The organism is Alteromonas sp. ABH4_454 (assembly GCF_056311775.1).
In genome coordinates, this window is sequence record NZ_CM149972.1 from 1,845,485 (window position 1) to 1,903,155 (window position 57,671).

At 46.4% G+C, this 57,671-nt stretch carries 39 protein-coding genes and 1 tRNA gene (2 of these 40 running past the window's edge); 27 read left to right on the top strand and 13 right to left on the bottom strand.

Features of this window, described 5'->3' with window-relative positions:
• Positions 1-81, top strand: the 3' portion of a protein-coding gene (locus ACYX4W_RS08070; protein ID WP_476075222.1) for a hypothetical protein. The gene continues 60 nt to the left of window position 1, outside the view; the window shows 81 of its 141 coding nt (coding positions 61-141); its start codon lies beyond the left edge, outside the window; its stop codon occupies positions 79-81.
• A gap of 170 nt (positions 82-251) precedes the next feature.
• On the opposite strand, the gene smrA is transcribed toward ACYX4W_RS08070, so the two are convergent.
• From smrA to ACYX4W_RS08100, 6 genes are all read right to left on the bottom strand, one after another.
• Positions 252-839 (bottom strand): DNA endonuclease SmrA, encoded by a 588-nt coding sequence (gene smrA / locus ACYX4W_RS08075; protein WP_476075223.1) that lies wholly within the window; start codon positions 837-839, stop codon positions 252-254.
• Between the two features lie 159 nt (positions 840-998).
• A complete protein-coding gene (locus ACYX4W_RS08080; RefSeq protein ID WP_474853974.1) occupies positions 999-1,124 on the bottom strand; it encodes a hypothetical protein in 126 nt (41 codons plus the stop codon).
• Positions 1,125-1,256: 132 nt separating this feature from the next.
• Positions 1,257-1,331: transfer RNA gene (locus ACYX4W_RS08085), tRNA-Arg, on the bottom strand.
• Between the two features lie 238 nt (positions 1,332-1,569).
• Complete coding sequence (locus tag ACYX4W_RS08090) at positions 1,570-13,254, bottom strand: BapA/Bap/LapF family large adhesin (protein WP_476075224.1); 11,685 nt, start codon at positions 13,252-13,254, stop codon at positions 1,570-1,572.
• Positions 13,241-15,160: a beta strand repeat-containing protein gene (locus ACYX4W_RS08095; protein WP_476075225.1), complete on the bottom strand. Its 1,920-nt coding sequence runs from the start codon at positions 15,158-15,160 to the stop codon at positions 13,241-13,243. Before ACYX4W_RS08095 ends, ACYX4W_RS08090 begins: the two co-directional genes overlap by 14 nt.
• A 94-nt stretch (positions 15,161-15,254) precedes the next feature.
• Positions 15,255-23,561, bottom strand: coding sequence for an Ig-like domain-containing protein (locus ACYX4W_RS08100; RefSeq protein WP_476075226.1), 8,307 nt, complete (start codon positions 23,559-23,561; stop codon positions 15,255-15,257).
• Positions 23,562-23,808: 247 nt separating this feature from the next.
• Here ACYX4W_RS08100 and ACYX4W_RS08105 point away from each other — a divergent pair, with 247 nt between their 5' ends.
• The 4 genes from ACYX4W_RS08105 to ACYX4W_RS08120 all read left to right on the top strand — a co-directional run bounded on the left by ACYX4W_RS08105 (position 23,809) and on the right by ACYX4W_RS08120 (position 29,892).
• Positions 23,809-25,755: a TolC family outer membrane protein gene (locus ACYX4W_RS08105; protein ID WP_476075227.1), complete on the top strand. Its 1,947-nt coding sequence runs from the start codon at positions 23,809-23,811 to the stop codon at positions 25,753-25,755.
• A gap of 77 nt (positions 25,756-25,832) precedes the next feature.
• Entirely contained in the window at positions 25,833-27,932 is a 2,100-nt protein-coding gene (locus tag ACYX4W_RS08110; RefSeq protein ID WP_476075453.1) for a type I secretion system permease/ATPase, read from the top strand.
• Positions 27,929-29,296: an HlyD family type I secretion periplasmic adaptor subunit gene (locus ACYX4W_RS08115; protein ID WP_476075228.1), complete on the top strand. Its 1,368-nt coding sequence runs from the start codon at positions 27,929-27,931 to the stop codon at positions 29,294-29,296. The genes ACYX4W_RS08110 and ACYX4W_RS08115 overlap by 4 nt, the downstream gene beginning before the upstream one ends.
• The gene (locus ACYX4W_RS08120; RefSeq protein ID WP_476075229.1) at positions 29,296-29,892 is read left to right on the top strand and encodes a helix-turn-helix transcriptional regulator; all 597 of its coding nucleotides are present in this window, start codon (positions 29,296-29,298) and stop codon (positions 29,890-29,892) included. Before ACYX4W_RS08115 ends, ACYX4W_RS08120 begins: the two co-directional genes overlap by 1 nt.
• On the opposite strand, the gene ACYX4W_RS08125 is transcribed toward ACYX4W_RS08120, so the two are convergent.
• From ACYX4W_RS08125 to ACYX4W_RS08135, 3 genes are all read right to left on the bottom strand, one after another.
• Positions 29,867-31,801: a bifunctional diguanylate cyclase/phosphodiesterase gene (locus tag ACYX4W_RS08125; RefSeq protein ID WP_476075230.1), complete on the bottom strand. Its 1,935-nt coding sequence runs from the start codon at positions 31,799-31,801 to the stop codon at positions 29,867-29,869. The two genes, ACYX4W_RS08120 and ACYX4W_RS08125, sit on opposite strands and share 26 nt — an antisense overlap.
• 6 nt (positions 31,802-31,807) lie before the next feature.
• On the bottom strand, positions 31,808-32,488 hold the full coding sequence (locus tag ACYX4W_RS08130) for a transglutaminase-like cysteine peptidase (RefSeq protein ID WP_476075231.1): 681 nt from the start codon (positions 32,486-32,488) through the stop codon (positions 31,808-31,810).
• Between the two features lie 166 nt (positions 32,489-32,654).
• Positions 32,655-33,836: a flagellar assembly protein T N-terminal domain-containing protein gene (locus tag ACYX4W_RS08135; RefSeq protein WP_476075232.1), complete on the bottom strand. Its 1,182-nt coding sequence runs from the start codon at positions 33,834-33,836 to the stop codon at positions 32,655-32,657.
• A 344-nt stretch (positions 33,837-34,180) separates the two neighbouring features.
• Between ACYX4W_RS08135 and ACYX4W_RS08140 the strand changes: the two genes are divergently transcribed.
• Positions 34,181-34,618 carry an LPP20 family lipoprotein gene (locus ACYX4W_RS08140; RefSeq protein ID WP_476054777.1) on the top strand — a complete coding sequence of 146 codons (438 nt, stop codon included), beginning with the start codon at positions 34,181-34,183 and terminating at the stop codon, positions 34,616-34,618.
• Positions 34,619-34,760: 142 nt separating this feature from the next.
• Here ACYX4W_RS08140 and flgN read toward each other — a convergent pair whose 3' ends face one another.
• The 3 genes from flgN to flgA form a co-directional block, all read right to left on the bottom strand.
• Entirely contained in the window at positions 34,761-35,192 is a 432-nt protein-coding gene (flgN, locus tag ACYX4W_RS08145; RefSeq protein ID WP_474808288.1) for a flagellar export chaperone FlgN, read from the bottom strand.
• A 56-nt stretch (positions 35,193-35,248) separates the two neighbouring features.
• On the bottom strand, positions 35,249-35,578 hold the full coding sequence (flgM, locus tag ACYX4W_RS08150) for a flagellar biosynthesis anti-sigma factor FlgM (RefSeq protein ID WP_474808286.1): 330 nt from the start codon (positions 35,576-35,578) through the stop codon (positions 35,249-35,251).
• Between the two features lie 103 nt (positions 35,579-35,681).
• Positions 35,682-36,413 carry a flagellar basal body P-ring formation chaperone FlgA gene (flgA, locus tag ACYX4W_RS08155; protein WP_476075233.1) on the bottom strand — a complete coding sequence of 244 codons (732 nt, stop codon included), beginning with the start codon at positions 36,411-36,413 and terminating at the stop codon, positions 35,682-35,684.
• Between the two features lie 269 nt (positions 36,414-36,682).
• On the opposite strand from flgA, the gene ACYX4W_RS08160 reads away from it, so the two are divergent.
• From ACYX4W_RS08160 to flgL, 13 genes are all read left to right on the top strand, one after another.
• Entirely contained in the window at positions 36,683-37,612 is a 930-nt protein-coding gene (locus ACYX4W_RS08160) for a chemotaxis protein CheV (RefSeq protein ID WP_179982624.1), read from the top strand.
• Positions 37,613-37,627: 15 nt separating this feature from the next.
• On the top strand, positions 37,628-38,458 hold the full coding sequence (locus ACYX4W_RS08165; RefSeq protein WP_179982625.1) for a CheR family methyltransferase: 831 nt from the start codon (positions 37,628-37,630) through the stop codon (positions 38,456-38,458).
• Between the two features lie 203 nt (positions 38,459-38,661).
• Positions 38,662-39,096, top strand: coding sequence for a flagellar basal body rod protein FlgB (gene flgB / locus ACYX4W_RS08170; protein WP_476075234.1), 435 nt, complete (start codon positions 38,662-38,664; stop codon positions 39,094-39,096).
• Positions 39,097-39,098: 2 nt separating this feature from the next.
• Positions 39,099-39,521, top strand: coding sequence for a flagellar basal body rod protein FlgC (flgC, locus tag ACYX4W_RS08175; RefSeq protein WP_118490030.1), 423 nt, complete (start codon positions 39,099-39,101; stop codon positions 39,519-39,521).
• 31 nt (positions 39,522-39,552) lie between these two features.
• Complete coding sequence (gene flgD, locus ACYX4W_RS08180) at positions 39,553-40,239, top strand: flagellar hook assembly protein FlgD (RefSeq protein WP_474808278.1); 687 nt, start codon at positions 39,553-39,555, stop codon at positions 40,237-40,239.
• Positions 40,240-40,253: 14 nt separating this feature from the next.
• A complete protein-coding gene (gene flgE / locus ACYX4W_RS08185; RefSeq protein ID WP_476054772.1) occupies positions 40,254-41,639 on the top strand; it encodes a flagellar hook protein FlgE in 1,386 nt (461 codons plus the stop codon).
• A 225-nt stretch (positions 41,640-41,864) separates the two neighbouring features.
• The gene (locus ACYX4W_RS08190) at positions 41,865-42,608 is read left to right on the top strand and encodes a flagellar basal body rod protein FlgF (RefSeq protein WP_476075235.1); all 744 of its coding nucleotides are present in this window, start codon (positions 41,865-41,867) and stop codon (positions 42,606-42,608) included.
• Between the two features lie 46 nt (positions 42,609-42,654).
• Positions 42,655-43,443, top strand: coding sequence for a flagellar basal-body rod protein FlgG (flgG, locus tag ACYX4W_RS08195; RefSeq protein WP_039223165.1), 789 nt, complete (start codon positions 42,655-42,657; stop codon positions 43,441-43,443).
• A gap of 11 nt (positions 43,444-43,454) precedes the next feature.
• On the top strand, positions 43,455-44,135 hold the full coding sequence (flgH, locus tag ACYX4W_RS08200; RefSeq protein ID WP_474808273.1) for a flagellar basal body L-ring protein FlgH: 681 nt from the start codon (positions 43,455-43,457) through the stop codon (positions 44,133-44,135).
• A gap of 20 nt (positions 44,136-44,155) precedes the next feature.
• Positions 44,156-45,268 carry a flagellar basal body P-ring protein FlgI gene (locus ACYX4W_RS08205; protein ID WP_476075236.1) on the top strand — a complete coding sequence of 371 codons (1,113 nt, stop codon included), beginning with the start codon at positions 44,156-44,158 and terminating at the stop codon, positions 45,266-45,268.
• A 60-nt stretch (positions 45,269-45,328) separates the two neighbouring features.
• On the top strand, positions 45,329-46,279 hold the full coding sequence (flgJ, locus tag ACYX4W_RS08210; RefSeq protein WP_476075237.1) for a flagellar assembly peptidoglycan hydrolase FlgJ: 951 nt from the start codon (positions 45,329-45,331) through the stop codon (positions 46,277-46,279).
• A 40-nt stretch (positions 46,280-46,319) separates the two neighbouring features.
• Positions 46,320-48,362 (top strand): flagellar hook-associated protein FlgK, encoded by a 2,043-nt coding sequence (gene flgK / locus ACYX4W_RS08215; protein ID WP_476075238.1) that lies wholly within the window; start codon positions 46,320-46,322, stop codon positions 48,360-48,362.
• Between the two features lie 7 nt (positions 48,363-48,369).
• Positions 48,370-49,593: a flagellar hook-associated protein FlgL gene (gene flgL, locus ACYX4W_RS08220; RefSeq protein ID WP_476075239.1), complete on the top strand. Its 1,224-nt coding sequence runs from the start codon at positions 48,370-48,372 to the stop codon at positions 49,591-49,593.
• Between the two features lie 6 nt (positions 49,594-49,599).
• Here flgL and ACYX4W_RS08225 read toward each other — a convergent pair whose 3' ends face one another.
• The gene (locus ACYX4W_RS08225; RefSeq protein WP_476075240.1) at positions 49,600-50,574 is read right to left on the bottom strand and encodes a hypothetical protein; all 975 of its coding nucleotides are present in this window, start codon (positions 50,572-50,574) and stop codon (positions 49,600-49,602) included.
• 239 nt (positions 50,575-50,813) lie between these two features.
• Between ACYX4W_RS08225 and ACYX4W_RS08230 the strand changes: the two genes are divergently transcribed.
• The 8 genes from ACYX4W_RS08230 to ACYX4W_RS08265 all read left to right on the top strand — a co-directional run.
• Positions 50,814-51,656, top strand: coding sequence for a flagellin N-terminal helical domain-containing protein (locus ACYX4W_RS08230; protein WP_476075241.1), 843 nt, complete (start codon positions 50,814-50,816; stop codon positions 51,654-51,656).
• A gap of 705 nt (positions 51,657-52,361) precedes the next feature.
• Positions 52,362-53,210, top strand: coding sequence for a flagellin N-terminal helical domain-containing protein (locus tag ACYX4W_RS08235; RefSeq protein WP_136780731.1), 849 nt, complete (start codon positions 52,362-52,364; stop codon positions 53,208-53,210).
• A 762-nt stretch (positions 53,211-53,972) separates the two neighbouring features.
• Positions 53,973-54,812 (top strand): flagellin N-terminal helical domain-containing protein, encoded by an 840-nt coding sequence (locus tag ACYX4W_RS08240; protein WP_179982638.1) that lies wholly within the window; start codon positions 53,973-53,975, stop codon positions 54,810-54,812.
• 88 nt (positions 54,813-54,900) lie between these two features.
• Positions 54,901-55,401 carry a flagellar protein FlaG gene (locus ACYX4W_RS08245; protein WP_476075242.1) on the top strand — a complete coding sequence of 167 codons (501 nt, stop codon included), beginning with the start codon at positions 54,901-54,903 and terminating at the stop codon, positions 55,399-55,401.
• An 11-nt stretch (positions 55,402-55,412) separates the two neighbouring features.
• Positions 55,413-56,843 carry a flagellar filament capping protein FliD gene (gene fliD, locus ACYX4W_RS08250; RefSeq protein WP_476075243.1) on the top strand — a complete coding sequence of 477 codons (1,431 nt, stop codon included), beginning with the start codon at positions 55,413-55,415 and terminating at the stop codon, positions 56,841-56,843.
• A 21-nt stretch (positions 56,844-56,864) separates the two neighbouring features.
• Positions 56,865-57,293 (top strand): flagellar export chaperone FliS, encoded by a 429-nt coding sequence (gene fliS / locus ACYX4W_RS08255; RefSeq protein WP_269915949.1) that lies wholly within the window; start codon positions 56,865-56,867, stop codon positions 57,291-57,293.
• On the top strand, positions 57,290-57,607 hold the full coding sequence (locus tag ACYX4W_RS08260) for a hypothetical protein (RefSeq protein WP_269915950.1): 318 nt from the start codon (positions 57,290-57,292) through the stop codon (positions 57,605-57,607). Before fliS ends, ACYX4W_RS08260 begins: the two co-directional genes overlap by 4 nt.
• On the top strand, positions 57,607-57,671 hold the start of the coding sequence (locus tag ACYX4W_RS08265) for a motility associated factor glycosyltransferase family protein (RefSeq protein WP_476075244.1). 3,298 nt of this gene lie beyond the right edge of the window; 65 of the gene's 3,363 nt are visible here — the first part of the coding sequence; the start codon lies at positions 57,607-57,609; the stop codon falls past the right edge of the window. Before ACYX4W_RS08260 ends, ACYX4W_RS08265 begins: the two co-directional genes overlap by 1 nt.

Genomic DNA, 57,671 nt, shown 5'->3' on the forward strand with positions numbered 1-57,671 from the left:
TTCGTAACTGCTGTTTTTAGCACATCTGCGAAATCTGCCGAAGCTCCAACAACGCTAAGTGTGCAGTCTTCAGTTAAGTAGTCTGAAAGAAAAATTCTAACGCCCGTATCAAGTTACTTGATACGGGCGTTAATCATTGGAGGACAATAAAAACGTCCAGCATATAGCGCTTCATGAGAAAAGCCTAAAAGCTATACCTAAAGACAAGCCCAAAAAAGCAAAGCTGACTCAACGAGTTCTTGCCTCCCATTTTATCCTTTCTTATTTTTTTCTCTGTTTATTAGTTTTTGCTGAGGGTGCTTTTTCAACAACACATAGGTAGCACCAAAGCCGCCGTGCATCGGTTGAGCCGTATGATAGGCAATCACCTCATCAAGTTCACGTAGCCAATGGTTGACATAGCTTTTCTTTAACGCAGGAAATGGCTTACTATGTTCACCCGTTCCATGTTTAATGAGCAGGGCACGAACCCCACGTTCGTGACTTGATTTAATGGTGCTATAAATTAGGTCGCGGCTTTGTTCTAGGGTTTTTCCTGATAATGTGACATTGGTTTCCAACGGATATTTGCCAAGACGCAGTTTTTTAAACACGCCGTCTTGTATGCCTGGCTGCTGGAAATGTATAAAATCATCAGGCGGTACCGGCTTCACACCTTCCATGCTTAACGGGTTAGCAAGCTTGTCGCGAACACTTACCTTCAAGGCTGCTCGTTTTTGCTTTTCGGCGAGCGCCTTTTCAGGATCGTGTAATAAAGCCTTATCATCTGAAGCAATGGGTTTTACATCTTGCATTTCAGCAAAAAACGAATCGATATCGTCGTTTTCAAATTGGCTCATACTATTCCCCGTATTAACTACTACATCATTATTTATACGTTATTTTTTGCCTGATGGTCTATGCGAAGTGTACTTATTGGAAAGCTAAATGCGCAGAAAGACGACGCTTAAAATAGGCAACGGCTATAAAAGTGGGGATTAATTTTGAAATTTCATCGGTTAGAAGATGGCACCGGGCTCAGATAGTGCCTCTATGGCAAACCATTCCTCTTCGGTAAATGTTGAATCGATAGGTGTTTCAACATCATCGCCAGTTTCTTCTTCGGGGGACGAATCGAAAGTCATTGTGCTCTCCTGTTTAGAAGAGTATTGCTTAATACGATTAAATTACAACCAAAGTAGAAGAAATAAACATGATGATAGGGGAGTGAAATGTATAGGAAGGTTTACTTTATTTTGGGTTTAAGCCAGCTAAAATGGCGTCCCCAGCTGGAATCGAACCAACATCTAAGCCTTAGGAGGGCCTTGTTTTATCCATTAAACTATGGGGACCTAATGCGTAGGAACCTTTATTATACGTAGTTCCAGAAAATACGAAACCCTTTGATTAATCAACAAGGTGTAGAGGTTTATCACGCTGCGCTTATGCAGCTAAGATGTCTTGTTAAATATCTTGAGATACTAGGCACATAATAAAAAAGCCCCCGTTAAAGACGAGGGCCTAAGGCTGACTTCATGAGTTAACTAGATATCCGTTGGTGGAAGTTTATCTATTGCTGTCTTCAGCACTTCAGACTCTGTCGGAGAAGCTTGTTGTCACATCAGTGCTACCTTCTTTAGACATATCGCCCACTAAGTCACTACCAGTATCAGACAACGTATTTTCGTTGCCCGAATCAGTGGATGTAGGCTCAGTTGAAGGTAGAATTAAATCTTCTGGTGGAAGATCTATATCTACAACATCAACTGTTACCTCTGTCACTGGGCCAGCGGTTACAATATCGCCTTCTTCTGGAAGGGTAATTGTGTCTTCTGGTAATGTTCCAGAGGTGATAGGTTGTGGCGCTGCGCTTTCAGGCGTTGAAGCTTCAGGCGAAAGCGGGCTTGTACCCTCGTCCGGCGCGGTGGGGATAGGACCACCAATATCAACCGTATCAAGCTTGGTACCAGACAGGTCGATAGTGTCGCCACCGCCAAAACCATCGCCCACATTATTACCAAGCGTGCTCACTTCCTCTTCAGGTAGCGTAATAATTTCAGGCGTGCTCTCTACGGGTTCGGTTATCGCTGAAGGCTCTGTGCTCAATAGGGGCGCAGTAGCCTCGTTTTCTGGCGTTACCAATCGAGTTTCAGCATTCAGATCGACTGTTTGAAGCGTTTGCCCTGTTAGGTCAATCACGTCAGGTGCTGTAGGCTCGTCAGTAACAACGGTGCCGCTGCTATCTGATGCACTTACAGATTCAGATGAAGTGGTTGTTACTACTTCAGGTACACCTTCACCCGATGCCGTCACAAACACATTAAACTCTGCCTGCTCGACAGTACCGTCTGGATATTCGATACGGTAAGTAAAGGTATCCGTTAAGGTACCACCAAATACGGCTAGCGTGTTGTCCGGGGTATAAGTGTACGCGCCCGTTTGGTCAATTTGCAGCGTACCGTAATCACCAACTAACGTAATGCCGCCAGTGGCATCTTGGAAGTTTGTTCCATCTGTCGAGATGTACACTTTATCTACGCTATCTTGGAAGACGTCATTCTCGAACAAATTGCCTGTAGCGGTTTGCGCGCTGCTAAATTCAAACTGGTCAAGGTAATTGATGGTCGAGGATAGGTCTACACTAATGCTGCCAGCTACGCCAAGGCCAGTCGTACCGTTCATCGACAAACGGTACAAACCTTCAGTTAATCCGTCGACAGTGAGGACGGTATCGCCATCAATGCCTAATAAGCTAATTAGCTCGCCGTTAGGGAAAACCCTGTACGCTTCCCATGCTCCGTTTTCAAACTTTTCTACGGTAACAGTAAGGCTTGAAACCAGTGACAGTAGACTGCCATTGTCAACGTTTAACGTTATATCTTGAGTTGTATTTGACGCTACGGCAAATGTATTGCTGGTATCGTTAAAGCTGCCACCTAGCCCCAATAAATATCCATGAGAAAGCGCATCAGTTTCGTTAAGGCCTGCATCAGTAGCAAAATCATAAGTCAATTCAGCACGGGCCGAGTCTGCCGATACACCTTGCCCAGATAGATTGAAATTTAAGTTCGCGGTAGAGGTATTCCTGCCATCTGAAATGGTGTAGCTGAAGCTATCTGTATTGCCTAAGCCGTTGCGCACGCCGTTGGCTACATAGGTGTAGCTACCGTCTTCAAAGATGGTGAGGTCGCCATAGTCACCTTCAATAGTAATGCCCGATAGCCCAGTGCCCAATACAGTCACCGACTCACCATTGGTATGGGTAACTTGCGTCACTACGCCGCCCTCAGCAATGCTGTCCGCTACGTCGCCAGTATTAGCGGCATCGATAACATTCCCCGATGTTGTCGTGCTACCTTCAAACTGATACTCCGTTAGTGTTGAAGTTATATCGGTAGACTGAAGCAAGGTAAGTGTATTGCTTAGCAGTGCCGCTGCAACAGCATCTAATACGGTATCTACCAGTGCACCTAACCCTAATAGATTAAGTCCCGTGGTAATGGTACTCACTAAATCGCCGGCGCCAATAGCATCTGCGGTGCTTAAGGCTGGCTCAAGCACAAGGTTTCGCACAACCGTACCCAAACCAAGTCCATTTAATATACTGGCTTCAGTGCCGTTTAGTGCGTCCTCAACAGCAGTTAGCACCACCTCTTGGTTTTCTTCGCCAAGCACTACGCCGCCATCACCTAATTCTGTTAGCGTAATCGAGCCGTCGCTATTTTGATCGAATAGTGTCTCAAGGGCACTTTCATCATTGCGCACGACCACGGTGTAATCACCCGCAGGTAGCCCAGAGAATTTCGCAACCAGTGTATCGTCACCAGTTACTCCGATTAGGTTTACGCCAGCTACATCACCTATTAACGGATTGTCCGGCGTCATAGCTGAGGCGACCACGTTGCCATCGGCATCTATAATATCAATACGATACGAATCAGCGACGGCGACTAAGGCGGTTTGGCTAACTTCTACAACCACTTCGCCAAAGAAACCAGCATCAACGGTAAGCGTTGTGCTAGCCTCTGGCGAGCCCGCTGCTGGCGAGCCTTCGGTTAAGCCAAGCACTTGGAAGTCACTGTCGCTAACTGGTGCATTTACAATGGCCGTTTGTGCGCCCAACTCCATGTCATTGTTATCGGTTTGAGCTACTACTGGCGGGAAGTCGCTGCCAGATATGGTTATGGTAAGCGCCGCAATATCAGAAGTTTCACCATCTGATAGGGTGTAGTTAAACACTTCGTCCTGGCCAATTGCACTACGATCGCCGTCGGCGGTATAGGTGTATGTGCCGTCTGCGGCAATTTCCAGTACGCCATAGTTACCTTGAATAGTAACGGTGCCGGAAGCAGGTACAGCCACACTATCACCAGAGGCGTTGCTAACCAGTGTTACTTGGGCACCGTCTAAGATAGTGTCGGCACCTACGCCGCTAATATCACCGTCGATTAGGTTGCCTTGGGCCACCAAATCACCCGTATAGGTGTATTCGGTTAATGTGGTGGTGATATCAGTGTCTTGCAATAGGGTTAATGTATTGCTGAGCAATGCATCGGCAATGACACTTAGAATGTCATCAAGGAAGCCAGTTAAACCAATTGCATCAAGAGGCGCGGTAAGTAAATTAACAAGCTGTCCTGCGCCAATTACTGTGGTTGTATCTAGAAGTACTTCTAATACGCCCCTTACTTGCGTGCCAACCGTACCAATTGGAATACCTAAAACCCCGGTATTTAACGTTGTTTCAATAGTATCAAGGACGACAGCTTGATTGTCTGGCCCAAGTACAACGCCAGCTGAACCAAGTTCTTGAAGGTTAACATCGTTACTATTGTCGTTGTCTAGCAAGTCTTCTAGTAAGTTCTCATCATTGCGGACCACCACACTGTAGTTGCCAGCATCAAGGCCTGCCAACGTGAACGAAATGGTCTCGTCGCCGGTAACATCAAAAATGTCTAGGCCACCGACATCGGCAAGTTGTGAGTTTGCACTTACTCCTTTGTAAACAAGTTGACCACTCTCGTCATACACCTCAACAATGTAGGCATCGGCAACAGCAACCAGTGCTATTTGGTCAACTTCTACTAGCACTTCACCTACATGGTTAGGAGAAACGGTAAAGGATGCACTCGCATCAACACCGCCCGTAGCCTCGGCTAAGCCGATAACATCTACGTTGCTCGTAGTTTCCGGTGGGTTGACCGTGACCACAGGTTCGCCCATATCAACGGTGTTACCGTCGTTTATAGCATCAAGAGCCTGTACAACAACATTTTGACTTGCTGTGCTTGCTAAGTTACCTGCTTCGTCGGTGACTGTTGCCACCACCGCGTAGGTACCTGCTGGTAGCGTTGTGCCTGTTAAATCAAGGCTCCAGTTGCCGCTGCCATCAATGGTAAGTTCAGGATCGGTGCCAAAAGTATAGGACGTACCGTCAACGGTAACGGTTAGGGTAGTATTATCACCAAGGTCAACCGTACCATTAAAGATAAGTGTGCTATCGCTAGTAATAAAGTCGCCAGCTACGCCAGAGTCGTTTGAGATACTGTCGAACGTTACTGTTTGACCATTATTGTTTTCATCAATAGTGGTATCGATAACGACTGTACCAGTGTCAGTTGCAACATTGCCTACAGCATCTGTGGCGGTAACCACAGCCGTGTAATTGCCTTCAGCAAGCAGGGCGACGATATTATCAGCCAACGTCCACGTGCCATTACCATTGTTGGTAGCGGTGTAATCATTACCGTCAATGGTCACCACCACAACCGCATTCGGGTCGTTCACCGTACCGGTAAGCTCAGGCGTGGTGTCGTTGGAGGTCAGATCGTTTATTGCAACCGTAGGTGCGGTGGTATCAATTACCACTGTTCCTGTATTGGTGACAGTATTACCCGCGGCGTCTGTTGCGCTTACCGACGTGGGGTAGCTTCCTTCTGCTAGCGTGGCAACTATGTCATCGGCTAGTGTCCAGGTACCGTCACCATTGTTGGTAGCGGTGTAATCGTTGCCGTCAATGGTCACCACCACAACCGCATTCGGGTCGTTCACCGTACCGGTAAGCTCTGGCGTGGTGTCGTTGGTAGTAAGATCGTTTATTGCAACCGTAGGCGCGGTAGTATCAATTACCACTGTACCTGTATTGGTTACCGTGTTGCCAGCAGCGTCTGTCGCGCTTACCGATGTAAGGTAGCTGCCTTCTGCAAGCGTTGCGACTACGTTGTCAGCCAGTGTCCATGTACCGTCACCGTTATTGGTAGCTGTATAGTCGTTGCCGTCAATCGTTACCACCACAACTGCATTCGGATCGTTCACCGTACCGGTAAGCTCTGGCGTGGTGTCGTTAGTAGTAAGATCGTTTATTGCAACCGTAGGCGCGGTGGTATCAATTATTACAGTACCAGTGTCGGTACCGGTATTACCCGCGGCGTCTGTCGCGCTTACCGAAGTCGGGTAGCTGCCTTCTGCAAGCGTAGCAACTGCGTTGTCAGCCAACGTCCACGTGCCATCACCATTGTTGGTAGCGGTATAGTCAACGCCGTCAATGGTGACCACTACAGTAGCCGTTGGGTCATCAACCGTACCCGTTAGCGCAGGCGTAGTGTCGTTGGTCGTTACATCATTGATGGTTACGACAGGTGCCACTGCGTCTACCGTGTCAGATGCAGGCCCACTGGTGTTACCCGCTTCATCGGTAGCCGTTGCCGTTACTACAACACCATCTGCCAATGGTGTATCTGGCGTTACGCTCCAATTGCCGTCGCCATCTGCTGTGATGGTGAAATCAGGCGTGCCGTCGCCATCAATATCAACATTAACCACGCTGCCTGCTTCGGCGGTACCGGTAATTTCTGTGCCGTTGCCTGCATTCACGGTAGGCGCTGCTGGCGCAGTGGTGTCAATCACCACAGTACCAGAGTTAGTTCCGGTGTTACCATCGGGGTCAGTAGCAGTAACCGTTGCGGTATAGCTACCTTCAGCCAGCGCGGCAACGATATCGTCAGCCAGTGTCCAGCTGCCATCACCATTGTTTGTAGCGGTATAGTCTGTACCGTTAATGGTAACGACCACAACTGCATTCGGGTCGTTCACCGTACCAGTAAGTTCTGGCGTGGTGTCATTGGTGTTGAGATCGTCAATACCTACCGTAGGTACAGTGGTATCAATTACCACTGTTCCCGTATTGGTGACAGTATTACCCGCGGCGTCTGTTGCGCTTACCGACGTGGGGTAGCTGCCTTCTGCAAGCGTAGCAACTGCGTTATCAGCTAACGTCCAGGTACCGTCACCATTGTTGGTAGCGGTGTAATCATTGCCGTCAATCGTTACCACCACAACCGCATTGGGGTCGTTTACCGTACCGGTAAGCTCTGGCGTGGTGTCGTTGGTGGTCAGATCGTTTATTGCAACCGTAGGTGCGGTGACATCAATTATTACCGTACCTGTATTGGTGACAGTATTGCCCGCGGCGTCTGTCGCGCTTACCGAAGTCGGGTAGCTGCCCTCTGCTAGCGTAGCAACTGCGTTGTCAGCCAGTGTCCAGGTGCCATCACCATTGTTGGTAGCGGTGTAATCATTGCCGTCAATGGTCACCACCACAACTGCATTCGGATCGTTCACCGTACCGGTAAGCTCAGGCGTGGTGTCATTGGTAGTAAGATCGTTTATTGCAACGGTAGGTGCGGTAGTATCAATTACCACTGTTCCTGTATTGGTGACAGTGTTGCCCGCGGCGTCTGTTGCAGTAACAGATGTTGGGTAACTGCCTTCTGCTAGCACAGCAACTGCGTTGTCAGCCAGTGTCCAGGTGCCATCACCATTGTTGGTAGCGGTGTAATTATTGCCGTCAATGGTCACCACCACAACCGCATTCGGGTCGTTCACCGTACCGGTAAGCTCAGGCGTGGTGTCATTGGTAGTAAGATCGTTTATTGCAACCGTAGGTGCGGTGGTATCAATTACTACAGTATCAGTGTCGGTATCGGTATTACCCGCATCGTCAGTTGCAGTAACAGATGTTGGGTAACTACCTTCAGCGAGTGTAGCGACTACGTCATCAGCCAGTGTCCACGTACCGTCGCCATTATTTGTAGCGGTATAGTCGTTGCCGTCAATGGTGACTACTACAGTAGCCGTTGGGTCATCAACCGTACCCGTTAGCGCAGGCGTAGTGTCGTTGGTCGTTACATCATTGATGGTTACGACAGGTGCCACTGCGTCTACCGTGTCAGATGCAGGCCCACTGGTATTGCCCGCTTCATCGGTTGCTGTTGCCGTTATTACAACACCATCTGCCAATGGTGTATCTGGCGTTACGCTCCAATTGCCGTCGCCATCAGCGATCACGGTGAAATCTGGCGTGCCGTCTCCGTCTACATCCACATTTACCGTTGCGCCCGCTTCGGCTGTGCCGGTAATTTCAGTGCCGTTGCCCGCTTCAACCGTAGGCGCTGCTGGTGCTGTGGTATCAATAACCACTGTACCTGTAGTTGTACCCACATTACCTTCTGGGTCTGTTGCAGTAACCGTTGCGGTATAGCTACCTTCAGCAAGTGCCGCCACCGCATCGTCAGCCAGTGTCCACGTGCCATCATCGTTATTGGTGGCGGTATAGTCGGCTCCATTGATGGTAACAACCACCGTGGCTGTTGGGTCGTCAACCGAACCAGTAAGTGCCGGCGTCGTATCGTTCGTTGTTAAATCGTTGAAGGCAACCACTGGTGCAGCCGCGTCAACCGCGTCTGAGGCTGGGTTGCTAATGTTACCCGCTGCGTCAGTTGCCGTTACGGTCACAATTACGCCATCGGCAAGCGGTGTATCAGGCGTAATGCTCCAATTACCGTCGCCATCAGCGATGACGGTGAAATCAGGCGTGCCGTCACCATCAACGTCCACATTTACGGTTGCGCCTGCTTCAGCGGTACCGGTAATTTCTGTGCCGTTGCCCGCATCCACAGTAGGTATCGCAGGTGGTGTAGTATCAATCACTACCGTTCCTGAATTTGAACCCACATTGCCATCGGCATCCGTGGCAGTAACGGTAGCGGTATAGCTACCATCTGCAAGTGTAGCCACTGCATCGTCAGCCAGCGTCCAGCTTCCATCACCATTGTTAGTTGCGGTGTAGTCCACACCATCAATGGTCACTACTACGATAGCATTTGGATCGTCAACCGTACCGGTTAGCTCTGGTGTGGCGTCATTAGTGGTTAAGTCATCAATCGTGACGACTGGCGCAACAGCATCTACTGTATCTGACGCTGGTGCACTACCATTGCCAGCTTTATCAACCGCCGTGGCCGTAACAACCACGCCATCGGCAAGCTGTGTATCAGGCGTCACGCTCCAATTGCCGTCACCATCTGCTGTGACAGTGAAATCAGGCGTGCCGTCGCCATCAATATCAACATTAACCACGCTGCCTGCTTCGGCGGTACCGGTAATTTCTGTGCCGTTGCCTGCATCCACGGTAGGCGCTGCTGGAGCAGTGGTGTCAATCACCACAGTACCAGAGTTAGTTCCGGTGTTACCGTCGGCATCAGTAGCAGTAACCGTAGCGGTATAGCTACCTTCAGCAAGAACCGATACCGCATCGTCAGTCAGTGTCCACGTGCCGTCACCATTGTTGGTAGCGGTATAGTCGTTGCCGTCAATGGTGACTACTACAGTAGCCGTTGGGTCATCAACCGTACCCGTTAGCGCAGGCGTAGTGTCGTTGGTCGTTACATCATTGATGGTTACGACAGGTGCCACTGCGTCTACCGTGTCAGATGCAGGCCCACTGGTGTTACCCGCTTCATCGGTAGCCGTTGCCGTTACTACAACACCATCTGCCAATGGTGTATCTGGCGTTACGCTCCAATTGCCGTCGCCATCAGCGATCACGGTGAAATCTGGCGTGCCGTCTCCGTCTACATCCACATTTACCGTTGCGCCCGCTTCGGCTGTGCCGGTAATTTCAGTGCCGTTGCCCGCTTCAACGGTAGGCGCTGCTGGTGCTGTGGTATCAATAACCACTGTACCAGTATTCGTACCGACATTTCCTTCTGGGTCGGTTGCTGTAACCGTTGCGGTATAGCTACCTTCAGTAAGTGCCGCCACCGCATCGTCAGCCAGTGTCCACGTGCCATCACCGTTATTGGTGGCGGTATAGTCGGCACCGTTGATGGTAACAACCACCGTGGCTGTTGGGTCGTCAACCGAACCAGTAAGTGCTGGCGCTGTATCGTTCGTTGTTAAATCGTTAAAGGCAACCACTGGCGCAGCCGCGTCAACCGTGTCTGAGGCTGGGTTGCTAATGTTACCCGCTGCGTCAGTTGCCGTTACGGTCACAATTACGCCATCGGTAAGCGGTGTATCAGGCGTAATGCTCCAATTACCGTCGCCATCAGCGATGACGGTGAAATCAGGCGTGCCGTCGCCATCCACGTCCACATTTACGGTTGCGCCTGCTTCAGCGGTACCGGTAATTTCAGTGCCGTTGCCCGCATCTACAGTAGGTATAGCAGGTGGTGTAGTATCAATCACTACCGTTCCTGAATTTGAACCCACATTGCCATCGGCATCCGTGGCAGTAACGGTAGCGGTATAGCTACCATCTGCAAGTGTAGCCACTGCATCGTCACCCAGGGTCCAGCTCCCATCACCATTGTTAGTTGCGGTGTAGTCCATACCATCGATAGTCACTACTACGATAGCGTTTGGATCGTCAACCGTACCGGTTAGCTCTGGTGTAGCGTCATTAGTGGTTAAGTCATTGATTGCAACGACTGGTGCTACAGCGTCTACTGTATCTGATGCGGGCGCACTGACATTGCCTGCTTCATCAGTGGCCGTGGCCGTAACAACCACGCCATCGGCAAGCTGTGTATCAGGCGTCACGCTCCAATTGCCGTCACCATCTGCTGTGACAGTGAAATCAGGCGTGCCGTCGCCATCAATATCAACATTAACCACGCTGCCTGCTTCGGCGGTACCGGTAATTTCTGTGCCGTTGCCTGCATCCACGGTAGGCGCTGCTGGAGCAGTGGTGTCAATCACCACAGTACCAGAGTTAGTTCCGGTGTTACCGTCGGCATCAGTAGCAGTAACCGTAGCGGTATAGCTACCTTCAGCAAGAACCGATACCGCATCGTCAGTCAGTGTCCAGCTGCCATCACCATTGTTTGTAGCGGTATAGTCTGTACCGTTAATGGTAACGACCACGATGGCGGTTGGATCGTCTACCGAACCGGTAAGTGCAGGCGTGGAGTCATTAGTCGTTAGGTCGTTAAAGGCAACGATTGGCGCAACAGCGTCTACTGTGTCAGTCGCTGGGCTACTTGTATTGCCTGCTTCATCGGTAGCTGTTGCCGTCACAACCACGCCATCGGCAAGCGGTGTTGTGGGTGTTACTGACCAGTTACCATCGCCATCAGCAGTCACTGTGAAATCAGGTGTGCCATCACCGTCAACGTCTACGTTTACGACAGCGCCTGCTTCGGCTGTGCCGGTAATTTCGGTACCGTTGCCTGCATCAACAGTAGGCGCAGCTGGCGCAGTAGTATCGATAACACCGCCATTTTCGTTTGCGGTTGCCGTATTGCCCGAGGCATCAGTGGCAGTTGCAGTGACAGAATAATTACCTTCAGATAAGGCCGCTGGCACATCTACAGAGAAGGTGCCATTAGCTTGAACAATGGCGTCAAAGGTTTGCGTATTACCAGCATTATCAGTAACGCTGATGGATACGGTGCTGCCTGGCGCAACATCCGTAGTGCCAGAGATGGTTGGTGTTGTGTCGTTTCCTGTACCAAGCGCATCCAAGGTTAAGTCTGGCACGGCGGTGTCAATATTTCCGCTGGTAGTATCAGACGCCGAGTTTCCAGCGGCATCAGTGGCGGTTGCAGTAACATCGAAGTTTCCGTCTGCCATTGCATTGGGCACGTCGGCGCTGAAATCACCGTTACTATCGACAATAGCCGTAAATGTCTGTTCTGCTCCTGCGCTGTCGGTGACGGTTATGGTCACTGAACCACCTGGGCTTAAATCGGTGCTGCCAGTAATTGTTGGCGTGGTATCGTTACCTGTGCCTTGTGCATCTAAGTTGATAGTCGGCGCGGTAGTGTCTACGCTACCGTTTGCTTCAGTGACAGTAGTCTCATTGCCTGCTGGGTCTTGGGCAACGGCGGTGACGGTATAGCCTCCTTCGGCCATTGGGTTGGGCACATCTGCCGAGAAACTGCCGTCTCCCTGAACGGTTGCATCGAAGGTTTGGCTTACACCTGCGTTATCCGTAACCGTAATCGTTACTGTCGCGCCTGCAGGCAGGTCAGTATTCCCTGATATTGTAGGCGTTGTGTCGCTGTCTGAGGCCAGTGTATCTAACGATAGAGTAGGGGCTGTTGTATCAATAATACCTGTGTTGTCTACGACGGTAGTGCTATTACCCGCATCATCATTTGCCGTGGCTTCAACACTGTATGCACCTTCAGCTAGAGGCGCAGGCACATCCACTGTAAAGTTTCCATTTACATCAACAATCGCTGTGAGGGTTTGAACATTTCCGGAGCTGTCAGTTACCACAAGCGAAACTTCACTACCCTGTGCAAGATTTGTGCTGCCAGATAGGGTAGGCGTTGTGTCATTGCCTTCCTCAAGTGGTGTTAATGTTAATGATGGTGCTGTAGTGTCTATGCTTCCAGCATCACTCGCTGTTGCTGTATTACCTGCCTCATCACTGATGGTAGCGCTTACCGTGAAGCCGCCTTCAGCTAAGTCGGTTCCTGGGGAGATAGAGAAAGAACCATCGGCCTGTACCACTGCACTTAAGGTCTGGGTCGCACCAGCGCTATCCGTTACCAAAATAGTAACCACTGAGCCCGCAGGCTCATCGGTTGTACCGGTAATGAGTGGCGTCGCGTCGTTAGTGGTATCGGCAACATCTATAGTAAGTGTAGGTACTAGAGTATCAACTACGCCTGCTTCGTTATCGGTTGTACTGTTGCCTGCTGCATCAGTGGCGGTTGCTGAAACAGTGAAGTTTCCTTCAGCCATCGCCGCTGGTACATCGGCAAAGAATACGCCGCCCGCGGCAACCAATGCAGAGAACACCTGTGTATTACCCGCACTATCAACAACAGTTATTTGCACTGTAGAACCTTGCGGTAAATCTACAGTACCGCTTATGGTTGGGGTTGAGTCGCTAACTGTACCTGGCTCGTCCAGCGTAATAACAGGTGAAATTGTGTCGATTACGCCGGTTTCAGCGTCGGACGCTGTATTACCAGTCTTCATCAACAACGGTAGCCTGAACTGTGTAGGTACCCTCAGCCAAGGTGGCGGGTACGTCTACGCTAAAAGAGCCGTCGCTTTGCACGGTTGCTGATAAGGTTTGTATATTGCCAGCGTTATCGGTGACGGTAATTGAAACCGTGCTTCCGGCTGGCTGGTCTGTCGTGCCGCTAATGGTTGGTGTTGCATCATTACCTACACCCGGATCTGCCACATCAATAGCCGGTGATGTGGTATCTACCACACCGCCAGTTTCAGAGTCAGAGCCGGTATTACCTGCGCCGTCAGTTACTTCTGCGACAACAGTGTAGCTACCTTCGGCCAGGTCTGACGGTACGCTTGCGCTGAAGGTGCCATCTCCTTGTACTGTTGCAGTAAAGGTTTGAACTGCTCCAGCACTATCTGTCACTGTTAAGGTGACAGTGGCACCAACTGGCGCGGTAGTTGTACCTGAAATAAGAGGCGTAGCGTCGTTTGTCTGACCAAGGGCATCTAGCGTAATGTCCGGGGCGCTAGCATTAATATTGCCGCTATCCGTCACTGTCGTGCTATTGCCCGCAGCATCGCTCGCACTGGCTGTTACATCGTAATCGCCATCAACTAGCGCGCTGGGTACTTCAACTGAGAAAGTGCCATCCGCGTTTACCGTAGCGGTAAGGTTCTGTACATTACCGCCTGCATCGGTGACAACCAGTGTAATTGTTGCTCCCTCTGGCAAGTCGGTAGTACCGCTCAAAATTGGCGTTGCGTCATTGCCGCTGGCCACAGGATCTAAGTTGATAACAGGTGGAGTGGTGTCAACTGTACCGTTGTTATCAACCGCTGTGTTTTGATTACCTGCATCATCAGTCGCCGTCACTTCTACTGTGTAATCGCCTTCTGCAAGGTCAACCGGCACATCAGCGCTAAAGCTACCGTTCGCTTGAACGGTGGCAGTGAAAGTTTGCGTATTGCCTTGGCTGTCAGTCACGCTAATCCTTACAGTGTTGCCCGCAGCCAAGTCGGTGGTTCCCGATATAGTCGGTGTAGCGTCGTTGGTTAGGCCTTGTGCGTCCAACGTTACGGTAGGGGCTGCTGTATCTATGACACCGTTATTATCTATTGCCGTTGCTGAATTACCCGCATCGTCAGTCGCAGTGACAGTCACACTGAAACTGCCCTCAGCTAAATCGGCAGGAACATCAGCACTGTAAGTGCCATCGTTTTGAACGGTTGCAGTGAATGTTTGGGTATTTCCAGCGTTGTCTGTCACGCTTATGCTAACCGTGTCGCCAGCATTGAGGTCTGTGGTGCCAGAGATAGACGGCGTTGCATCATTGCCAAGCCCTTGTGTATCGATGGTTATTGATGGGGCTGTGGTATCAATGTTACCGCCATTTTCGGTTACCGATGCACTATTGCCGGCGCCGTCTGTGGCGGTCGCAGTAACAGAATAGTCACCTTCAGGTAAGCTTGCAGGAACATCAGCCGTAAAGCTTCCATCACCTTGCACTATGGCACTGAATGTCTGTGTGTTTCCAGCACTGTCAGTCACAGTTAGCGTTACAGTGCTACCTGGCGCTAAGTCGGTGTTACCTGAAATAGTCGGCGTTGTGTCGTTGCCAGACCCAAGAGGATCTAACGATAGGGTAGGCGCGGCTGAGTTTATGTCGCCGCTCACTGTATCTGTAGCAGTATTGCCTGCAGCATCAGTGGCCGTTGCAGTAACGTCGAAGTTTCCGTCTGCCAAAGGATTAGGCACATCTGCACTAAAGTCGCCATTAGCATCAACAGTTGCAGTAAACGTCTGCTCAGTGCCAACACTGTCAGTTACGGTGATAGTTACTGTGCTTCCTGCTGCTAGGTCGGTATTTCCGCTAATAGTAGGCGTGTTATCGTTACCTGTACCAAATGGATCTAAGGTAATCACTGGTGCTGTGGTATCGACGCTACCACCCGTTTCAGAGTCAGAGCCTTGGTTGCCCGCCGCGTCTTGAGCCGTTGTGGTAACCGTATAGTCTCCTTCAGCTTAGTGGTGAAGGTACGTTGGCGGCAAAACTACCGTCGGTTTGTACCGTTGCGGCAAAGGTTTGCGTATTACCCAAACTGTCGACCACTGTTAGTGTGACAATAGCGCCCGCAGGAAGGTTTGTGGTGCCAGAAATAGTTGGCGTTAGGTTATTCTCTGGTGTTAATTCGTCGAGATTTAGATCAGGTGGCGTGATGTCGATAACGCCTGAATTATCGAGAACCGACGTGCTGTTGCCTGCTTCATCAGTGGCAGTAGCTTCAACACTGTAAGAGCCTTCAGCAAGTGCCGCGGGTACATCAACCGTGAAGTTTCCTGCAGCATCAACTGTTGCTGCAACCGTTTGAATGTTGCCTGCACTATCTGTGATAACTAAGGAAATCACGCTACCTTCGGCTAGATCTGTACTACCCGAAATGGTTGGCGTTGTGTCGTTGCCTAACCCTTGAGGGTCTAAGGTTAGGGTAGGCGCAGTGGTGTCTATGGTGCCTGTTGCATTGGCTGACGCGCTGTTGCCAGCATCGTCTGTGGCCGTTGCGGTAACCGTATAGTCACCTTCGGCGAGTGCGGCTGGCGCATCAACAGTAAAGTTGCCGTTTGCATCAACCGTTGCGGTCACAGTTTGGGTATTGCCAGCGTTATCGGTGATCGACAGCGTTACGCTCTCACCTGCTGCTAAGTCCGTAGTGCCTGAAATGGTCGGCGTAGTATCGTTATTTGAACCCAGCGCATCTAGCGAAATAACAGGGGCGACAGTATCGACGATACCGTTATTGTCGGTGACAGAGGCACTATTTCCGTTGCTGTCAGTAGCGGTAGCGGTTACTGAGTAATCACCTTCGGCAAGAGGCGCGGGGACATCAGCACTAAAGTTACCGCTCGCATCAACAAGTGCAGTAAAGGTTTGGGTGTTGCCTGCACTGTCAGTGACAAAAAGCGTTACGGTTGAACCCGCGGGTAGGTCAGTCGTACCCGAAATGGTTGGTGTAGTATCGCTAACCGTAACTTGCGCATCTAGTGTCAACGCAGGGGCGCTGGTATCTAGCGTACCGGTATCAGAGGTGGTGGTTGTATTACCTGCATCGTCTGAGGCACTTGCTGTTACCGTGTAGCTGCCGTCAGGTATAGCGTTTGGAATATCCACACTAAAGTCGCCATTTGCGTCCACAATGGCGTCAAAGGTTTGTGTATTGCCTGCGCTATCTGTGACGGTTAACGTGACTGTGCTTCCCGGCGCTAAATCAGTGCTGCCCGATATGTTAGGCGTTTCATCGTTGCCTGTGCCCTGCGGATTTAGCGTAAGTACAGGGGCGGTGGTGTCAACATTGCCACCGTCCTCTGTTACGGTTTTTGAATTACCTGCATCATCTGTTGCAGTAACTTCGACGCTGTAATCTCCTTCAGGCAGTGGAGACAATACCTCTGTGGCAAAGTTGCCGTCTGCATCAACCAATGCGTTAATGGTTTGCGTGTCGCCATTGCTGTCGGTTACTGAGATCACAACAACAGCGCCTTCAGGTAAGTCTGTGTTCCCTGAAATAACCGGGGTAGTGTCATTACCGGAATCTAACGAGTTGATGTTAACAACAGGCGCTTGTGTATCAATTGTTCCATTTGTTTCGTTTGCCGTCGCGGTGTTGCCTTGTGCATCGCTTACTGTTGCCGTAACGGTAAAATCGCCTTCAGCCAGGGCGCTAGGCACATCGGCACTAAATGTGCCGTCTGCTTGCACGGCTGCTTGGAAACTTTGCGAGTCACCATTGGCATCTACCGCAGTAATGGTAACCAGTGTGCCAGGTGCTACGTCGGTAGTACCTGTAATAGTTGGCGTAACATCGCTAGTAGCACCTTGTGTATCAAGGGTTAACAGTGGCGCTTCGCTATCTACATTACCTGTTGTATTGGCATTCGCTGTATTGCCTGCACTGTCGGTTGCACTGGCAGTAACCGTGAAGTCGCCGTCAGCTAGAGCGTTTGGCACATCTACACTGAAGCTACCATCTACATCGACCAAGGCATTGATAGTTTGCGTGTTTCCAGCGCTATCTGTAACGACAAGCGTAACCGTGCTTCCTTCAGGAAGGTCAGTGGTGCCTGAAAGCGTAGGTGTGGTGTCACCCGTGCTGCCAGGATTTTCTAAGGTAAGCGTAGGCGCGGTGGTATCTACAACGCCGCCATTGTCGGTTACTGTTGTCGTATTGCCATCGCCGTCAGTTGCGCTGGCGGTAACGGTGTAAGCGCCATCAGCGAGTGGGGTGGTAACATCCGCACTAAATGTTCCGTCTGCACCTACTGTCGCGGTAATCGTTTGCGTGTTACCTGTGCTATCCGTCACGGTTAAGGTAACCGTGCTTCCTTCAGGCAAGTTGGTAGTGCCTGAAATAGCGGGCGTGCTGTCATTCGTTTCGTCTTGTCCATCTAGCACTAACGTTGGGGCATTGGTGTTAATATTACCGGTTGCATTGTCTGACGCTTCATTGCCTGCTTCGTCTTCTGCTGTAGCAGTAACCGTAAAGTCTCCATCAGCCAGTTCTTGCGGTACGTCGACAGAGAAATTACCGTTAGCATCGACTAAGGTGTTGATAGTTTGCGTGTTACCAGCGCTATCAACGACTGTTAGCGAGACAACACTTCCTTCAGGCAGATCGGTGCTGCCCGATAGAGTTGGTGTGGTATCGTTGCCAGAACCCACAGCGTCGAGGGAAAGCGATGGCGCCGTTGTATCAATACTGCCACCATTTTCAGTTACACTTGCGGTATTACCATTTTCATCGACAGCGGTTGCTGTAACGGAGTAATTACCTTCCGCTAATGCGCTAGGTACTTCAGCGCTAAAGTTTCCGTTTTCATCAACAATGGTTTCAATAGTTTGCTGATTACCTAAGCTATCGGTGACCACTAGTGTTACCGTGCTACCTTGTGGTAAATCTGTCGTGCCGCTAATAAGTGGCGTGGTGTCGTTGCCAATGTCTTGTGGGTCAAGCGATAGCGTTGGTGCTGCGGTATCAATATTGCCCTGTGTCGATGCAGAGTCTTGATTACCCGCATCGTCAGTGACCGTCGCGGTAACGGTAAAGTTGCCGTCGGCAAGCTCTGCCGGCACGTCAACAGAGAAAGTACCGTCATTTTGAACAAGAGCGTCAAAGGTTTGCGTATTGCCTGCACTGTCTGTAACAGTGATTGATACACTGCTACCCGGTGCCTGGTCTGTGTTACCTGAGATGGTTGGCGTAGTATCATTAGTACTGCCTTGAGCATCCAAGTTAACCAGCGGCGATGTAATGTCTATATTACCGCCAGTTTCCGTTGCCGTTGCAGTATTGCCGTTAGCGTCGGTCGCTGTAGCCGTTACGCTATATTCACCTTCAGCTAATGGGTTGGGCACATCGGCACTGAAATTACCAGAACCATCTACCGTTGCCGTAAATGTTTGCGTATTGCCAAGCGCATCGGTAACAGACAGTGTAACAGTGCTGCCAGCGGGTAAATCGGTAGTACCTGAGATAGTAGGCGTGGTGTCGTTATCATCACCCAGTGGGTCAAGGGTTAAGCTTGGCGCATTGCTGTCCACTGTGCCAGTTTGTGACGTTGAAGCACTATTTCCCGCGGCATCGGTAGCTGTTGCTTCAACCGTATAGTCGCCGTCAGCGAGTTCTGCGGGAACGTCTGCACTAAATTCGCCGTTCGCGTCTACTGTGGCAGTAAAGGTTTGACTGTTTCCAGCACTATCGGTAACGGTAAGTGTAACCGTGCTGCCCACTTCCAAGTTTGTAGAACCGCTAATTGAAGGTGTCGTGTCGTTACCTGTGCCAAGTGGCTCTAGTGAAATGGAGGGGGCTTGCGTATCAATGTTGCCGCCATTTTCAGTAACAGTCGTTGTATTGCCTGCCTCGTCTGTTGCACTGGCCTCTACGGTATATTCACCCTCAGTAAGCGGCGTTTGCACGTCGACGCTAAAGTCTCCGTTTTCATCAACGATGGCATCGATAGTCTGTGTGTTGCCCGCGCTGTCGGTCACCGCAATAGTTACTGTTGAGCCAGGTGGTAAATCGCTAGAGCCTGAAATCGTCGGCGTGGTGTCGCTACCATCAGTTTGCGGGTCTAGAGAAAGCGCTGGTGCGCTAGTGTCTATGTTGCCACTGTTGTCGACAGCGGTAGTTGTATTACCCGCTGCATCAGTTGCTTCGACAGAAACCTCATAGCTTCCTTCCGCCAAAGATTCACCCACATCCGCGCTGAAATTACCATTTTCATCAACAATGGCGGTAACGGTCTGCGTATTACCCTGACTATCGGTGACGGTAATAACGACCTCGCTGCCAGCGGGTAAATCTGTATTACCTGAGATAGTCGGTGTTGTGTCGTTAGTATCCGTTTGCGGGTCGATATTCACAACTGGTGGCGTGGTATCAAGTATGGTAGTGGCTGTGGCAGTAGAGCTATTGCCATTTTCGTCAGTCACCGTCACTTCAATCTCGTATTCGCCCTCTTCAGAGCCAGGAGGGAATGCTACATTGAAGTTGCCATTCTCATCGGTTGTCCCCGTTATTGTCTGGCTGTTGCCGTCGCTATCGGTGATAACAACCACAACCTCTGAATTAGGGGCGTCTGACGCCCCCCCTATGCCTTCACTACCGTTGGTAGGAGAGCCGGTTTCAATAACAACATTAGGGCCTTGGGTATTAATAACTGCATCGATGGAGGTTGAAGCGGTATTGCCCGCCACATCAGACACAGTAGCGGTTACCGTGAAGTCGCCGTTTGCGAGCGCTTGCGGGACTTCAGCGCTGAAGCTACCGTCTTCTTGCACTGTTGCAGTAATGGTTTGCGTAGTACCATCTGAATGTACAATATTTAGCGTTACTATCGCACCTGGTTCTGCGTCGGTGTCGCCATTTATCACTGGCGTCTCGTCATTGGTTGAGCCAATAGGATCAAGGTTGATTATTGGCGCCGTGGTGTCAATTTCACCAGTTACTGTGGTGGTAGAACTGTTGCCTGCTGGTGTTGTTACAGTAACATCTACCGTGTACTCACCTTCGCTAAGCTCCGCTGGCACATCTTCGTTGAATGTGCCGTCAGCGCCCACTGTAGTAACGATTGTTTGCTCGTTACCCTCGCTATCTGTAACAACAATGACGACTTCACTGCCTGGAGGGGCATCGGTTTCACCAGAAACGTTTGGCGTAGTATCGTTCGTTGGCGCAGGTTGATTTACGGTGGTCGAAGGACTCGTAGAATCGTAATCGCCGCTTGCTGTTGCTTGTGCGGTGTTACCCGCACCATCTGTCACCTCGGCAGTTACGCTGTATGTACCTTCTGCCACCGCATTTGGAACTTCAACGGTAAAGGTACCATCGGCAAGCACATTGGTGGTAAAGGTTTGAGTAACGCCAGCACTATCGGTAACAGTAAGCGTTATTGTGCTTCCGGGCACGGCATCCGTTAACCCTGAAAGTGTGGGTGTAGCGTCGCCATTTATACCTGGATCATTTAATGCGATGGTAGGCGCCGTCACGTCGATAGCACCTTGTGCTTCGGCACTCGCCGTATTGCCTGCCTCGTCGGTCACGCTGGCGTTAACGTTGAATTCGCCTTCGGCTAATTCAGCCGGTACGTCAGCGCTGTAAGTGCCGTCAGCCTGTACGATAGCAGTCACGGTTTGCGTGTTGCCCGCGCTATCGGTAATGGTCAACGTAACCGTGCTACCAGGGGCGGCATCGGTTGTACCTGAAATAGTAGGCGTGGTGTCGTTACCTGTCGCGATGGTGTCGATAGTGATCGAAGGTGCGGTAGTATCAATCACGCCCGTGGTGTCTGTAGTTGCTGTGTTGCCCGCTTCGTCGGTCACGGTGGCGTTAACGGTAAATTCGCCTTCCGCTAATTCGGCAGGTACGTCAATGCTGTAAGTGCCGTCAGCCTGCACAATAGCGGTTACAGTTTGTGTGTTGCCCGCGCTATCGGTAATGGTCAACGTAACCGTGCTACCAGGGGCGGCATCGGTTGTACCTGAAATAGTAGGCGTGGTGTCGTTACCTGTCGCGATGGTGTCGATAGTGATCGAAGGTGCGGTAGTATCAATCACGCCCGTGGTGTCTGTAGTTGCTGTGTTGCCCGCTTCGTCGGTCACGCTGGCGTTAACGGTAAATTCGCCTTCGGCTAATTCAGCCGGTACGTCCGCAATATAAGTACCGTCTGCTTGCACAGTGGCAGTCACGGTTTGCGTATTGCCCGCGCTATCGGTAATGGTTAATGTAACTGTGCTACCCGGTGTAGCATCAGTGGTACCTGAAAGGGTAGGTGTTGTATCGTTGTCAGTCGCTATCGCGTCAATAGTAATTGACGGTGCTGTAGTATCAATCTCGCCTGTTGTATCCGTAATTGCGGTATTGCCTGCTTCATCAGTCACGGTGGCGTTAACGGTAAATTCGCCTTCGGCCAATTCAGCCGGTACGTCCGCACTATAGGTGCCGTCCGCTTGCACAATGGCGGTTACAGTTTGTGTGTTGCCTGCACTATCGGTAATGGTTAACGTAACCGTGCTACCCGGTGTAGCATCAGTGGTACCCGAAAGCGTAGGGGTGGTGTCGTTGTCAGTGGCTATGGTGTCGATGGTGATAGACGGTGCAGTGGTATCAATTTCGCCCGTGGTATCAGCGGTTGCTGTATTGCCTGCCTCGTCGGTCACGCTGGCGTTAACCGTAAATTCGCCTTCGGCTAATTCAGCGGGTACGTCCGCACTATAGGTGCCGTCAGCCTGCACAATAGCGGTCACAGTTTGCGTGTTACCTGCACTATCGGTAATGGTTAACGTAACTGTACTACCAGGGGCGGCATCAGTGGTGCCTGAAAGGGTGGGCGTGGTGTCGTTGTCAGTCGCTATCGCGTCAATAGTAATGGTTGGCGCAGTGGTATCAATTTCGCCCGTGGTATCTGTGGTTGCTGTATTGCCTGCCTCGTCGGTCACGCTGGCGTTAACCGTAAATTCGCCTTCGGCTAATTCAGCGGGTACGTCCGCACTATAAGTACCGTCAGCCTGCACTATCGCAGTCACAGTTTGTGTGTTGCCTGCACTATCGGTAATGGTTAACGTAACTGTACTACCAGGGGCGGCATCAGTGGTACCTGAAAGGGTCGGCGTGGTGTCGTTGTCTGAACCCGGCGCATTAATGGTAATCGTTGGGGCGGTGGTATCAATTTCACCTGTAGTATCAGCGGTTGCTGTATTGCCAGCCTCATCGGTCACGCTGGCGTTAACGGTAAATTCACCTTCGGCTAATTCAGCCGGTACGTCAGCGCTGTAAGTGCCGTCCGCTTGCACAATAGCGGTCACGGTTTGCGTGTTGCCCGCGCTATCGGTAATGGTTAGCGTAACCGTGCTACCTGGTGTGGCATCAGTGGTACCTGAAAGGGTCGGCGTGGTGTCGTTGTCAGAACCTGGCGCATTAATAGTGATTGTCGGGGCAGTAGCATCAATTTCGCCAGTGGTAGAGCTATCTGCAGTATTACCCGTAGGTTCCAATACTGTAGCGTCTACAGTAAATTCACCATCGGCCAATGCGTTTGGTACGTCTACGCTGAATGTGCCATCGCCTTGTACGATAGCAGTAACAGTTTGGATATTCCCAGAACTGTCGGTAACGGCTAGTGTGACTGTACTACCCGGAATAGCTGAAGTAATACCGGATAAGGTAGGCGTGGTGTCGTTCGTTAACCCGATTGCGTCAAGAGTAAGTGAAATATCTTGTGCTTGCTCACCTGATTCAGAAAACTCAACGGGCGTGACATCGTCACTGCCATTTGCATTTTGATCGAACTGAAAACCGACTGGGTCAACATCTTCATTTATGCGGTCAACACGAACAAAGTTACTTCCGCCAGCTCCATCACCTCCATCAAGGCCTGCAGCGGTAGCTTCCAATGACTCTAAGATGTCGCCGTCACCAGCAAGCGCGTCAAGAAAATCAGCATCGCCTGCTTGGTTCTCCCCTTCGACACTCTCCGCGCCATCAACACCGTCTAGTAATGCGGCAAGCTCATCGACACTCTCATCGAAGACGGCAAATTCATCGTCAGAATTGCTTTCTGTAAAATCTAATTGCAGCGGGAAAGTGACACTTTGTCCGGCTGGAAGTGTGCGAAGTTCGCCATCCACACTAACGGTGACATAACCATCGGGTGAGACATCTAATACATCTCCCTCATAAACAGTCATTCCGACAGTAGCAATAACTTGTTCGCCTGTGTCACCACGAACAATAGAAGCTTCACCATTTAACTCTGCAATGATTACTTCAGCCATATTTCCCTCTCAATCAATAAATATCACGCTATACCAAAAAGCGTAGCAGAGGTTTTTAAATCAGTTACCGGTCCGTGGTACGGGGGGGCTTTATTCTTTGGTATAAGAACTAGGTAGTTCCCCCTAATTTATTCATTTTTAGATTAAAAAGTGTCGCTTCAGTTTGCAGAAAATTTATTAGCGTCTACTTTTTAAATGTAGGAAACGACACAAATGTCGCCTAGTTTTTATATAGTGAGACGCATATATGAAGTTGATTAATTCAGTGCTTACCAAAGTTGTTATTGGAGTAACTAGCGCTGTGCTTACTCATGCTGTTATTGCTCAAAGCAACGGTGTAAACAACTCGCCTGTGAGTTTGGAAGATTATGTTCGCAAGGTAGTAAACGAAAATCCGGAAGTACAAGCCAGCTGGCGTCAACTTCAAGTGGCCATGTCTGATGTCGACATCGCGAGAGGCGGTTTTCGCCCACAGGTCGATGTATTGGCGTCCAGCGCGTACACCGATAGAAATTATGGCTTAGATCGAGAATACATGGGCCATACTGCTCAAATCACCCTTACCCAGATGTTATATGACGGTTTTTTAACAAGTAGTGAGGTAAAGCGGTTTAAGCAAGCACAAGTTGTACGATTTTTTGAACTAATGGGTGAAATTGAGCAGAAGTCATTAGATACCGCCCTTGCTTATATGGACGTACAGTTGTTTCGAGAGCTTTTGAAGCTTGCTGAAGAAAACCTGATTACTCATGTTGATGTGTTCAAACAAATTGAAGAAAGCGTTGAAGCTGGAGTAGGTCGTAGAGCTGACTTAGAGCAAATTAGCGGTCGTCTTTCCCTTGCCGAGTCTAACGTGCTTACTGAGCTATCGAATTTGCACGATGTTACCGCACGCTTTTTGCGGTTGGTGGGTGAAAAGCCTGCTCAAAACCTACAGTCAGTATCAATAAACTCTGCTTTCGTTGATGCAAACGTCACAGATATACAATCTTTACTTACTAGCGCGTATGGCACTAATCCACAATTTAATGCTGCTATTTATAACATAGATGCGCAGCGTTATGCGGTCGATAGTGCAAAGAGTCTCTACCATCCTCAGGTTAATTTGACCGCAAGTTATGGTGCGCAAACACGAGACCAAGCTGCATTGAATAACACCATTACCGAGGCGAGTGTCGGCGTTAACTTTTCTTATAACTTGTATAACGGTGGGTCGGATAGCGCGGCTATAAGACAGGCACTGTCACAGGTGGACTTAGCAAAAGACTTAAGAGATAAAGCCTGTATCGATATGAGACAAACGGTACAGATTGCCTACAACGACATCATCAATATTACAGAGCAACTTCCTGCACTAAATGCACATAGACTATCTTCGGACAGGGTGAAATCTGCATATATGGATCAATTCACTATTGGTGAACGCTCTCTATTGGATTTGCTCGATTCAGAAAATGAGTACTACGAATCGAGTCGTGCTTACTTGGAAGCGCAATATACGCTAGAAAAAGCACGGGTAAGACTGCTTGCAGCATCGGGAAGCTTAGCGCAAACGTTAGGTATAACGAAGGAAGGCGTACCTGATGTGCTAAGCAAAGCAGAAGAAAAAATTAGCTACGACCCTAATTACGTATGCCCTGTAGTTCGCACTAACTTTGAAGATGAACTGAATATTCTAAAGCGCGATTCTGATGGTGACGGTATTGTTGATTTATGGGATGACTGTGTAGATTCAACGCCGGGCGCTATGGTCGATGACTTTGGTTGTGAAGCGAAAGAGCCTGAATTGGCGCCAGAACCAAGTGCTGCTGACTTCACCTTGGACAACGCAAATATAATAGAGTCGTTTAACGTAAACATTGAGTTTGCCTCTAATTCTACCGAGGTTTTACCTGAGTATGAGAACTCCCTTCAAGAGGTTATCGATGCGCTTAATAGTGACGCTAATTCTGGGGTAATCATTCACGGTCATGCATCTTTAGATGGAGACGCCGCCTACAATCAGCGTTTGTCTGAACGCAGAGCGAAAGCTGTCGCATCAATGCTTATGACAAAAGCAAACATAGAGGCTAGAAGGATCACCGCTGTCGGTTATGGGGAAACTCGTCCGCTTGTCGATGAAGAGTCAGAAGCGGCTAATGCCCGTAATCGCAGAATTGAGGCGGCTATCATCCAGCTTCCTTCAACGCAATAGTGGTGTGGTAGGCCTATATGAAGGAAAAAAAGGTCGACAGCGACATATCATATCTTGAGAAACAAGGTGGCGTATTGATGGATTGTTTAATAACAATCTGCCATGCCCACCATTTGGATGTATCTCGAGTTAGCCTGCTAAGCGGACTGCCTTTAGACCACGGTGAGTTGTCTCCTACGGGGTTTGAACGCGCAGCAAAACGAGCGGGGCTCGCCAGTAGAACAGTAAAACGCGATCTAGATCATATCAATACTGCAATACTACCCGCGGTTTTAGTGCTCAGTGATAAGCAAGCCTGCGTTCTACATGGGCTTGACAAAACGCATGCCAGAGTCTCATACCCGGAACTCGATGATGCTGTGGTCGAAGTACCAAGAGATGAGCTAAGTACTAGCTATACAGGGTATGTCATTTTCGCTCGCCCCGAGATGAATGCACAAGAAACGAATGCGCAAATTGACAAGTCATCCGTAGGGCATTGGTTGTGGTCATCCATAAGAACGGCAAAAGGCTTGTATCGCGACGTTCTTTTAGCGTCCGTTTTTATCAGTTTGCTTTCTATCGCATTGCCCCTGTTCGTGATGAATGTTTACGATAGGGTAGTGCCAAATGCTGCGCTAGAAACCATGTGGGCACTCGCTATTGGTGTTTTACTTGTGCTTGCCGCAGATTTTTTATTGCGCATGCTTAGACAGTATTTTGTAGAGTTGGCGGCGAGTCGATTAGATGTCACGCTATCGGCGAAAATAATGGAAAAAGTGCTGTCTATAAATTTAGCCAGCAAACCTGCTAAAAGTGGCTCATTCATAAATAGCCTACAGTCTTTTGAAAGTATTCGGCAGTTCTTCGGTTCAGTCACTTTAGTGGCTCTGGTTGATTTACCCTTTGGGCTACTTTTCGTAGTCATTATCGCCATGATTGATTTTTATCTGATCATTCCAATACTCATTGGTGCTACTGCGCTTTTTCTTTATGCGATGAAGGCGCAGCGGGTAATGCGTTCTCTTTCTGAAGAATCGATGGAAATCAGCTCTCGTAAAAGCTCGCTTGTGACTGAAAGCGTAACGTCATTAGAGGACGTTAAGGCGTTTGGTTACCAAAGTAGAAATCAAAGTGCGTGGGAAAAGCAGACGATATTTCTTGCCAAAGTTAACGCTAAACTTCGCTTAGTATCAATGTCGGTAAATAACGCTGCGCTATGGATCCAGCAATCGGTGGGTGTAGTTATCATTCTCACTGGTGTTTACCTCATTATTGAGGGCGTGATAACACAAGGTGGACTAATAGCCGCTTATTTATTATCAAGCCGAGCTATGGGGCCGGTTTCTCAGGCTGCCGCATTGCTTGCGCAATTCCACCACGCTGAAACCGCAAAGAATGCCCTTGATGACATTATGTCTTTACCAAGTGAAACAGGTAGCAATAAACAGATTAAAAACAATGTCGTGCTAAAAGGGAATATTGACGCTAGCCAGCTTTGCTTCAAGTATCCAGATGAAACCGTACTCGCGTTAAAAGACATTAACTTCTCTATTAAACAAGGGGAACACGTTGCTATTTTGGGCAAAAACGGGTGCGGAAAGTCAACGTTAAACAAGCTTCTTATGGCTTTTTATCGCCCTGAATCGGGACAACTTTTGTTGGATGGGATAGACCTTCAGCAGTATGACCCAACGCTGTTACGCAAACAAATAGGCTATGTACCGCAAGATGTGAGCCTTTTTCACGGCTCATTAAAAGACAATATTTTGCCAGAGGATACACATATTGACGAGGCTGAGTTTTGGGAAGTCATTTCTCAATGTGGTTTGGCAAAGTTAGTTAATGGAAGCTCGAGTGGCATAGAGCAAAATGTGGGGGAGCGCGGCTGCTTGCTGTCAGGTGGGCAGCGTCAGGCTGTGGCGATGGCAAGGGCCATAGTGCGAGACCCAGCAATTTACATTATGGATGAACCAACTTCAGCCATGGATTCAACTAATGAAGCGCAGATGAAGGAAACGATTAAGGCGGCAACGGCAGGTAAAACTCTCATCATTAATACGCACAGAACCACATTACTCGACTTGGTAGAACGGGTCATTGTTGTAGAAAACGGAAAAGTGATTGCCGATGGAAAAAAGGAAGAGGTACTCGTGCAGTTTAGACAACCCAGTCAAGTATTGAAGAGGGCGCCATGATTTTGAAAAGTGATGGTGAAAAAAAGGACTGGTTACAGCGGCTAATGCGAGGCTGGCTTGCGCCGCCCCCAGGTCAAGATTGGGTGTTAGAAGCGGAATGGTCGCGCATTATGCAAACGCCGGTAAAAGCCCGTGGTCTGCTCTATGTCGTACTAATAGTGCTATTTTTGTTAGTGGTATGGTCTTATTTCGCCGAGATTGATGAAGTGGCTAAAGGTGATGGGAAAGTTATTCCGTCGCAGCAGCTGCAGGTGCTTCAATCATACGATGGCGGGATAGTACAAGAAATCTTAGTACGTGAAGGACAAACCGTTGAAGCGGGGCAGGTGCTGTTGAAAGTCGACCCCACGCGTTTCCTATCCAGTTTGGAAGAAAATACCACGCAATTTGCAGCACTTGCCGCGAAGGTGCAGCGCTTATCTGCGCTCACCCAGGGCGAGGTGTTACGGTTTAATCGAGAACTTCAAGATGAAGCGCCTACCATCGTCGATAATGAGCGAAAACTCTATAACTCGAATTTAGCTGAGCTTGATGAAATCGCGGCGGGTTCTGATTCTCGTATCTTACAGCGCCGACAAGATGTTGAAGAAGAGCGAGCTAGTCTTTCCCAATATCAAAATGTGCTGACGCTTTCTAAAAAAGAGCTGGCGGTGACTAAACCATTGTTAGCATCAGGGGCAGTGTCTGAAATCGAAATTCTTAGATTAGAGCGCCAAATTGTTGAGCTTGAAGGCAACATCAGCAAATCTAAAGTGGCAATAGAGCGTGGGTTAAATGCTATTGAAGAAGAAATTATCAAGAAGGAAGAGGCCCGCCTAAAGTTAGTTAATCGATGGAATCAAGAATTGACCGATGCGACTGGTGAAATGGCGATGTTACAACAGTCTCAAACAAGTTTAGAAGATGTGGTGTCGCAAGCTGATTTACGTTCGCCTATCAATGGAACGGTTCAACGGCTACTTATCAACACGGTTGGCGGCGTTATTACACCAGGTAGCGCTGTTGTCGAGCTAGTACCTCAAGACGATCAGCTAATCGTTGAGGCCAAAGTCTCACCGAAAGACATTGCTTTTATTAGAGAAGGGCAGCCGGCCATCCTGAAATTTAGTGCATACGATTTTACTATTTATGGTGGCATGTCGGCTGAGGTTCAGCACATTAGTGCAGATGCCATTACCAATGAAAAAGATGAAACCTATTACCTTGTCAGACTTGAAACAAAGCGAAGCATTGCAGATGAATCCTTAGATATTCTGCCCGGAATGATTGTGCAAGTAGATATTTTAACGGGCAAGAAAACCGTTCTTAATTACATTTTATCGCCTTTGTTTAATGTGACAGCCTCTGCGCTGAGGGAGCGTTAATGAGACATTTCATTGCAGAAAAAGACTTACAAGGGGCACTTACTCAATACTCTTGGTCTAGTTATAGTAGTGTCAATGAACTGAAGTGCGATAGTAGTGACTGCGTATGGATTATGGCAAGCGATAATAACTGGCGTCAGTTACTGATTGAGGCAAAACAAAAAGCTGAAAATCTTGTTTTACTTACCTACAAATATGACCGCCTAGAGATGCAAACAGCACTAATGTTGGGTGCTAGAGCATATTGTCATGCATTAGGAACCCAATCTTTACTTTCTTCTGTAGCCCGAGTTATAGAGGCTGGAGGCATGTGGTTGCCCAACGAATTACTAACAGTAACTACATCAAATGTCGCCACGAACTTACAGACGAAGCGGAATCTACCTGTGCTGCGTGAACTAACCAACCGAGAAAAAGATGTATTAAAGGGTATTCTGGAAGGGTTAAGCAACAAGGAGATTGCAAGAGAGCACGGCATTACTGAGCGTACCGTTAAAGAATATGTTGGTACGCTCCTTCATAAGTTTGAAGCGAAAGACAGGATAAGCTTATTACTTCGTATAGGTGAGTTTAGTCATCTAAAAGATGCTCTATAACTTCAATGTGTGAAACCACACCATCTATCCCTAATTCAATGAATAGTTCTTGATGGTCTGAGCGCTTAACGCCGTCTGCATAAACTTTTATACCAAAAGTATGCGCAAGTGAGCAGAAGCCACGTATGAAGGCGTGATTGGCAGGATTGAAATCGATATCTGCCATAAACGCTGAATCGATTTTTACATAATCTAGACCCATTTCCTGCACGTTCAACAGTTGCGAGAAAGATTCTCCAACTCGCTTCAAGCCCACTTCGCTGTCTTTGGCTTTTAGCGTTGTACAAAAGTCTCTAAACTCATCAGGGAAGCGCGTCGCGGTAGATTCTCGCACCTCAAAACACAACTGTTTCGCTGCCTTTTCGTTGGTACCGATTTGATAATAAAGTTGAGCAAGAACCTCTGGGTTGAGCATGAATTGCTCAGAACAGAGAAACGCAAATTTTGAGTTTGTTTTAGTGTTATTAATATAGTTAATCAGGCTAGTAATCGTTGTTAGCTCTAATTGGGGTAGAAGCCCGAGATAGCGAGCCCAATGGGTATAATAACCACTTTTTCTTAGTTCACCATCTATTGTAACGCCCGCCCAACTCTGATAATGAACCAAATTGCGGTCAATATCTAAAACCGGGAAGTTAAAGGTTTCTACACCACATTCGTCAATAGTATTTTGTAACTCTTTTTCCCAGCGTTTTTGCTCTACCAAGCTAATAAATTCTTTAAGGGTCGACTCGATAAAGGGTTCATCCATATCTAGTAGTTCTGCTTCATCAATCATCGCATCTGCTCGCATTAATAAAGCAGAGAAACTATCATCTGGGCGAAGTTTAACAACAGACTGAAATACCTTGGGATCACCAACTTCGCTGAATGCACTTAGGCAGGCGCCATGAACCGCTTCAGATATAGCTACGGCATCATGGGTTTCAGTAAGCAAAATAGCAAACTCGTTTTTTTGCATTCTAGCAATTCGGCTGTCAGTAAATTGATGATGATGTAACGCAAGGCAATCGTTAATCTCTTCAACAAAATCTCGAATACGCTTTTTTCTGATATTTGCCGGTGAGCGCAAAAAACCTTGGCCTTCTGTAAATCTCACGAAGAAAAGGCAATTCACCCCTTCGGTGTCTCTAAAAGCCAGCTGCCCTTTTAAGATTGAAATAAAGTAATCTCTGTTAGCAACGCCAGACTCATCATCAAACTGCGTTTTGTAGCGCATAAGATCAAGGCGCGTGTTCTCTTCATCCATGATCTTTCTAGAATTGGTAGCAAGAAAGTTCATGGCGCGCACTACACGCTTAAGCTCTAACGTACGAGGCTCTTTCAGCTGAATAAATTGCATTTGTTGAAATGATTCAGCCTGGCGCACAACACCGTCTAGTGGACGAATTATAAAGCGTAGAGCCCAGCCCCCTAAAAAGCCTGAAAATATGCCAACAAGAGACAAACCAAAAATAAGTCGTTTAGTGGCGCGCCACATTGATGCAACGGCAAAGCTGGTATCTGTTTCGACATAAACCGTACCGTACTGACCCCAACCTTCGCTTACTTGAGCGATACCTGGTTTGACTATGGGAGAAAAGTTATCTGAAAACCACTTTGGCGTATTTTCGTCCAACTGCACTTCATGAGTGTATTCAGAAACTATTTCACCGTCAGATTTTTGAAGTACAATGGAAGCGTAGTGACCAATGTCAAATTGTGACATTATGAAGAGATCGAGCGAAGCAGGGTCTTTATCAAGCCCACTTAGGGTAAGAGCAAGCATACTCGCGTTGTCTAAGTTTTTTGAATATAGCTGTTCTTCTACGTATTGCTTAGTAGTTATTCCATGAATTGTGACACTACCTGCAATTGCAACAAGGACGACGACTACAATGGCTAGCCATAATTCTCTTGTTATTGACATAAACTCCTAAGACCTTCTGCTAATCCCCTCCTGCTTCATGCGCTCAATAACATCACGCCACCTTGATAGTCTGCTGGTAGACGAAGAAACTTGTCCAGTTTTACCCGGCTGCCAAATACCCGAATCATTAAAACTGAATACAGGAATTAAGTCCGTTCGTTGAGAACCTGGCAACACATTAGACACTAAGCTATCTAGCACCAAAGGATCCGATGAAGGGGAATCATAGTATCCTAGTACCATATGTGCTTGCGTTACTCGGCTTCTACCAATTTTCGCTTTTACATAAATTAGGCGAAGTTTAGAACTATCGATACCTAAGTGTAGCAGAGCTACGTATTTTGCAATGGCATAATCCTCACAATCTCCGCGAGAATGACCAAAAAGTTCCGAAGGCGTGGCCCAATAGTCTTTTTGTTTGAAAACGATGTCGTCGGTAGCGTACTGGATATGCTCGTCAAAGAAAGCGTTTACACCGATAAGCTGTTCTTTAACAGCCTTATTTTCAAGGTCGTGAAGTTTAGTTTCTAGTGCGCTGACATGTAACGCTTTGTCAGCCCCAAAATTATTTTTAACTTCCTGTTCGAGCTTTGGAAACTCGATGACATAGTGATCCCTCAGTTGTTGTCCAGCCAGTAGCAAGGCCACTAATGCTAAGCAGTGCGACGCAAACAGAGAAAGGGTCATATTTTTATTATGTAGGTCATACTAAAGTATAAGAAAGAGTACTTGCCTCTGACTAAAGTTTAAGTATTGAATATTATACGTACTTATAGATATATCACGGCATTGCTGATATTCCAACCCCGTTATTTCAACCCCAGTGACTTACATTGATAAAGTGAAAACTAATTTACTTCTTAACTACAAAATCATTTTCCTGAATGTTAGCAGTAATTCCAGACTCAGCGTTGACTATCACTGATGAATTGCCATAAGCACTATCAACAACGAACGTACCGGGGTAGAGCGTATATTGAAGATATTTTCTACCGCGATTGTCGACCACCTCTTTGGCCTGATAAAGATATAGTTCATCTTTTTCAGAAATGCCATTATCTCGTCCAAGAGATATCGAAATTTTGTTGTTCGCAATATTGATAACGCGACCCGTTACAGGTTGGCAGGCTGTCGCTTCTTTAATATCTTCTATTAATTGGCTGATTGAGCCATCAATCACCTGACCGTAGCGTGATTGCCAAAAAGTGGACGAAAATTCATCGATGTCTTCAAATCTGTCAAACGTCCACTCTTCATTAGCATTGTAAGAGGAACTGAACAATAGGCCGCCGTTTATTCCGTCATAAACTTGTACAGACATTGCAAAAGCACGGTGTGAAGTGTTGCTTCGCCATGGTGTAAACATGGATGCTTCTTTTTGTGTAACGCTTAAATCATCAATAACCCCGACAATAACGAATTGCGTGTTACTTTGATCTGATAGTGTACGTACGTTTTTGTCGGTATATCGGCTATCAAACTTTGCAGTATGGGGAGCAACGTAAGTAATACTGAGATTGTCTGTCTGTTCCTGCATTGCCTTAGCTAAACGCTGCGTAAACGCCTTATCAAAGTGTGGAATATTTCCTTCAGTCAGTTGTGCTCTGTTTCTTATTCTAAAGTGAGTAGTCGCAAAGTGCTTTTGGTCCTGCTGTGCTGAGCATATTTCCCCTTTAGGAAAAATGTCTGCACGTACACTAACAGTGACTACATCACCGTTGTAAGTTTCGCTCACAAGCTCTAGCTGTTCGACTTCGCCCGTTGAACTAATTGTCATCTCTTCGTTTTTCAGAAGCCCATTAGTTAGTTTGGCTACACTTTGCACTGACGCCCCAGCAAATAACATAGCTTGTTTGAGCGCATCCTGTGTTGCTGCGCGTTTTGCTGCTTCCTTGTTACCGTTCATTACCACAGCCTGTCCTGTGGCTTCATACCAAACGGCATGGGCTTGCCCAGCGATTAGGCTAAGTAGGCAAACAGCGGCCATTGCTCTGCTTAAACATGCCATTAGCGTTGTTTTGCTTGCTTGTCGCACGTGACACCTCTGTGGTTGTTTAGTTATTGCGATTAAATAATGTCGTAATCTATGCGAGACCTATGCGACTTCTATGCGAAAAAAGTGCCAATTAAAGTGGGAAGCTATCTTTGAAAGCAAACGGGCGCATATATTGCTTATTTCCTTCGTACCAGGGTATATGACTGCAAACTGTCGTTATGAAATCTGATGTTATTCATAACGCTTTGTTGAAATGTTATTAACCTATAAAGGGTATAAAGGTAAATATTTAGACGTCACTAACTCGTTATTGATGCACAAAGAGGTTTTAAATTATGTGGTTGAATGGACTAAAAAATTCGAGATTACTTTTGCGGTCTTCCATGATTGGCCTGGCAATTTCTTTGAGTGGTTGTGGCATTATTGATAAACACGTTGAATGGGAAACCGTTGAACCTGAAACTTACCCTGTTTTAAAGGCGGTTGGTTACGCACCGATTTCATCGCAAAAAGGCGAGTCTGACAGTATGAAGCTAATAATGGCGATGAAAGCGTCAAAATTAGATGCATACCGCGAGTTGACCGAGCAAGTATACGGTCAAAAAATTGAAGGTAGTCAGTCTGTATCACGCCTTGTTGTTGACAGTGAAACGTTACGCGCGTCTGTGGAAGGAGTAATAAGAGGCGCCGAGGTCGTTAAGACTTATCCCGTGGGTGAGGATACCTACGTTACGGAGCTTTCTTTAGATATGCAGCAAGTCTACGATATTTATTTGTCGACTGCTAAGCCGCGTCGAGTAAAAGATGTAAAGTATTACTAGGAAGTAAGTTAAAGGCGATTCGCGCTAATTACTATGCAGCGGGATGCTAAAAAATACGCGATAATCGAGTGGGATTAACTGGTGATGTGGTTTATGCACAGCGTAGTTAACGCTTTAGGGCGATACAAGGCTATTTAAAAGCCTATGCACTTACTCCAGAGCCTAAGGTTCCGCCTTTCGGCTTCCCTTTTTTGTCGTAAGTAAGTGATTCTTTTGCTCGAACTTCCATCATCAAATTCCGCAAATGTGTGAGGCGTAGCTGTCCTTGCTCTACGGCTTTTTGATTAACCTGTGTTCGATATTTGCAATCTTCCAGAAGCTTCTTGGCGTTAGCCATTAATGCTTCATCGTCTTCCGACATCGCATCTTCGTTAGCAATAGCATCTTCGATACTTGAATCCAGTGATTGAATAGAACCCAGAAGGGCTGTTTTTTCGTCTAACAAATTCATCAATGATTCGGCGTCACGCGAGCTAATAAGCTGCAGTTCTTTTTCAAGCAGCGACGCAAGTGAAGTCATTTGCTCCACTTGACGTGATAATGCTTGTGTTAACTGGCTTACTTGTTCTGTCACTATACTTGTCTCATTGAACGTGTCTGATAAATTCTAACTAGTTATTTGACACCAGATTATTTAGTACCAAAAATCTCGGATTCTAGCTTCGAGATTTTATTAGCAAGCACTTCAGGATTAACCTTGTACTCACCACTTTGAATCGCTTTTTTAAGGCGATCAACTTTTTCCTGATTCACAGGAGCCTCAGTCCCTTTTTTCTGGACTTGATTCAGCTGCTGAGCAGATTGCGTCAATGAAACCGAGTCCTGTCTCGGCGCTGCGGCCGTTTGTGCCGATTGCGCTGAAGCTTGTTGTTGAGATTGCTGCGTCTGGTTCTGCTGCGCTACTTTCCCATTATCAACGGGCGTTTTAGGTAACCCATTGTTTATATTGTTAATTGCCATATCTAGTCCTCACTACTCTCTTGCCTCTGTAATATATATCGGCCTTTAGACTAATATCTTTAGCTAAATTGAGAACAAAATAGTAGATATTTTACACTTACCTTTATAAGTGTACCACGACTTCTTCAGGGCTTGCGACTCTGGCAATAATGGCCTTTTGGCTACTGGCATTTATAACCTTTATATTATCCCCAACCACACCATCTTGCTGCGCTATTCCAGCTGTCTTAACTTCCATTCCCGCAACCTCCGCGGTAATAGTTATTCTATCGCCTTTGCACACAAAGCATAGCATATTAGACTGTATTGCTTGTCCATCGGTAATGCGGCGTTTCATTCTAGCGCCAATTAACGATTCTAAATCGGTAAACGCGGTATAGCGTAAACGTCTCACATCTACTTTTGCCTTCGTTAAATTCGATGAGGTTAATACAGTTCCAGGGCTAATTGCGCCCTGAGTCACCACAATTTCTTTAGTTCGCGTCACTTGGCCGCTGGTAAACAAATACCACTCGTTATTTTTACAGCTTACACGAACAGATATGTAGGATTGGCTCAACGCTTCCTGTGAAGCATTATATTGGAAACCGGTTGGACAGTCTGGGATTTTTATCCGATCGTCTATCTTCACAATATCCACATCAATGTTAGTATCCTGCGCGTTATCAGTAAGCTGATTCAATAAGTACTTCTTGGCACCGCTTTCAACTTGTTCATGATTTGACGCCGCCGCATAGCAGTGCCCACTTAGTAAACCGATTAGCAAACCAACTACTAAACGGGTGAATGAGTGAGAGAATCTGGTACGTATTTTTTCGTTTATCTTTTTCATCATGACATTTCGTGTTCAGTTTGCGATTAATTGACTATGCTTAGTGAAATCTATGTTTGTAAACAGCGAGTTTTACAACAATAGTTAGTTCAAGGTGTAAAAGTACACGCTTCAACATGACAAGATTTAATAGGCGGTATTAAAACGCTAGTAAAGCTTAATTAAACCTTAAGTGTCATTTTTCTGTCGTTTGACCTGCAAAAATTTAGTGATATTGTCTATTCTTATCATAAGAGGCAATGATCATGCCCAGTATTACTTAGAGGTGACCTATGTCGGGTATTTTGGATTCGGTAAACCAGCGAACGCAGCTTGTTGGGCAGAACCGCTTAGAGTTGTTGCTGTTTAGACTGAACGGCCGTCAGCGGTTTGGGATTAATGTGTTTAAAGTGCGCGAGGTATTGCAGTGTCCTCCGCTTACGGCAATGCCAAAACTAAATCCACTAGTTCGTGGGGTGGCACACATTCGTGGCCAAACTATTTCGGTTATTGACCTGAGTATGGCTACGCGTGGTCGTAAAATTGAAGACCTCTCTAATGCGTTTATCGTTATTGCTGAATACAACCGCTCGGTGCAAGGTTTTTTGGTTGGCGCTGTTGAGCGCATTATCAATACCAACTGGGATGCCATCATGCCACCACCTCAGGGCACGGGGCGCGCCAGCTATCTGACGGCAGTTACTGAGGTTGAAAACGAACTCATTGAAATACTAGATGTAGAAAAAATTCTCAATGAGATCTCTCCGCTAAACGCTGAAGTGAGTGCTGACGTGGCCGAGGGGCTAACCACAGAAGGCCAAGAAAACAAAATTATTTTTATAGCGGATGACTCGGCGGTAGCGAGGAACCAGGTGAAAAAGGCGCTTACGTCATTAGGTCTTGAAATCGAGCTTGCTAAAAATGGTCTTGAAGCACTTAATCGTCTTAAACAAATTGCTGAAGAGTATGGCGACGTAACCAACCGCGTTGGTGTACTAGTTTCTGATATTGAAATGCCCGAAATGGATGGCTATACCCTGACTGCAGAAATCAAAAATACTCCTGAACTTCAAAAACTCCACGTTGTTCTACACACGTCATTAAGTGGGGTTTTCAACCAGGCAATGGTACAAAAAGTTGGCGCAGACGACTTTATAGCGAAGTTTCACCCAGACGAATTAGCGACTGCTGTACAGAAGTGGCTGATGACCGAGTGCGAATAACGGAGCAGGAAAGGATTGGCTAATAAAGACGTTTCGCCCGCGAGCTACCAAAAGTTCAGAGAGTTTCTTGAAAAGCAATGCGGTATAGTTTTGGGGGAGAATAAACAATACCTCGTCCGCAGCCGTTTGGCTTCATTGCTTTTTAAGCATAAGTACGAATCTGCAGATGAACTGATAGACGTTGTTGTACGCGGTTTTGATCGCACCTTGTTACAAAGTGTTATCGATGCAATGACAACCAACGAAACATTATGGTTTCGCGATAACTATCCCTTTGATCTTCTTTTAAAGGACCTATTGCCATCCTTATCTACTAAAAATCAGAAGGTTCGCATTTGGAGTGCGGCCTGTTCGTCGGGGCAAGAGCCTTATTCCATCGCAATGTCCGTGCTTGAGTATCAACGTCAACGTCCAGGCGCTTTGAGAGCGGGCGTTGAGATTGTGGCCACCGACTTATCATCAGAAATGCTGCAAAAATGTGAATCAGGTATTTATGACGAACTTTCTCTTGCCAGAGGGTTATCTCCACAGCGAAGACAAGCTTTTTTCCAACAAAACGAAAAGGGACTTATGCAGGTGAAGCCTGAGGTTCGCCGTATGGTAAGCTTCAGAAGTTTGAACCTGCTTACAAGTTATGCCGCGCTCGGTCGGTTTGATATTGTGTTTTGCCGCAACGTGTTGATTTATTTTTCAGCAGAAGTAAAGCAGCGGATCCTGCAACAAATTGCCGGACAACTGCAGCCTAACGGCGTTCTATTTCTTGGCGCGTCAGAGTCTATAAGTGCCGCCAGCGATATCTACAGCATGGTGAAGTGCCACCCTGGTCTTTACTACCAAAAAAAATGATCTAACTTATCGGCTTGATAAATAAAGTTTTTTAAAACTCAAGCCGATTTACCAACCCCTTTACTTTCCGTCAAAATCCCATTGTGGCATCTGCCTTGCTAACTATTTAAACAAACGACAGTAAATCGGCAAAAGTTTAACGCTTATATTTCCGTTTAGCTTGTCTACACGAAACGTTTTTAAAGTATGTCAGAGGTCATGTTATGGCTATTAACCTAGATAAGCTGGTGGGCTTTCACGAGTCAGCACTGAAGATACGCACAGAGCGTATGGAGGTTATTTCGGGGAATCTAGCTAACGCGAATACCCCTGGTTACAAAGCCAGAGATATTGATTTTAACAAAGCCATGCAGTCAGCAATGAGCGAAGCATCTAGTGGAACCAAACAACATGCTTCTTCCGGATTGGTCCGGACAAATGAGCGCCACCTAGGCGGCAACCCTTCGTCTGTTGCGGCAAATTTTGACATGCAGTACCGCGTTCCCACTCAACCGGATACCGGCGACGGTAATACGGTAGAAGTCCAAGCGGAAAGAAACCGATTTTTAGACAATGGATTGCGCTACCAAGCAAGCCTTGAATTTTTGAATGGAAAAATTAAAGGCATGAAAAAAGCACTTAGCTCAGGAGGTCAATAGTCATGAGTTTATTTAACGTAATGCAAATTTCGAGTACGGGTATGGAGGCGGAAAATGTCCGTCTTAATACAACGGCGAGTAATATTGCTAATGCAAACTCGGTAAGCAGCAGCTATGACGAAACCTATCGAGCTCGCCACCCGGTTTTTGCAACGGCACTACAAGACGCTATGCGAGACCAGTCGAAGGGCGCAGGTGTTCAAGTTAAGGGCATAGTGGAAAGTGATGCACCACTTCAGGTGGAATATGCGCCTAATAACCCAATGGCAGACGAAGAGGGCTATATCTACAAACCTAACGTCAACATTGTGGAAGAAATGGCGAATATGATGTCAGCGTCTAAAGCGTATGAAACAAACGTACAGGTAGCGGATACCACCAAACGAATCTTCCGCCGCGTACTTCAGTTAGGTCAAGGGCAGTAATTTGCCGCTTGAATAATGTGAGGATTAATCAGTGAACACCATAAATAACACCGGCTTAAATACGGACCTGTACTGGCAGGAAGAAACTGTAAAAGTTGCCGATGGTACCGAGCAGCAGCTAACCCAAGAAGATTTCTTTTCGATGTTGACGGAACAGCTTGCCAATCAGGATCCTACGGCACCGGTTGATAACGATCAGATGGTGGCTCAGATGACGTCATTTACGATGGCTGACGGCATCTCCCAGCTTAACGAGAAATTCGAGTCGTTTGCGGCTTCAATGACATCTAATCAAGCACTGCAGGCATCGAGTCTCATCGGACAGAACGTGCTAGTTCAAGGTAATGTCGGTTACATGGCGAACGAAGGGGAAGGGCTCTCAGGCGTTATTGTAAACGAGCAAACGGTTCAAAACATGACGATAAACATTGAGAACCAGTTTGGAGAAGTAATCAAAACCATTGATGCAGGAACACAAAGTGCCGGCAACATTGAGTTTGAATGGGATGGCAAAGATAAACATGGCAACCAAATGGAACCTGGTGAATATGTTATCAGCGCCACTGGCGAACTAAACGGTGAAGGTGTTCAGCTGAATACTGCCGTCAATCGTCATGTTGGAAGTGTCAGCTTGGCCGGCAGTGGTCAGGGCGTAATTTTGAATTTGGATGGTGATGTCAGTATCAATCTTGATGACGTCATCCAAATCGGCAGTTAGTAGGAGAATCAATAATGTCTTTTAATATTGCACTGAGTGGCGTATCGGCCGCACAAAAAGATTTGGATGTAACCGCCAACAACATCGCAAACGTTAATACAGTTGGCTTTAAAGAATCACGAGCTGAATTTGGCGACGTTTATGCGGCATCACTGCTGTCAGGTGGTAAAACCAAAGTGGGTGACGGTGTTCTTACTCAAGAAGTTGCACAGCAATTTTCCCAAGGTAGCCTTCAGTTTACCAATACATCGCTTGACCTTGCGATTACGGGTAACGGCTTCTTTGCTACCGTACCTGAAATTACTTCTCGTGATTTCTCATTCACTCGTGCTGGGCAGTTTAAGTTAGATAGTGATAACTTTGTGGTAAACAGTAACGGCGACAACCTTCTGGGCTTCCCAGTAAACTCTGACGGTACAAGCGCATCAGTTGCACTAAGTACGACTGAACCAGTGCGAATTCCAGATTCATCAGGTTCACCTGCGCAAACCACAGAAGTTGATATTCGTATGAACTTACCTGCAGGGGATGCTGCGTTAGATCCGCAAGATTTTGACCCGGAAGATCCACTTACCTACAACGCCGCAACATCGGTGACGGTATATGATTCTTTAGGTGATAGTCACGTAATGACGTATTACTTCATTAAAGACAACACGGTAGGGGTTGATAACGAGTGGTACGTTGCGACTGCAATAGACGATACCCTCGTCGATATGACAGATTCTACAGGCGCTGATACTGACCCAGCTACCGCCGTCAATTCAGTTGGCGGTAACACGGGTAACGCCGTAACCGCATCTAAACTTATTTTCTCTCAGGGCGGTGATTTCTCTGGTATGGAAACGCCAGATGGCTTACCTACGCTAGACTTTAAAATGCAAACTGAAGCACTAGGTGCGGGTATTCTTGCAAATGGTTCGGATCCTACGCAACAGATAAGCATTGATTTCAATCTAGATGTGAATAACGCTACGCCTAACGAGCCAACTCAGTTTGCTTCAGCGTTTGAAGTAACGTCATTAGAACAAGACGGTTTGCCAGTTGGTCGACTGACGGGTATCGATATCGGCCCTGACGGTTTGGTTCGCGCTACCTTCTCTAACGGTACATCAGAGCCTATTGTTCGTGTTGCCCTGGTACGTTTTTCTAACGAACAAGGCCTAACTCAAGAAAGCAGTACTCAATGGAAAGAAAGTATTCTTTCAGGTGAGGCACTAGCGGGTGAAGCTACAACCGGTACGTTTGGAGAAATAAATTCTTCTGCGCTAGAACAAGCTAACGTTAACCTGACTACCGAGCTTATCGATATGATTATTGCTCAGCGTAACTTCCAGGCTAATTCACGAGCTCTGGAAGTAAACAATTCACTAAACCAGACTATTCTGAACATTCGATAGTTAAGGTAAAGCGCCGTTTATTAGAATATAAAAGCGGCAATACATTGGCGTATAAGGCTTCCATTATTGCCGATATTTACAAGAGCCGCACAATAGCGGCTCTTTTATTTTCCTTTAAATATCAATTTAATACCTTTCATATTTTCTACCTGAGTTAAAAATCCACAGATTGGCATCGCCTTTGCAAAATCTTGTTTAAGGTTTAATCAGAGTCAAAAGTCAGTCATGGACAAACTTCTCTATATTTCAGCGAGTGGCGCATCCCAAGACCTATTAGGTACGGGGATTAGAGCCAATAACTTAGCCAACGCGCAGACAACTGGGTTTAGAGCTCAATTAGAGCAAGCGAGATCGATGCCGGCTTACGGTGAAGGTTTGCCAACCCGCGTGTTTTCTATGACTGAAAGCCCGTCTAACAATTATGAGTCGGGTCCAATGATTAAAACGGACCGAGATTTAGATGTGGCCATTCAAGGGGATGGTTGGTTTGCGGTACAAGATCAAAATGGTCAAGAAGCTTATTCCCGTGATGGCAACTTCAAACTAGGCGATGACGGAATTTTGACAGACATTCACGACCGTGTGGTGCTAGGGGACAACGGGCCGATTTTTCTTCCAGTACCTTTGGACAACCTTAACATTGCCGCTGATGGCACCTTGTCCATGAGACAGCTAGGAGCCCCAGCCAATGTTATCGAGGAAGTAGGACGTCTCAAGCTAGTTTCTCCAAACTATGCGGATATGGAGCACGGCACCGATGGCTTATTTAGAATGGAAGATGGCTCAATAGCGCAAGCCAATGCCAACGTCAAAGTAATGTCTGGCATGCTTGAAGGTTCTAACGTAAATGCCGTTGAAGAGATGGTAGACATGATAAGTCTTCAACGTCATTACGAACTACAAGTCAAAATGATGAAGCAAGCGGAAGAGCTTGATACTCGCGGTAACCAGTTACTGCGCATCCTGTAAATGAATTTTAAACACCGTTGCCCTTTGAGCAACGTCGGAGGTTAACATGCATCCAGCACTGTGGATAAGTAAAACCGGACTAGACGCCGCACAAACCGATGTGGCGGTGGTGTCTAACAACCTTGCAAACGCATCAACCGTAGGGTTCAAAAAAGATCGCGCAGTTTTTGAAGATTTGCTCTATCAAAACATCAATCAACCAGGCGGTCGTTCTTCTGCTGATACAGAGTTGCCTTCTGGACTAATGCTCGGTTCAGGTTCAAAAGTGGTCGCTACGCAAAAAGCACATACGCAGGGCAACTTGCTCACCACTGAAAATGCGTTGGATATGTCAATTCAAGGTCGTGGTTATTTTGAAATTTTGCAACCCGACGGAACAATCGCTTATTCACGAAATGGTCAATTTTCCTTAAACGACCAAGGGCAAATTGTTACTTCTGGCGCTGGTTTCTTGCTTCAGCCTGAAATTGCAGTTCCTGAAGATGCACAGCAAATTACTATTTCTCAAGATGGTGAAATCAGCGTGAGCATCCGCGGACAAGCTGAACCTCAGGTATTGGGGCAGTTAAATATTTCTGATTTTGTAAATCCCACGGGGCTTCAGCCTACCGGACAAAACCTTTATGTAGAGACAGCGTCAAGCGGCGCGCCTATTCAGGGGATCCCTGGCTTACAAGGTTTGGGTTATATCTCTCAAGGCACGTTAGAGACATCTAACGTGAACGTGACCGAAGAACTAGTAAACCTGATCGAAAGCCAGCGTTTGTATGAGATGAACTCAAAAGTTATCTCGTCAGTTGACCAAATGCTTGGTCAGGTTATTCAGCAACTTTAGTAGGTAGCGTCATGCGTATTTTAGGTTTATCTGTTGCATTACTTTTACTTGGCGGTTGCGCCAGTACAAACGAGCCTCCTGTTCAGGCAAATGATCCCTCGTTTGCGCCAGTAGTGCCAGATTACCCGCGTGAGACAGTGGTAGAAGACGGCTCGCTATTCCGCTCCCACATGGCTAACAGTTTGTACTCGGATGTTACCGCGAGAAGAGTAGGCGACATTATTACTGTCACCCTTAACGAGAGTACATCTGCGAGTAAATCTGCAGATACTTCTACAGCCAAAGATACCAATGTAAATCTAGATACGATAACGGGTCTTGGCGGCCAGGCTGTGAATATTGGCGGTCAATCTATCCAACTAGGTATTGGCTCGTCTCGTGATTTCACTGGCGATGCAGCAGCAAATCAGAGCAACAGCTTAGACGGTGCTATTTCAGTTACGGTGGTGGATGTGCTGCCAAACAGCAACTTAGTTATTCGCGGTGAGAAGTGGCTAACGCTGAATCATGGTGATGAGTATATCCGTCTTACTGGCATTATTCGCCCTGCAGATATCAGTCCTGAGAATGAAATTGTATCTACGAAGGTAGCCAATGCTCGCATTCAATATTCAGGCACGGGTACTTTTGCAAGAGCACAGGAAAAGGGCTGGTTAACTAAGTTCTTTGATTCAACTTGGTGGCCTCTTTAGGTTTTGGTCGGAGAGTGGACATGCGTTTATTTTCAGTCGTATTAGCCGTGTTTGCACTGCTTTTATCTTCACAAGCAGCGGCGCAGCGTATTAAAGATTTAGCGAGCATACAGGGCGTACGTAGCAACCAATTAGTGGGGTATGGTCTTGTCGTCGGTTTACCTGGCACCGGTGAGCAAAGCCCATTCACCGAGCAGAGTTTTAGAACTATGCTGAGTAACTTTGGTATTAGTTTAGATGCTAATACTAAACCCAAAATCAAAAATGTTGCGGCGGTGGCTGTTCATTCTGAATTGCCTGCGTTTGCAAAACCGGGTCAAACGATAGATATCACGGTTTCGTCAGTAGGCGAAGCATCAAGCCTTCAAGGTGGAACACTTCTTCAAACGTTTCTTCGTGGTGTAGATGGCAAAGTCTATGCGGTAGCACAAGGAAGCTTGGTAGTGAGCGGTTTCGGCGCACAGGGTGGAGATGGTTCTCGCATTGTTGTGAATACACCTACGGTTGGCAGGATTCCCAATGGCGCCATGGTTGAACAATCGGTTCCTAGCGGTTTTGCCAATGGCGATACGCTAACCCTCAATCTTCATTATCCAGACTTTTCAACGGCAAAAGCACTAGCTGACACTATTAACGAGCGCTTAGGCGCACAACCTGAAAATGGCTACATCATTGCAAAGCCTATTGATGCCGCATCTGTACGGGTTACAGCCCCGCGGGATGTAGGTCAGCGTGTAGGTTTTTTGGCAACGCTGGAGAACTTTGAATTTACACCAGCTGATGCGCCAGCGCGCGTAGTGATAAACAGCCGAACAGGCACCATTGTGATTGGTAGTGACGTTCGCTTATTACCAGCAGCAATTACCCATGGCGGCTTAACGGTGACTATTTCTGAGAATCAACAGGTGACGCAGCCTAATGCATTTGCAGATGGCCAAACTGCCATAACCACCCAATCTATTGTTGATGTGGACTTGGCTGATAGCAGAATGTTTAAGTTTGAGCCTGGCGTTACCCTCGACCAGTTAGTGCGTGCAGTTAACGAAGTAGGCGCGGCACCGGGCGACTTGATGGCAATTTTAGAGGCACTGCGTCAAGCGGGGGCTTTACGCGGTGAACTTGTAATTATCTAAAGCGAACAGTTTTTAACAGTATCTGGTGGGAATAAAACGGGTTACAACGGAATAAATACGATGGAATCACTTAGCACAAAAAATCAGCTTGATATGGCGCGCAATGTCCATGATATGGGCAGCATTAACAAAATGCGCGAAGCCATTGCGTCAGGCGATGAGACAGTATTGCAAGAAGCTGCCCAGCAGTTTGAAGCGATATTTGTGCAAATGATGTTGAAATCTATGCGTAAAGCGCAAGATGCGCTTGCCGATGAGAATAGCCCGTTCAATTCTCATCAAGTGAAGTTTTACCGCGATATGCACGACCAGCAGCTGGCTACAGATTTAACATCAGGCGGGGGCCTGGGGTTAGCTGATGTAATTGTGAAACAGTTAGGCCAAACAGAAGATAGCTATACGCCAGCGAGTGTCATAAGAAGTGACGGTGATATTTCATCGCTAAATAGGAATCGTGAATACAAGGTTGCTGAGGCACAAAACATAGCGCTTTCCTCTAACTCGATAAAAAGCCAGTCGGCACAAAAAGACGCCATGTTCGAAAGCCCTGAACAGTTTGTTGAGAGCCTTATGCCTATTGCCGAGAAAGTGGCGGAGAAATACGGCATGGATCCAAAAGCAATCATTTCCCAGGCTGCTGTAGAAACAGGCTGGGGAAAATTTGTTATTCACAAATCCGATGGCACTAGTTCGCATAATCTGTTTGGCATAAAGGCCAATAAAGGTTGGCAAGGCGAGCAAGCTGTGGTGGATACATTAGAATTTAACAATGGGCTGCCTCAAAAACAAAAAGCAGCGTTTAGGTCTTACTCATCGGTAGAAGATGCGATAGAAGATTACGGACGTTTTATTACCACACAGCCTCGCTATAGCCATGCTGTGGAAAATGCTTCTGATGCTACGCGCTATACAAGTGCGCTTCAAGAAGCGGGCTACGCTACCGACCCTGACTACGCGAGCAAAATAATGGCCGTGTATAACAGCGAACGTCTTAGTTCGTTGATGCCATAGTTTAAAGCCATAGTTAGGGGTTATAGGTGAGGAGAATACAGTGAGTTCTGTTGATTTATATTCATTAGCTACAAGCGGCGTAAACGCTAGTAGCAAGCTGTTGCAAACGACAAGTAACAATATCGCCAACGTCAACACGCCTGGCTATGTTCGCGAACGCACTGAGCTTCAAAATAGCCAAGTATTTGGTGTTGAGATTGGCAATACTGAACGTATTATCAACGTATTTGCTCAAAATCAGCTACGCCGCGATATCACCGCAGTAGGTGGACTCGAAGCTTTTTCTAATAAAACTACAGCAATTGATAACCTACTAGCCAGTGAAGCGAACTCAATTTCTCAAGGCCTGAGTGAATACTTTTCAGCCCTACAAACCGCCGCTGATGATCCAACAAACCTAGCATCTCGTGAACAGGTACTAAGCAAATCTGAATCCCTCTATAACCGCATGAGAACCTTGTCGGATTACATGCTGGAAAAAGAAGAAGAGCTCAATTTAGAGGTCACTTCAATGGTAAATAGAGCTAATACGCTAATTGGAAATATTGGCGATCTGAATCGCAATATCGTTATTGCAAATGGCAATAATACGAGCGATCAGCCGACCGCTTTACTTAATGAGCGAGATCAGGCCATAGACGAACTTGCCTCAATTATGGGGATTACGGTTAAAGAGAGCACTACACAAAATGGCGCCGTTACTATTAACCTAACATCGGGCGAGTCGCTTGTTCTTGAAAACGGTGCATTTAATCTTTTTGAGTTAAGTTCTAATGCAGACCTAACAACCAAAGAAATCAAGCTGGAAACAAATTTCGGCTCACAAACCAAAAACGATACGTCGATACGTGTAATAGAAGATGACTTAGGCGGGTCCTTAGGTGGCTTGTTCAAGTACCGTAATGAAGTGTTAGGGCCAACAATGCGTGATGTAGGTCAGCTCTCTGTCGCTTTTGCCGATGCAATGAATACCCAAAATAAACTGGGTATGGATTTAGACGGTCAAATTGGCGGTAACATTTTCGACATTCCTTCATTCAGAGGCTTAGCCTACGAAGACACCAATGGCGATTACGTAGTTACAGCACAGATAACTGAAGGCAAGGGCGCTGAATTAACTGACGCCGACTATAAGATTGAAGTCACCGCCGTTGCTGCTGGTGTGCCCAGTGAAATTGAAATTACGTTTTTAAATCCAGACGGCACGCCTAAAAAAGACGGTTCTGGCAATGACATTATTTTCTCTAATTTTGCAGTAACCTCCGGTTTTAATGAACTCCCTGGCGGCATTGAAATAGATTTTTCAGGAAGCGACCCCTACAACGTGGGTAACGAGTTTTTGATTCAGCCAACAAAGGATGTGGCTTCAAATATAAGTTTAGATACAAATCGCCCAGAAGATTTAGCCTTCGCTAATCCGGTAAGAGCAGGGGCTGACAGCACAAACCTAGGCAGCGCTAACGTAATAGATGTAACTGTTTCAAATACGGAAGTGGGAACCTCTGCTTTTGATGGAGCGGGTGGCCTTTTAAATTCAGCGCCCGCTCAAATTAGCTTTACGGCTGCAGATACCTATGAAGTGTTAGATGGAAGCGGGACGGTTTTAGCTACTGTAACGGGTACAACGGATTTAACGAACCTTATCAGTCAAGCGGGAATAAGTCCTGATCCAGGTTTTGATCTAAGTTTAGACGGTGTGCCAAAAGCAGGTGATAGCTTTTCAATCAGCTATAATACAGATGGTTTCAACGATAACAGCAATGCGCTTAATTTAGCTGCTCTTCAAAATGAAAACAAAGTTCAGGTGAGTAGTGAAGCAACCAATACGCCAAGAACGTTTCAAGATGCCTATGCGTCTATGGTTGGGCGTATTGGTGAAGATGCATCAATGGCTAGCGTCTCATTGGCTTCGGCTGAAGCGATGAAAGTACAGTCTGAAAATTGGTTTGAGTCAGTGTCGGGCGTTAGCTTAGACGAAGAAGCTGCCAATTTGATAAAATACCAGCAGAGCTATGCAGCTGCAGCACGTATTTTGTCTACGGCCCAAGAATTATTTAATACCATTTTGCAATCAGCAAGGTAGGTGAGCTATGCGTATATCAACGAATCAAATCTATGATCAAAACATGCGCTCGATCATGCAAAATCAAGGCGATTTGGCAAAGACTCAAGAGCAACTATCTACTGGCAAACGCATTATTACACCCAGCGATGACCCTGTTGGCGCTGCGAAGGTACTTCGTCTAACCGAAGAAATTGATGAACTTACTCAGTTTCAACGCAATAATGATCTGGTAACCGGTTCGCTTGAGCAGCAAGAAGCTGTTCTTACAAATATCACTAACTCTATCAATCGTGCGAGAACTCTTATAGTCCAAGCGGGAAATGGTATTCTAGACGATCCCGACAAGCGTGCTATTGGCTCAGAGTTAGAGCAAATAAAGCTTGAGATATTTGATTTGATGAACACCCAAGATGCAGATGGAAATTATCTGTATGCAGGCTTTCAATCTGGAAACCAGGCGTTTACTTACAATCCTGCGTCTGGAGGGAATGCGATCTCTTTCTCTGGAGACGCTGGTGTTAATTTTATCCAACTCTCTAATAGTTCAAAAATTCAATCAACCAGCAACGGTTATGAAGTTTTTGAAAATGTGTTATCTCGTTTTAATTTCTCGGTTACAGGTAGCACGGTGGGATCGTTAGACGGTGCCACTATTTCAGAGCAGGGGACATTTGATACGTTTTTCAATAACAATTATGACGCGGTGAATAGTTCTAATAACGATTTTCGCATAGACTTTTTGGGCACAGGTGAGGCACAGCTCGTTAATCAAAACAGTGGTGCAGTTATTGACACAGTAGGTTACACGTCTGGGGAACCGTTCACAATAAAAGGAATGCAGTTTGATGCCGTAGCAGCGCCGGGTACGAGCATTGATTTTTCTCTCGATCAGCCAGAGAAAAAGAGCATGGCGCAAACCATTCACGAAGTGCAAACACTACTATCAGATAGCACTATTTATCATGGCGCATTACAGGACGCTATTGCCGATGCTTTAGTGGGTTTAGATAACGGGTTAGAAAAGATATCGCTTGAGCGTGCGTCTATAGGTAGTCGACTTAACATTGCCGAAAGTACTTATGAAAGCAATTTGGATATGGAAATTGCAGCTAAAGCACAACGCTCTTCTATTCAAGATGTTGATTACGCTGAGGCTTCAACTGAATTTGCCAAACAGGAAACAGCCTTAAGCGCTGCGCTGGCTACATTTCCACAAGTATCTAACTTATCTCTGTTCAACTACATTTAAAAAACACTAACATAGCGACTCAACATCTTTAATCTTGGCCAGGTAAACTCTGGCCTCATTGTCGATGTGACTTGAGTAATAAGACATATAAAGGACGTTGTCTTCTAATACTATACCCGGATAACTCGTATCACCGCTGCTGGGTAATGTTAGTACTTCGGAAAGCTGATTGCTTTTTGCATCGAAATGCCAAATACGCGTTGAAAACTTCCGTTTTCCCCAATCTACGTGCCGACCAGCGACTAAAAATGTGCTTTCGCTTAGGGCAACGGCACAAGGTCCACCAATATAGATGCCTAAATCACACCAATCCCACTTTGTATAAGGTGGTCTAGAAGTGCCGAAGTGAGCGGAAAATGTATCAGAGTCACGTCTTACAAAAACTGCAGCGTGTCCATTAGAGTTAAACAGAAGTGCACTTTCATTCGGAAAACCTTTGTTGTTTTTAGCTAGACCAAAAACATTTGATTTATGAATGCGCATGGCTCGTGTCGGGTCGCCCTCATACAAAGAAATGTGATCAGCTGGACGATGATAAGCAAAACCAAACGCCTTATTTGCTATCCATTGCGGTTTCCATATCCACCAACCATTGTCTCCAAACCAATGTTTACTGGACCAAGATTTTCCAGTGGTAGTGAAAATGCTGAGCATTTTTGTGTGGGCTTGATCATTTTCATCAATAGTCTTTGCAAAGGCCGTTAATATCACCCTATGCCCGTCAAACATCAATTTAGGATCTCTTAAGTCGGTACCCGGTTCGTTAACCAAAACCTTACTGAGAACCTCAGACGTTTTTTTATTAACCGTAAGGATAATTATTGCGCCATCTTTGCTCACATGGTTAGTTGCTTGGCGATAACAACACAACAGTGAATTACTACTTTTGTCGAAGGGATTTTCTATCAAATCAGTAAAGGCTGCATGTATGGCGGGCGGTGAGATACGACTAATTTCAACTAATTTGAGTTTTTTATTCAATTGAAATCTCCTTTAAAAATCTGATGTTTAGTGAAGGATTCTAGCTCTTTGAGCGGCAATATATTACCGCTAATCGGCAAATGTCGTAATTTTTTCTAAAGAGAATTTGCATGTTGTCGATACAGTTTCTGAGAGAGCCAGTTCATCAATTACCCCTCAGGTCTTGATGACTACTAAAACAAAACGTCGGATATTCCGACAGCCAGCGCACGCTGGACTGAGAGTGTAGGAGAGACTTTATGTCTATGTTCGTTAATACCAATGTATCCTCATTGAATGCCCAGCGTCAGCTTTTTGATGTAAGCAACTCTTTGAGCACGTCTTTTGAGCGTCTATCTTCAGGCTTCCGTATCAACAGCGCTGCTGATGATGCTGCAGGTCTACAGATCACCGACCGTATGACCTCACAAATTGAAGGTCTAAACCAAGCTGTACGTAACGCTAATGATGCGATTTCACTTTCGCAGACTGCTGAAGGTGCGTTATCTGAAACAACTACAGCACTTCAACGTATTCGTACTCTAGCTATTCAATCACAAAACGGTATCAACAGTCCTGCTGACCGTGCAGCGCTACAAAAAGAAGTTTCTGCATTACGTACAGAAATTTCACGTATCGCTACAACAACTGAGTTTGCTGGTGTAAGTATTCTTTCTGGTGCATTCTCTGCTTCGTTCCTAGTAGGTGCGAACGCAGGTCAGACAATTTCAGTTAACTTGTCTACGCCTACACTTAATGCTGCGGGTGTTTCAGGTTTTGGCCCAACAGGGCTTGGCATAAGCGGCAACGTACTTACAGCAAGTGCGGCATCGTCAATCCTTGATAGTGTAGATAGTGCAATTTCTGCAATTGGTGGCTTACGTGCTGATTTAGGTGCCTTACAAAACCGCTTTCAGTCAACTATCCGTAACCTAAGCAACATCTCTGAGAATGTATCGGCTGCACGTTCACAGATTAAGGATACCGATTTCGCGACTGAAACAGCTAACCTAACCCGTAACCAGATCATTCAGCAGGCAAGCACTACTGTATTATCACAGGCTAACCAGCGCCCACAGGCTGCGTTACAGCTTCTAGGTTAATTGAAATTAGCGTGAAGCCAGGAGGTAGTGCTCTAGTTCACGTGCGTTTAAAGCTGGTCTTTTAAAGGCCAGCTTTTTTTATACCCCAGTCACGAAATTGTTATAAAGCCCCATCTACACCATATTTTTGTCTTCAATCCATAGACCTAACACTATGAAGTTTAGCGGTTTTTTTATTTATTCTCTTTTTTATCTAAAAATTTTAAAAAACATCTAAAGTAAAAATCGATCTTTGACGATAACTAATACAAAGGGGAGATAAACAATGTTTTTGTCCTCTACGCTTCTAAAGTTTATGTTTAAAAGCGTAAATAGCACTGTTTTAATTCAGAGTTATTTTTAATACCTTGAATTTAAAAGTTAGGAAAAACAGTACTTTGTTTTAATAAAAATGTTTGAAAAAAACATTAAAGAAATTTCAAGTTAAGGTCGATAAAAGATGGAGTTTGCTGAGGGGGTAAGAGCTGCTGACCGGCGAGAATAGAGCCAGGAGGTAGTGAGAGGTTTGAGGTTCTGGAACACCAAACCCACCGACCAGCAAAGAGAAGTAACTTCTCTATTTAGCAAGTTCCATTGGTAGTGTGCCAATGAAACGTCAGAATAAACTGACAATGTTCATGAAGCACAGGTTATGCCAAATATTTAAATTAATTGCGCAAATAATAAAACCAATAGCGCCATACTCGAAACTGTTAGGAGAGACCCATGAGTCTATTTGTTAATACCAATGTGTCATCATTAAATGCACAACGCCAATTGTTTACTACAGGTAATAATCTGAGCACTGCTTTTGAGCGCCTTTCATCAGGCTTCAGAATCAACAGCGCGGCAGATGACGCGGCAGGACTGCAAATTACCGACCGTATGACTTCGCAAATTCAAGGTTTAGACCAAGCCGTTCGTAACGCTAACGATGGTATTTCATTAGCGCAAACAGCAGAAGGCGCAATGGCCGAAACAACCACAGCTTTGCAGCGTATTCGTACGTTAGCAATTCAATCTCAAAATGGTATTAACAGTTCAGCTGACCGAGCAGCACTACAAAAAGAAGTGTCTGCACTGAGAACGGAAATCTCAAGAATTGCTACTACTACCGAATTTGCCGGTGTAAGTATCCTTTCTGGTGTATTTTCAGCATCTTTCTTGGTTGGCGCAAACTCAGGCCAGACGATTTCAGTGAATTTATCGACGCCAGCGTTAACCGCAGCGGGTGTAACTGGTTTCAGTGCTACTGGTTTAGGAATTATCTCAGCCGACGTTTTAACCGCGGCTGGCGCATCTGCTTTGCTTGATGATGTTGATACAGCTATATCGGCAATTGGTGGTCTTCGTGCAGATTTGGGTGCTATCCAAAATAGGTTCCAGTCTACAATTAGAAACTTAAGTAACATCTCAGAGAACGTATCAGCGGCAAGATCGCGAATCAAAGATGCGGACTTTGCCACCGAGACGGCAGAACTAAGCCGCAACCAGATTTTACAGCAGGCAAGTACAACTATCCTAGCGCAGGCAAACCAGCGTCCACAGGCTGCACTTTCACTGCTAGGTGGTTAATAGATAAGACGCTTGATTTGGGAAGGAGTTGAGAGGCCATCCCCAAGAAGGTAAGCGGCCATAAAGGCCGCTCCTTTAAGAAAGCGTCGACTAACAGGACTGAGAGTGTAGAAGTGTTGGTTGAGAGGCCAGTTTATCCTACTAAATACCTGCCAGCCGACAGAAACTGAATTTGCTCAATCTCCTAACGTGAGCAAATTGGCCGAGATTAAATTGTCTCGGCCTTTTTTTTAGTATTACCGAAACATCCCGCCAATTTCAAACAAATTGCAGAGCAAGACAATCTGTTCAAATTCTTACTTGCAGCTTCGATGCCAATTTTGAAGCGCGTTAAAAAATTCTGACTTTTATCGCGTGCCGATATGCATTAACCACCTACTTCTGTTTTCTATGTACTTAAATTGAATGTGCACCGCTTTCTTAGGTTGCCTTTTGACGACCGCAATGAAGTACTCTCATTGAACAGTTTTTATACTCAGACCTTTATTCTTCTAAAAAATAACGAAGAATTCGCGTAGTTAGATTATTTTTATTAAATATCTTTTTCTTATAATTCATTGCTTTAGGTTTTTTTTGAATGATTTTTTCAAAAAAAATAAAAATAAGACTAAAGAACCTAAAGGGTTGGCCGATACCTATAGTTGAGGGGTAATTTACTTTACTTTTAACAGAGGCGTTAGCTCGGAGTAGTGACCAAGCTAATATGAACTGGAAGGACTTGAGCGTACCACATTGGTCGACGAGTCCCTAGGAGGTATTCCAATGAGTTTATTCGTTAACACAAATGTGTCTTCGATCAACGCACAACGTCAGCTTTTTGACGTAAATGATCGTCTATCTACGTCGTTCGAAAGATTGTCGTCAGGCTTTAGAATTAACAGTGCAGCCGATGACGCTGCAGGCCTTCAAATTTCTGACAGACTTACATCGCAGGTTGAAGGTTTGAACCAAGCTGTACGTAACGCAAACGATGCTATTTCGTTAGCGCAAACAGCCGAAGGTGCGATCAGTGAGATCACAACAAGCTTACAGCGTATTCGCCAGTTATCTATCCAATCGCAAAATGGTATCAACTCTTCTGCAGACCGTTTAGCTCTGCAAAAAGAAGTATCAGCGTTAAGAACTGAGATTTCTCGTATCGCAACGGATACTCAGTTTGGTAACGTTAACATCTTAGATGGCAACTTTTCTGCTTCATTCCTAGTGGGTGCTAACGCAGGACAAACGATTTCAGTAAACCTTTCAACCGGTAACCTAGGTTCTATCACTGGTTTCAGTACTGCTGGCCTTGGTATTGATAGCAACAGTGTCTCAACGGCGGCTGGTGCATCTGCACTACTTAGCGCTGTAGATGCTGCAATTTCTGGTATCGGGGGCGTTCGTGCTGACCTAGGTGCGCTTCAAAACAGATTCCAGTCGACTATTCGTAACCTGAGTAACATCAGTGAGAACTTGTCTGCGGCACGCTCTCAAATCAGAGACACAGATTTCGCGGCGGAAACGGCTGAACTAACACGTAACCAGATTATTCAACAAGCATCTGTTTCAGTTCTGAGCCAGGCTAATCAGCGTCCACAGACTGCGCTATCGTTGCTTGGATAAGCTATAATACAATTTAGCCTTAGTTGAGATGTAACGGGTGCTTGCTTAGGCAGGCTCCCGTTTTGTCGTTTCAGAAGGGGGTAGAAACGTGGAAATACCGAATATTCAAAATGGTCAGCCTTTTGCATCAAGTACAGGAATAGGTTCATCGAAGGATGGTGGTGCCAATACTGCACCGTCAGTAAGGGAGAATCTAAGTTCACCTAAAGAGGGGCAAAATGGCGTTATCAATACCGATGAGCTTGCAAAGGCGCCTTTAACTCAGCAAGTTAATGCTGAATTAGAAAAGGAAAATTTGTCTCAAGGTTTATCCCAAGACGCCGATAACCAAGGTGGAGAGAGGAATGATGCTGAACTCGAAGAGGCAGTGGCAAAAGTTGAATCATTTCTAACTGTTCAAAATAGGGACTTAACTTTTTCGATCGACGAAAATACTAATCGTTCAGTAGTAACGGTTAAAGACGGTCAATCTGGAGACGTTATCCGGCAAATACCTTCCGAGGAGCTTTTAAAGCTTGCCGAAAGAATCCAAGAACTACAGCAGGATGTAGGGAATAGTGTAGGGGTGTTTATCAACAATCAGGTTTAATGAGGTAGGTTATGACTATTCAGTCGCTAGGTGTAGGTTCAGGTTTAGCCCTTGACGATCTCGTTCAGCAGCTTTTAGACGCTGAGAGATTGCCTAAAGAGGAAAGACTAAACGCTAAAGAAGAGCAGATCGAAGCTGAAATATCTGGTCTTGGTCAAATAAAGTCAAAGCTGTCAGATTTTAAAGATGCGGTAGACGATCTGCGTAGCGATACTGATATCAATGGTCGAGAACCTACAGTTGTTAACCCCTCTGAAGATGATGACGTGTTATCGGCTGATGCGTCGAGCTCAGCGTTGCGCGGAAATTACGATATCACTGTTCAACAGCTAGCGTCAGGAAGCCGAATTACAACCGACGCAGGTGCGTTTACTTCAAGTACTGATCCTGTTTTAAGTTCGGGAACAGGCTCGTTAACCTTTAGCATTCCTGGTGGCGATTCATTTACTGTCGACGTGGATTCTAGCACTTCTCTTATTGATCTAAGAGAAGCGATTAACAGTGCTGACGATAACTTTGGTGTAACCGCCAATATTATAGATACAGGTACTGCCGAAGGGCCTCGTCTGGTGTTTTTGTCTGAAGAGACTGGCGAAGGTAATGATCTAGTTATCAACAACGATACAGGTGCTGCTGAACTAGATAGACTTTCAACTGCTGGCGGTACCAGTAATATTAGTGCTGCTAATATCGAGTCGGCGAAAAACGCCATTGCGTTCGTGGATGGTATTGAAGTTCAAAGCGAATCGAACAAGTTTGAAAATACTATTCAAAACGTTACCTTTGACGTAAACGAAATTTCACCAAAAGATAATGCAGGCAATTTTTTATCAACAACGCTGAAAATTGGTTTTGATAAAGAAGGGCTAGAACAAAAAATTAGAGATTTTGTTGATAATTACAATGCAATAATTGACGAGATAGGTACATTAACACGCTACGGTGAATCCGAGTTGGAAGAGGATGGTGCACTAGCTGGAGACTCATTACTAAGAGGTGTTCAGTCAGGGCTTTCGTCAATTATCGGAGACAATGTTTCTTCATCAGAACTTGGTGGCTTATTCAGACTTGGCATAGAGCTAGATCAAGATGGAAAGCTTGAAATTAGTTCTTCTGACTTCGGAATCGGGTCTGGTGAAGACAGACTAAAAGATGCGTTGGAAGATAATTTTGACGATATCGCTACATTGTTTACTGATGAAAACGAAGGTATAGCTGTTCGTTTATACGATTTCGTTGACGAATTCACGTCATCTGGTGGCCTTATATCTCTGCGTGAAAAGACGGCGAAAGAGAATAGAGAAGATGTCTATGCTGATAGGGAAACCTTAGAGCTTCGTATGTTTAGCTATGAGCAAATATTACGAGACAAATACCTAAACTTAGACCAGACCGTGGCCCAATTGAACCAGACAAGCTCGGCATTATTAGCCGCACTATAACGTACGAGTTTCGGAGAAAGTATGTCCCTTAAAGGTATAAATGCTTACAAAAAAGGCAATTTGAAGCAAGATGTTGCTAATGCAGATCCACATAAATTAACCTTGATGTTGCTTCAGGGCGCGTTAGATAGAATTGCCTACGCAAAAGGTGCAATGGAAAGAAGAGAGCTTCAAGAAAAGGCGACTTTCATTTCTAAAGCCACAGCTATTATTATTCATTTACGTGATACGTTAGATGTAAAAGTGGGCGGAGAAGTTGCTGAAAACATGTTCGCCCTATATGAATTTATGATTGAAAAGCTAAATGAAGCTCACGTAAACAATGACGTAGCTTTGTTAGATGAAGTGTCTTCACTTTTAGCACCGATTAGAGATGCATGGGTGCAAATCCCTCAAGAAGCGAAAGAAGAGGCATTTCGGGCGCAACGAGAAAGTAAGCAAGCCATTTGAACCTTGATAAATTAAACCATTCCTTAACACCACTTTTTCTAGGTAAAGTTAACGCAGCAATTGCGGTTTGCGTGGCGGCAGAGCCTGCCGCGCTTTCGACTGAACAATTCCATCACCTTATTAGCCTTCGACATTCTTTAGTGCTGCGCGAGTTGCGCCGACTTTCAGACGATGCCCGCTCAGCTTTCGCTGAAAATGAATTAACTATTAACAGAGAACTCGAAGCGCTAGCGCTTGAGTTGAAGTTAGCAGCAAAAGAGGAGATAGTTGGCTTTTCAAGAGCGCAAAAAGCGGCAAAGAGATATAAAAAATAATGCTTAAAGCCATTAAATTCTACCTTTTAGATGATGAAGAACAGCAAACATCACTTGAAGTCGA

Coding starts and splice junctions, on each gene's coding strand:
- ACYX4W_RS08240 (WP_179982638.1), top strand. CDS start 53,973: ATGAGTTTATTCGTTAACACAAATGTGTCTTCGATCAACGCACAACGT.
- ACYX4W_RS08080 (WP_474853974.1), bottom strand. CDS start 1,124: ATGACTTTCGATTCGTCCCCCGAAGAAGAAACTGGCGATGATGTTGAA.
- ACYX4W_RS08100 (WP_476075226.1), bottom strand. CDS start 23,561: ATGGCTGAAGTAATCATTGCAGAGTTAAATGGTGAAGCTTCTATTGTT.
- flgA (WP_476075233.1), bottom strand. CDS start 36,413: ATGATGAAAAAGATAAACGAAAAAATACGTACCAGATTCTCTCACTCA.
- ACYX4W_RS08205 (WP_476075236.1), top strand. CDS start 44,156: ATGCGTTTATTTTCAGTCGTATTAGCCGTGTTTGCACTGCTTTTATCT.
- flgM (WP_474808286.1), bottom strand. CDS start 35,578: ATGGCAATTAACAATATAAACAATGGGTTACCTAAAACGCCCGTTGAT.
- flgE (WP_476054772.1), top strand. CDS start 40,254: ATGTCTTTTAATATTGCACTGAGTGGCGTATCGGCCGCACAAAAAGAT.
- flgL (WP_476075239.1), top strand. CDS start 48,370: ATGCGTATATCAACGAATCAAATCTATGATCAAAACATGCGCTCGATC.
- fliS (WP_269915949.1), top strand. CDS start 56,865: ATGTCCCTTAAAGGTATAAATGCTTACAAAAAAGGCAATTTGAAGCAA.
- flgB (WP_476075234.1), top strand. CDS start 38,662: ATGGCTATTAACCTAGATAAGCTGGTGGGCTTTCACGAGTCAGCACTG.
- ACYX4W_RS08115 (WP_476075228.1), top strand. CDS start 27,929: ATGATTTTGAAAAGTGATGGTGAAAAAAAGGACTGGTTACAGCGGCTA.
- ACYX4W_RS08235 (WP_136780731.1), top strand. CDS start 52,362: ATGAGTCTATTTGTTAATACCAATGTGTCATCATTAAATGCACAACGC.
- ACYX4W_RS08110 (WP_476075453.1), top strand. CDS start 25,833: ATGGATTGTTTAATAACAATCTGCCATGCCCACCATTTGGATGTATCT.
- smrA (WP_476075223.1), bottom strand. CDS start 839: ATGAGCCAATTTGAAAACGACGATATCGATTCGTTTTTTGCTGAAATG.
- ACYX4W_RS08125 (WP_476075230.1), bottom strand. CDS start 31,801: ATGTCAATAACAAGAGAATTATGGCTAGCCATTGTAGTCGTCGTCCTT.
- fliD (WP_476075243.1), top strand. CDS start 55,413: ATGACTATTCAGTCGCTAGGTGTAGGTTCAGGTTTAGCCCTTGACGAT.
- flgH (WP_474808273.1), top strand. CDS start 43,455: ATGCGTATTTTAGGTTTATCTGTTGCATTACTTTTACTTGGCGGTTGC.
- flgJ (WP_476075237.1), top strand. CDS start 45,329: ATGGAATCACTTAGCACAAAAAATCAGCTTGATATGGCGCGCAATGTC.
- ACYX4W_RS08160 (WP_179982624.1), top strand. CDS start 36,683: ATGTCGGGTATTTTGGATTCGGTAAACCAGCGAACGCAGCTTGTTGGG.
- ACYX4W_RS08105 (WP_476075227.1), top strand. CDS start 23,809: ATGAAGTTGATTAATTCAGTGCTTACCAAAGTTGTTATTGGAGTAACT.
- ACYX4W_RS08120 (WP_476075229.1), top strand. CDS start 29,296: ATGAGACATTTCATTGCAGAAAAAGACTTACAAGGGGCACTTACTCAA.
- ACYX4W_RS08090 (WP_476075224.1), bottom strand. CDS start 13,254: ATGAAGACTGGTAATACAGCGTCCGACGCTGAAACCGGCGTAATCGAC.
- ACYX4W_RS08190 (WP_476075235.1), top strand. CDS start 41,865: ATGGACAAACTTCTCTATATTTCAGCGAGTGGCGCATCCCAAGACCTA.
- flgG (WP_039223165.1), top strand. CDS start 42,655: ATGCATCCAGCACTGTGGATAAGTAAAACCGGACTAGACGCCGCACAA.
- ACYX4W_RS08140 (WP_476054777.1), top strand. CDS start 34,181: ATGATTGGCCTGGCAATTTCTTTGAGTGGTTGTGGCATTATTGATAAA.
- ACYX4W_RS08230 (WP_476075241.1), top strand. CDS start 50,814: ATGTCTATGTTCGTTAATACCAATGTATCCTCATTGAATGCCCAGCGT.
- flgC (WP_118490030.1), top strand. CDS start 39,099: ATGAGTTTATTTAACGTAATGCAAATTTCGAGTACGGGTATGGAGGCG.
- ACYX4W_RS08130 (WP_476075231.1), bottom strand. CDS start 32,488: ATGACCCTTTCTCTGTTTGCGTCGCACTGCTTAGCATTAGTGGCCTTG.